The following is a 46,236-nucleotide window of genomic DNA, read 5'->3' as shown; positions in this document are numbered from 1 at the left end:
GACTGCTGTGGCGGGACATCGTTGACGCCTTCCGGCATGTCGCGGGACATCGTTGACACCTCGCCCATTGGGCTTCTGCCATGTCGAAGAACAAGGTCATCGTCGTCGCAGTCCTTGAGGGTGGGATGTCCAAGGCCGAAGCAGCCCGCCGGTACGGCATCAGCCGCCAATGGGTCCACCAACTCATCGCCCGCCACGCAGCCGAAGGAGAGGCCGGCCTCGAGGCCCGCTCCCGGCGGCCCCGCACCAGCCCGCAGCAGACGCCGGCCAACGTTCAGGAGAGGATCCTGGTCCTACGCGCCGACCTGCAGGCCAAGGGCCTGGACTCCGGGGCCGAGACCATCGCTGCCCATCTCGGACGCGAGGGCCTCCCGGTGCCCGCGAGCACCACCATCCACCGCATCCTCCGGGCCGCCGGCGCGGTCGCCCCCGAACCCCACAAGCGTCCCAAGTCCTCCCTGCGACGCTTCGCCGCGGCCCAGCCCAACGAGACCTGGCAGTCCGACTTCACCCACTGGCACCTGGCCGACGGCACCGACACCGAGATCATCGACTTCCTCGACGACCACTCCCGCTGCCTGCTCCACCTCACCGCCCACCCCAGGACGACCGGCGCCATCGTCGTGGACGCCTTCCTGGACACCGCACAGGAACACGGCCTGCCCGCCAGCACCCTGACCGACAACGGCATGGTCTACACCACCCGCCTGGCCGGCGGGAAAGGAGGCCGCAACGCCTTCGAGAGCCTCATCGCAGGGCTCGGGATCGTCCAGAAGAACGGATCCCCCGGCCACCCCCAGACCCAGGGCAAGATCGAGCGCTTCCACCAGACCCTGAAGAAATGGCTCCACAGCCAGCCTCCGGCCCAGACCATCGAGGACCTGAACGACCAGCTCACCAGATTCCGCCACGTCTACAACCACGAACGCCCCCACCGCGCGCTCGGCAGGCACACACCCGCCGAGGCCTACGCCCAGACCCCCAAGGCCGGCCCCGCGGCCGCCGCCCAGGGGGCACACTTCCGCGTCCGGACCGACCGCGTCGACGCCGACGGCAAGGTCACCCTCCGCCACGCGGGACGCCTCCGTCACCTCGGCATCGGCCGCGCCCACAGGCACAAACGCATCATCCTGCTCGTCCACGACGCCGAGGCCACCGCCATCGAGCACGGCACCGGCGAGATCCTCGCCGAATTCACCATCAATCCCACCCGCGGCTACCAGCCCAAAAAACAGAACACCCCCGGTCCGAAGACCGGGGGTGTCAACGATGTCCCGCCACATCCGTAAAGGATGTCCCGCTACATCACATGGCGCCCCAGGAGGGAATCGAACCCCCGACCAAGAGATTAGAAGGCTCCTGCTCTATCCTCTGAGCTACTGGGGCAGGCCTGTGAAATTCTATCCTGCGGCGCGGCGGGCTGTCGCACCTGACGGGACGCACCGACCGGCACGCCCCCGTTGGGTTGTCCTCCACAAACGCAGCTTCGGCGAGTTGTCCACATGCAGGCAGACGGTGCTTCTTCACGGCTCCAGGGCGGGACACCCTGAATCCAGGTCCCCCCGTCGGGGCGGCCACGGACTGGAGGTCGAGAGATGAACGACATGATCACGCTGCGCGGCTGGGTCGGCACCGAGCCCACCATGGGGCTCACGAAGCACAACACGCCCTATTCGAGGTTCCGCATGTCCGTCAACGAGCGGAGGTTCGACCGCGAGAGGCAGTCGTGGGTGGACGGGCACACGAGCTGGTACAACGTCGCGTGCTACGGCCACATCGCGGACAATGTCGCCGAGAGCGTCCACAAGGGCCAGCGCATCATCGTCCTGGGCCGGCTGCAGATCAGGAGCTTCCAGCGCACGGACGGCACCTTCGGGACGGAGGCAGACCTGGTGGCCACTTCGCTCGGCCACGACCTCGCGCTCGGGATCGCGCGGTGGAACCGGCGCCGGGACGAGGCAGACCGCGGGCCCTCGCTGCGGAGCACAACTCAGGTCGAGGGGATCGGGGCTGTTGATCCGGCCACCGGAGAGATCGCGGGCAACCCGGGGCCCGACGAACTCTTCGGTCCTGAGCCGGAGGACTTCGGCGAGGACCACGAGTTCCTCGGCCCGAACGGGACAGGTGCCGCGTACGAGGGCGCGGAGCCGCCTGCTCAGAGCGACAGGGCTGGGGAGGTGATGGGTCCCGAGGGGCGCCTTCTGTCGGCGTGAGCGGCTGCAGGGACCGGGGAGGCCTCGTGCTCCAACAGCACGGGGGCCTTCCCCGAGTCTGGCACGGATGTGTGATAGTCCGTGGTACCCAGTAGATTGATGGTCATGGCGGAATTCATCTACACCATGACCAAGGCCCGCAAGGCTGTGGGCGACAAGGTCATCCTCGACGACGTGAGCATGTCGTTCTTCCCCGGCGCCAAGATCGGTGTCGTGGGTCCGAACGGTGCCGGCAAGTCGACCATCCTCAAGATCATGGCCGGTCTCGACACGCCTTCCAATGGCGAGGCCCGGCTCTCGGCGGGCTATTCGGTCGGCATCCTCCTCCAGGAGCCCCCGCTGAACGAGGAGAAGACCGTCCTCGGCAACGTCCAGGAGGGCGTTGGCGAGATCTACGGGAAGATCCAGCGGTTCAACGAGATCTCCGAAGAGATGGCGAGCCCGGACGCGGACTACGACGCGCTGCTCGAGGAGATGGGCAAGCTCCAGGAGGCCATCGACGCCGCAGACGCATGGGACCTCGACTCCCAGCTCGAGCAGGCAATGGACGCGCTGCGCTGCCCGCCACCGGACGCCGACGTCAAGGTGCTCTCCGGTGGCGAGCGCCGTCGTGTGGCACTGTGCAAGCTGCTCCTGCAGAAGCCGGATCTGCTCCTGCTCGACGAGCCGACCAACCACCTCGACGCCGAGAGCGTCCTCTGGCTCGAGCAGCACCTCTCCGCGTACCCCGGGGCAGTGCTGGCCGTGACCCACGATCGCTACTTCCTCGACCACGTTGCCGAGTGGATCTGTGAGGTGGACCGTGGGCGTCTCTACCCGTACGAGGGCAACTACTCGACCTATCTCGAGAAGAAGCGTGCGCGCCTCGAAGTCCAGGGCAAGAAGGACGCCAAGATGGCCAAGCGTCTCTCCGAGGAGCTCGACTGGGTCCGCTCGAACGCCAAGGGCCGCCAGACCAAGTCCAAGGCCCGCCTCGCCCGGTACGAGGAGATGGCCGCGGAGGCCGAGCGCACGCGCAAGCTCGACTTCGAGGAGATCCAGATCCCGCCGGGCCCTCGCCTCGGCCAGCTTGTCATCGAGGCCAAGGGTCTCAAGAAGGGCTTCGGCGACCGCGTCCTGATCGACGGGCTCTCCTTCTCGCTCCCGCGCAACGGCATTGTCGGAGTGATCGGCCCGAACGGCGTCGGCAAGACGACTCTGTTCAAGACCCTCGTGGGCCTCGAGCCACTCGACGGCGGCGACCTCAGGATCGGTGACTCGGTCAAGATCTCCTATGTGGACCAGTCCCGCGGCGGCATCGACCCCAACAAGACGCTCTGGGAGGTCGTCTCGGACGGGCTCGACCACATCCAGGTCGGCCAGGTCGAGATGCCCTCGCGCGCCTATGTCTCAGCGTTCGGCTTCAAGGGCCCGGACCAGCAGAAGAAGGCCGGTGTCCTCTCGGGCGGCGAGCGCAACCGCCTCAACCTGGCTCTGACGCTCAAGCAGGGCGGCAACCTCCTGCTCCTTGACGAGCCCACCAACGACCTCGATGTCGAGACGCTCTCAAGCCTCGAGAACGCGCTGCTCGAATTCCCGGGCTGTGCTGTCGTCGTCTCGCACGACCGCTGGTTCCTGGACCGGGTCGCGACCCACATCCTCGCCTACGAGGGCACCGATGAGGACGAGGCCAACTGGTACTGGTTCGAAGGCAACTTCGAATCCTACGAGGAGAACAAGGTCGAGCGTCTCGGGGCCGACGCGGCGAAGCCGCACCGCGTGACGCACCGCAAGCTCAGGCGCGACTGACTGCCCAGAGTGGCGGACGCTCCTGCGCAGGAGACGCAAGGCCGGTCCCGTGTCGGGACCGGCCTTGCGTCTCAGTCGGGCCTGCTCAGGCCGGGCCTTCCATGTACGGAAGCCGGATCATGCCCTCCTGCGCCACGCTCGCGACGTGCACGCCGCTGCGGTTGAAGATCTTCCCCGTGCCGAGTGCGCGGGCACCCTGCGCGCTCGGCGACTCCTGGACATAGAGGAGCCACTCGTCCACCCGTACAGGCCGGTGCCACCACATCGCGTGATCCAGGCTCGCAACGCTCATGCCGGGTGTGATCCAGGACAGCCCGTGGCGGCGAAGGACGGGTTCGAGCACGGTGTAGTCACTCGCGAAGGCGAGCGCCGCCCGGTGCAGGGTATCGTCGTCGGGCATCGGTTCGATGGTCTTCATCCAGACCGCGTTCCGTGCCACCTGAGGGCTGGCGGCGGAGACGTAGATCGCGGGATCAACGTGCCGGACGTCGAAGGGGCGGTCGTACGCCCAGTACTGGGCCACGGGATGGTCGATGGACCCTAGGAGATCGGCGGTGCTCGGGAGCGATTCCGGGTCCGGGATGCCCTGCGGCATGGTCGACTGGTGCTCGATTCCCTCCGACTCGACCTGGAAGGACGCGATCATCGACAGGATCGGGTTGCCGTCCTGATACGCGTGCACCTGGCGCGCGGAGAACGAGCGTCCGTCGCGGAGTCTCTCGACGCCGAACGTGATGGACTTGTCGGCATCGCCGGGCCGGAGGAAGTATGCGTGGATCGAATGCACCGGCCGATCCTCCGTGACCGTCCGCGACGCGGCGATGAGGCTCTGGGCGAGCACTTGGCCACCGAAGACCCGATGGCGTGGCTGGCGTTCGCTCGGGCCCACGAAGACGTCCTTGTCGGTTCGCGCTCCGCCCAGATTGTCGAGATCGAGGAGGGTCAGCAGCGTTCCGGTGGGCCCCGCGGGCCGGACGGGTGATGTCATGGGACCGAGACTAGACGCCCGGTGCCCGTGCGGCCAACGTGACCCGCACGGGGCCGGGACGCCGTGGTGGCAAGATGGATCTATGCCCTCCGCGTACCGGTTTCCCCTTCAGCTGCGCTTCGGCGACGTCGACTCCTACGGCCATGTGAACAATGTGCGCTTCCTGCAGTTTCTCGAGGATGCCCGCGTCCACTGGATTCACGCGCCCCTCAGGACCGCACCGCCAGCGCCGGAGGCCGGGAGCGAGAACGCGGCGACCCTTGCTGATCTCGTGACCGCGGCGAACTTCACCCTGGTGGGGCGGCACGAGATCGAGTACCTCGCGCCCCTCATGTATCGGCGTGAGCCTGTGTTCGTTGACCTCTGGGTGACCCGCGTGGGCGGTTCCAGTTTCGACCTCGGCTACACCGTCGTCGATCCGCAGGACGGGAGCACGTGTGCCAACTGCTCGACCTCTATGGTGCTCGTGAGCCGCGAGACCGGCCGCCCAGTTCGGCTTCCGGACGCCATGCGCGCCGAATTCGCCGAGTTTGCCGGTCCGGACGTGCCGTTCCGCCGCAGACCCCCGCTCCCGATCGAGAGTGTGCGCCCATGAGCACCCCAGTCCTGGACGGTTCGCTCGATCTCGGGGATCCGCAAGCCGTCGCTGATCTGCGGATCTTCCTTTTGCGGGCACGTGCGGTCGAGGACGGTGCCGTGCGCCTGCAGGCGGTGGGGGGCGTCCTCGCCGCCTACGTGTGCGTCCTCGGCCCGCGCATCCTTGGCGAGGCCACGCCGACGGTCCTCGGCCTCAGAACCATGGCGCTGGCCCAGCCGGTGCACGCGGATGCGATTGTGTCCATGGCCTCGGTCTTCGACCGTCTCGCGCGGCTCGGCGAGACGGGGACCGTGCTCGAGCTGCCGCCGACGCACGTGCGGGCGTCCTGGGCCGCGGTGAGCCCGCCGCGGGGGCCGTGGGAGCCTCAGGGTGCGATCAGCGGCGACGACATTCTCACGGAGGCCACCGCCGGGATCGGCGAGGTGGCCGGGACCGTCCCCGACCGGCCGGGCGCCTCGATGGTCCACGGAGTGCGCTCCGCCGTCTGGGGCCGCGACCTCGGATCGAGCCCGGGGGTGCCCTTGGGCGCAGCGTTCGCGGCGCACGTCCTCGGGTTCGCGGCGGCGGGGGAGGACCTTCTCCGCTTCACGTGCGGTCCGTGGGTCAGGCTCTCGTCGGGACGCGGACACATCCTGTGCAGGAGGCCCTCAGTTCTCGCCCGCCTCTAGCTTTGACTGCTCGGTCGTCGAATGTTCAGTCGTCGAACGAGTTGACGAGGGAGTGGGCGGCCCGGTCGAGGTAGTCCCACAGCGTGGCCTCATACACGGGCGGCAGTCCGAGCGCGTCGACGCCGCTGCGCATGTGGTGCAGCCAGCGGTCGCGCGCCGCGGGATTCACCGTGAACGGCACATGGCGCATGCGCAGCCGCGGATGCCCACGCTCGGCGCTGTACGTCCCGGGGCCGCCCCAGTACTGCTCGAGGAACATGGTGAGCCGGCGGCGGGCCGGGCCAAGGTCTGCCTCGGGGTACATCGGGCGCAGGAGAGGGTCGTCCGCGACGCCGTCGTAGAAGACGTCGACGAGCTTGACGAAGGTCTCGTGGCCTCCCACGAGCTCGTAGAAGCTCTTCTGCGCCGAGCTGGTCGGTTCACTCACTGGACCGCTGACCTCCGTTGCTGGTTTCTTCGACGACTGGCTCGCCGGAATCCTCGGGAGCAGGCGCTTCCTGCACCGGCGGCACATAGGACCCCTGCGAACGGTTGCCCAGGCGCAGGATCTCGCCATTGCGCAGGTACCAGATGACCCCGTCGTCAGCACGCACACGCGTGATCCGAAGGCCCACGGATTCCACGGTGCCGGTGACCTCGCCCATTCCGGTCTCGATGATGTCACCGATGCCGTATTGGTCTTCGAGCGTGATGAAGATGCCGGCGAGGAAGTCGCGGATGAGCTGCTGCGCGCCGAAGCCGATCGCGACGCCGAGGATCCCGACGCTCGTGAGGAGCGGGGCGATGTCGACGCCCAGGGCCTTGAGCACGTAGATCACCACGATGGTAGTGATCACCACGGCGACCACGGAATTGAGCAGGGACCCGATTGTCCGGGCGCGCTGTGCCCTGCGCTCGGAATCGAGAGCCCGAAGCGCCGGCGCCGCCCACTTGAAGATGCGCCGCTCCGAGAGCACGGGGCCGGCCAAGACGCTCTTGACGATCTGCCTGATGACAAAGGTCGCCGTAAGCCAGACAACGAGGCCCACGCCGATCACGATGGCGACCTGGAGGAGCGTCTGGTTGAGGGTCGACACTGCGGTGTTCAGCTCTGTTGACGTGAGCGGTACCGGTCCCGAGGCGCCGCTTGTCGGCGCCGGGTCGGGGGGCGCCGTCGTGCTCGACGGGATCACTGAAAGGAACATGGACAGGGCAGAGGGCACTGTCTTGGGCCTCCTTGTCTGGGGACGGATGGCCCTCCCACCCTATCGAGCTGCCGGGGGCTCAGGGCACGCGCGGCTCGTGCCGCACGGGGAAGTTCACCGAGCGCGCAATGAAGCATGTCGCGTGGGCGTCGTCGTGGAGCCTGTCCGCGAGGTCCCGCTGGGACTCGTCGGCGAGCTCGACGCGGGGCCGCAGCGTGACCTCGGAGAACTCCCCGGCGTGACCGTGGACGTGCAGCGTTCCGCTGGCCTCGTCCGCGTATCCGGTCACGACGACGCCTGCCCGGGCCGCCTCGAACAGATAGCTGAGCATGTGGCACTGGGCCAGGGCGGTCAGCAGCAGCTGCTCGGGGTTGTACCGGTCACGTGTGCCGCGGAACGCCGGGTCGGCGGTTCCGGGCAAGACTGGAAGGTACGGGAGTGCGACGTCGTGGTCACGGCTGAAATCACGGACGCCCGACGTCCCGGTGCCCCGATTGCCCGTCCACGTCACGTTCACGCTGTAGTGGTGCTCGCCGATCGCCATGATCACACAGGCTAGCGGTCCGCGGCCTGAGCGCGAAGGGCCCGGGCCACCCCGTCACGGTTCTCGAGCATCATGCGGCGTAAGGCCGCCTGGTCATCGCCGAGCGCCGCGAGAAACGCGTCGGTGGCCTCGAGCGTCGCGGGTGTCGTCTGCTGGGCTGGGTAGAGCCCGACGACGATCTGCTGGGCGAGGGCGTGGGTCCGCTCGGCGACGATCCCCGGCACGGCCGCGAAGTACTTCTCGGCATAGGGGGCGAGCAGAGCGGCGTCGTGTGTGCGAACGAACCCGTTGACGGCAGCCTGCTGGATCGCGTTGGACAGGGTGCCCCGCACCACGATCGACTCCCACGCCTCCGCCTTGGCCTCCGCGGTGGGCAGAGCGGCAGTTGCGAGGGCCGCGGCGCATTGGCCGGTCGCTGTGTTGTCCCGGGCGAGCTCGTCGTCGATCCGGGCCCTGTCGACGCGGCCCCCTGCCGCAAGGGACGCGACGAGCTCCCACCGGAGGTCCTGATCCACTTCGAGGCCGGGCACGGTCAGTGAGCCCTCGAGCAGCCCCGCGACGGCGTCGAGATGGTCCCCCGTCGCCGCGAGGGCCGAGAAGGCCTTCACGAACTGCAGCTGGGAATCGGAGCCTGGATGGGCCTCGCGTGCAAGGGCCCAGAGCCGCTCGGCCGCACGGCGCTTGGCCTCGGACTGGGCGCCGGCGGCTACATAGTAGTCAAGCGTTGTCGCGAGCTGGCGCAGGAGCGTCTGGACCACCGAGGCATCGGATTCTGCGCCGATGTTGGAGAGCACGAGCTCCACGTAGGCGCGCGCTGGAGTCTCGGCGTCTCGCGCGCCGTCCCAGGCTGAACCCCAGACGAGCGCCCGGGGGAGGCTGTCGGCGATGTCCTTGAGGCTGGCCGTTGCCGTCGCGAGGGAAGCCGGATCGAGGCGCACCTTGGCGTAGGCGAGGTCGTCGTCGTTCAGGAGGATGAGCGCCGGCCGGGCGAGGCCGGCCAGCTCGGGCACCTCGGTCACCTCGCCGTGAACGTCGAGCTCGGTGCGGTGCGTGCGTGCCAGGGCACCCGTGGCGTCGCGGTCGTAGAAGCCGACCCCCAGCCGGTGCGGTCGGATCGTCGGAAAGGCGGGGACGGCACTCTGGCGCACGGCGAAGCGGACGATCCGCCCGGCGTCGTCCGTCTCGATCTCAGGGGAGAGCGTGTTGACCCCCGCCGTCTCGAGCCATGCCGTTCCCCACGCGGTCAGGTCGCGCCCGCTCGCGGCCTCGAGCTCGGCCATGAGGTCGCCGAGCTCGGTGTTGCCCCAGGCGTGCTTGGCGAAGTACCGGCGGACGCCCTCCATGAAGTGCTCCTGGCCCACCCACGCGACTAGCTGCTTGAGCACGGAGGCGCCCTTGGCGTAGGTAATGCCGTCGAAGTTGACCTCGACGTCCGCAAGGTCCCTGATGTCGGCGAAGATCGGGTGCGTGGTCGGAAGCTGGTCCTGGCGGTAGGCCCAGGACTTCTCGACGGAGGCGAATGTCGTCCACGCGTGGCGGAAGTCGGTGCCCTCGGCGGCGGCGAGGTGGGACATGAACTCCGCGAAGGATTCGTTGAGCCACAGGTCATTCCACCAGCGCATCGTCACGAGGTCCCCGAACCACATATGGGCGAGCTCGTGCAGGACCGTGATGGCCCGGCGCTCCACGGTGGCCTGGGTCGGCTTGGACCGGAACACGTAGCTCTCGAGGATTGTCACGGCGCCAGCATTCTCCATGGCGCCAGCGTTGAACTCCGGGACGAACAGCTGGTCGTACTTCTCGAACGGGTACTCGCACCCGAACTCGCGCTCGTAGAACGCGAACCCGGCCTTCGTGATCCCGAAGATGTTCTGCGCGTCGAGGTACTGGATGAGGGACTTCCGCGCGAAGATCCCGAGAGGAACGGTCCTGCCGGCCGAGTTCACGAGCGAGTCGGTGACGCTCTCGTAGGGCCCGGCGATGAGCGCCGTGATGTAGCTCGAGAGCCGCGGCGTCGGTGCGAACTCCCATCTGGACGCCGCGTCCTCGCCGGCCACGCGGACGGGCACCGGCGTGGGGGAGTTGGAGACGACCTCCCAGTGCGACGGCGCCGTCACGGTGAACTGGAACTGGGCCTTGAGGTCGGGCTGCTCGAAGACGGCGAACATGCGGCGGGAGTCGGGCACCTCGAACTGCGAGTAGAGGTACACCTCGCCGTCCACGGGGTCGACGAACCGGTGCAGGCCCTCGCCCGTGTTCATGTAGAGCGCGTCAGCATCGACCACGAGCTCATTCTCGGCCTGGAGGGAGGGGAGCTGGATGCGGACACCGTCGCTGACCCGCGCTGTGTCGAGCGAGGTCCCGTTGAGCGTCACCGAGCGCACCTCGGCGGTGATGGCATCGATGAAGGACGCCGCGCCCTCCGCCGCTGAGAAGCGCACCGTGGTGCGCGATCCGAAGACGCGGTCGCCGCGCGTGAGGTCGAGCTCGACATGGTAGCTCTCGACGTGCCGAATGGCCTCAGCCCTCTCGATGGCTTCCGAGCGGGTGAGATTCGTCCCTGGCATGTGCCCTCCAAGCGTGTACTGCGTGCAGTGATCCGCGTGGCGGGAATCACTTTTGAAGTTATTGTTTCATGTCGGTGCCGCTGCAAGCCAGCGTCTCTGTGTGCGAACTGTGACTATCACGTGAAGTAGCGTTGTGGCTATGTCCGACGTTTCTGAGAAGAGATGGGATCGGAAGGCGCTCCGCTTCGCCGTCGGATACCCCGTCCTCCTCGCGATCGGGTTCGGCCTCGCGTCGCTGACCTTCCGCGGACGCGTCCCCGAGCCCGTCGCATGGCTCTGGGATGCCGACGGCGGCCGGGCGTTTGTGCCGTTCATCGGGTACCTGGTCGGGGGCGCCGTTCTTGTCGCGGTCGTAGGGGCTGCGCTGTGCCTACAGGCAGCGCTCCTCTCACGGCCGCCGATCTCCCGGCGGATCTTCATGGCAGGCGGAGTGGGGATGTCGATGTTCCTCACGACGGTGCTCGCCTCGGGTCTCATCGGCCAGGACGGGATCCGGGACGCGCGCGATTCCCATCCCGACCCGATCGTCCTGGCGATGGGTTCCGGTGCGACGGTCGCGTTCGCCGTCGTGATGCTCTTCGCCTTCAAGCCGGACGAGCAGTGGAGCCCGCGCGATCAGGAAGCACTCCTGGAGGTCCTCGAGCCCGACCGTGCGGCCTCGACGTTCTCCTACTGGGCCCATGCGCGCTCCTCCGTGTTCGTGATGCTGGGCATCATCGGGATCTCGGTCTCGCTGCTCCTGCTCGTCGTCTCCCCGTGGATCTCGCTGGCCCTGACGCTTGCCGCGCTTCTCGCAGCAGGGTCCCTCGTGGTGCGGGTCGCGGTGAGTCCCGAGACCGTGTCAGTGTTCCTGGCCGGCGTCGTGCCCGTCCTGAGGTTCAGCCCGGGCCGTGTGCTCCGCGCGGGCGCGGAGACAGTCGCTGCACGCCGGTTCGGGGGCTGGGGCTATCGGCGGAAGGGACCGGTCGTCTCGATTCTGGCCGCGAGTGGGGAGGCGGTGGAAGTGGTCCTCGACGACGGCCGCCGACTGACCTTCTCGGGCCGTGACGGGGACACCGCACGTCGCGTCGTCGACGTGCTCCGTGCGGCCGCCGGCGCGTAGGCTGGAGCCCAGTGCCTACCGCGAGAGAGAGGAACGCCGTGCCCAAGCCGCGCGTCCACATTGCCACCGACCATGCAGGGATGGAGCTGTCCGCGCACCTCGTGGCACACCTCCGTGGCCAGGGGTTCGACGTCGTGGACCACGGACCCATGGACTATGACCCGCTCGACGACTACCCGTCGTTCTGCATCAAGGCCGCCCTCGCCGTCGTCACCGACCAGGAAGCTGGCACCCACGCCCTCGGGATCGTGCTGGGCGGCTCGGGCAACGGCGAGCAGATCGCTGCGAACAAGGTACGCGGCGTGCGCGCGGCGCTCGCCTGGAACCTCGAGACGGCCCGGCTCGCGCGCGAGCACAACGACGCCAACGTCGTGGCGGTCGGCGGCCGCCAGCACACCGTTGACGAGGCGACGCTGCTCATCGAGGCGTTCCTGGCCGAGCCCTTCAGCGAGGACGAGCGTCATGTGCGCCGTATCGGCAAGATTGCGGCGTACGAGATGACTGGCGAGATCGTCTAGCAGAATCGGCCCAGCGGTGCCCGAAGGCCACTCCATCCACCGGCTCGCCCGCCAGTTCTCCGACGTGTTCGTGGGGCAACGGCTTGCAGTTTCGAGCCCGCAAGGGCGGTTCGGCGACGGTGCCGCGCTCTTGGACGGGCGCGTCCTCGAATTGGCGTCCGCCCACGGCAAGCAGCTCTTCCTCGACTTCGAGGGCGGGCTCGTCCTCAGGGTTCATCTCGGCCTCTACGGTGCGTGGGACTTCGGCGGAGACGAGACGTTCGCGGGTGCCTCGAGCATCGGGGCCCCACGCCGTGTAGGGGAGCGGGAGATCGCGGACGACGGCGGCACCCGGCTCAGCGCCGCACCGCCCCCTCCGCGCGGGGCGGTCCGCGCACGGCTCGTGTCCGACCACGGGTGGGCCGACCTGCGCGGCGCGAGCACGTGCACCGTCGAGACCGTGGCCGAGGCGCTGGCCGTGAGGGACCGGCTCGGGCCCGATCCCTTGGCGGGGCGGGTTCCGGGACAGGGCAGGAGGAGGGGGCCAGGGGAGGAGAAGCCCGGCGACGACGGCGAGGAGTTCGCCCGCCGGCTCACCCGCCGTCGGACGCCTGTGGCGCGCCTCCTCATGGAGCAGGACATCGTTGCCGGGATCGGCAACGTCTACCGTGCGGAGCTCCTATACCGCGCAAGGATCGACCCCGCCACACCGGGTACAGACCTTGGCGCCGACCGGGCCGCCGCGCTGTGGCGGGACGCAGTCGCGACGATGTCCCAGGGCGTCCGCGACGGCCGCATCGTCACGACAGACCCGGCGCTGTGGACGGATGGTCCGGACACTCTGCCGGCGCCCGTGGAGGCGCATTATGTCTACAGGCGCCATGGGCTCGCATGCCGAACCTGCGGTACCGCTGTGATGCTGGCCGAGGAAGCGGGCCGGAAGCTCTACTGGTGCCCCCGCTGCCAGAGTTGACGGAAAGGCTCGCGGATCAGCGCTGATTTGACGCCGCCGATTTGACACGCGCGTCCGGGTTCGCTTTAGTGAGAGGGCCCTCGCGGCCGTAGCTCAATGGTAGAGCCTCAGTCTTCCAAACTGATTACGCGGGTTCGATTCCCGTCGGCCGCTCCGCGACACGGGCCTCTCCGACAGGAGAGGCCCGTTGCCGTTCCCGGGGGCGGATGTGCATCGGCCGATCCCGTCACGGTATCGTGGTCTGTGCACTAGACCGGGGTGTAGCTCAGCTTGGCTAGAGCGCCTGCTTTGGGAGCAGGAAGTCGCAGGTTCAAATCCTGTCACCCCGACAGTCGCGTCCTGAGTCACGTGACCAGGGCAGTACCCCCTATCCGACCATCCAGGAGAGCCACGCTGTGAAGAGCGCTGCCGAGAACCTCAGCCCCACCCGGGTCAAGCTCAACGTCGAGGTGACCCTCGACGAGCTGAAGCCGAACATCGATGCCGCCTACAAGGCCGTGGCCGAGCAGATCCAGGTCCCGGGCTTCCGCAAGGGCAAGGTCCCGGCCCGCATCGTCGACCAGCGCGTTGGCCGGGGCTACGTCCTCGAGACCGCGATCAACGAGGGCCTCAACGACTGGTACCAGCAGGCCGTCGCCGAGACCGGCATCCGCCCGCTGTCGCGCCCCGATGTCGAGATCTCCGAGGTTCCCGACCCGGCGGCCACCGAGGGGGAGCTCAAGTTCACGGTCGAGGTGGACGTGCGTCCCGAGATCGAGCTCCCCGACTACGAGAACCTCAAGGTCGAGGTCGCTGCCGCCGAAGCAGGCGACGACGACGTCCAGACTGCCCTTGACGAGCTCCGCGGCCGGTTCGGCACGCTCAAGCCCGTCGAGCGCCCCGCGGCGGCAGAGGACTTCCTGACCATCGACATCAGCGCGAACGTCGGTGACGAGGAGGTCGACTCGGCCTCGGGTCTCTCCTACCAGGTCGGCTCCGGCACGATGCTCGAAGGCATGGACGAGGCCGTGACCGGCCTTTCCGCAGGCGAGGAGTCCGTTTTCGAGACCAAGCTGGCCGGCGGCGAGCACGCAGGCGAAACCGCCTCCGTGACCGTCAAGGTGACGGCCGTGAAGGAGCGCGAGCTCCCCGAGGCCGACGACGACTTCGCGCAGCTCGCGTCCGAGTTCGACACGATCGACGAACTCCGCGGGGACCTGGCCAAGCAGGCCTCCCAGTCCAAGGTCGTCTCGCAGGGCGTCGAGGCCCGTGACAAGGTGCTCGACAAGCTCGTTGAGCTGGTCGAGGTCCCGGTCCCGGACAGCGTCGTCACCGAGCAGGTTGACGCGCACTTCAACCCGGCCAACAGCGAGCACGCGGCCGACGAGGACCACGACACCGAGGAGCACCGCGCCGAGGTCAAGGCCAACACGGAGCGAGCCTTCAAGAACGAGGTCATCCTCGACGCGATTGCCGACAAGGAGGAGATCGGTGTCTCCCAGTCGGAGCTCATCGAGTACCTCGTGACCACCGCTGGCCAGTACGGCATGGACCCGAACCAGTTCGCCCAGATCATGGACCAGTCCGGCCAGGTGCCGATGATGGTCGGCGAGGTCCGCCGCCGCAAGGCGCTCGCCGCCGTCCTGGGCAAGGCCGAGGTCACTGATTCGGAGGGCAATGCCGTCGATCTGAGCGAGTTCGTGCGCCCGCTCGACGAAGAGCCCGCTGAGGCGTCCGAGGTCCTCGAGGCCGCTGACAGCGATGCCTCCGACGTCGTTCCGAGCGACGACCCGGCGTCCGTGAAGTTCTGATCTGAGCCGATTCCGACTGCGGCACGAGGCCGCCGTTCGATGCCCTCTGGGGCATGGACGGCGGCCTCTGTGTATCCCCGATCCGCACCGCCATGCGCTTGAAGCGAACAGTGAGCTGGCACGGAACAAAGCGCTGCGGAAAACGGCTAGTGTCCCTGTAGAAGCAACTAGCCCAGTGCATCTGATGGAGAGGTATCGCACAATGCAGCAGGAGAACTCGCCGAGCATGGCCGGGCCGGCCGAGGGGAACGGTCAGGACTACATCTACCAGCGCCTCCTCAAGGAGCGCATCATCTGGCTCGGCTCCGAGGTCCGCGACGACAACGCGAACGCCATCTGCTCCCAGCTCCTCCTCCTGTCCGCGGAGGACCCGGAGAAGGACATCTACCTCTACATCAACTCCCCTGGAGGGTCGGTCACCGCCGGTATGGCGATCTACGACACGATGCAGTTCATCCCGAACGACGTCGTGACCGTTGCCACCGGCCTCGCGGCCTCGATGGGGCAGTTCCTGCTCTCATCGGGTACCAAGGGCAAGCGCTACGCCACCCCGCACGCCCGTATCCTCATGCACCAGCCGTCCGGCGGGATCGGGGGCACTGCCTCGGACATCAAGATCCAGGCGGAGCTCATCCTGCACATGAAGCGGGTCATGGCTGAGCTCACGGCGGAGCAGACCGGCAGGTCGGTCGAGCAGATCCTCAAGGACAACGACCGCGACAAGTGGTTCACGGCGACCGAGGCGCTCGAGTACGGATTCTTCGACAAGATCGCCGAGCGTGCCGGGCACGTGTCCGGCGGCGGCGGGACCACCAAGTAAGAGACGCCTGGACTACAAGGAGCATCAGATGAACTACAGCATGGGCGTCAACCCAGCCAGCCTTCCCTCGAGCCGCTACGTCCTCCCGCAGTTCGAGGAGCGCACCCCGTATGGGTTCAAGCGCCAGGATCCGTACACGAAGCTCTTCGAGGACCGGATCATCTTCATGGGCGTTCAGGTCGATGACGCCTCCGCGGATGACATCATGGCCCAGCTCCTCGTCCTCGAGGCGAACGACCCCGACCGTGACATCACGATGTACATCAACTCCCCGGGCGGCTCGTTCACGGCCATGACAGCCATCTACGACACGATGCAGTTCATCCGCCCGGAGATCCAGACGGTGTGCCTCGGCATGGCGGCCTCCGCAGCGGCGGTCCTGCTCGCGGCCGGCACGCCGGGCAAGCGGCTGGCCCTGCCGAACTCGACGGTCATGATCCACCAGCCGTCCCTGTCCGGGGGGTCAGGCGGCCAGGCGACTGACCTCGAGATCCAGGCACGCGAGGTTCTTCGGATGCGCGAGTGGCTCGAGAACACGTGGGCGAAGCACACGAACAAGACCCCGGAGGAGATCAGCGCGGACATCGAGCGCGACAAGTTCCTCACGGCTGCTGAGGCCAAGGACTACGGACTCGTTGACGAGGTGCTCGAGTCGCGCAAGATCCGTCAGAGCGCGATCACCCGCTGACGGGGCACTTCCGCAGAGGCATCTCGGCGGCCAGAGCCGTCACCGCAGCGCCGGTGTCCGGGAATCCCGGGCGCCGGCGCCGTGTCGCTGTGGTGCATCTGCGACGACTGTCGGCGTCGTGGCCTACAGTGGGATGGTCAAAGGCTTCTTCAGGAAGGGAACCTACGAATGGCGCGCATTGGCGAGAGCGCAGACCTGCTGAAGTGCTCCTTCTGCGGTAAGAGCCAGAAGCAGGTCCGTAAACTCATTGCAGGTCCGGGTGTGTACATCTGCGATGAATGCATCGAGCTGTGCAACGAGATCATCGAAGAGGAACTCGCCGAGGTCTCGGATCTCGGATCGTTCGAGCTGCCCAAGCCGCGTGAGATCTTCGACTTCCTGCAGGAGTACGTCATCGGGCAGGAACCGGCCAAGCGGTCGCTCGCCGTCGCCGTGTACAACCACTACAAGCGCATCCAGTCGGGGCACGCGACCAAGGGCAGCTCCCTCGCGGAGGCCCACGACGACGTCGAGATCGCAAAGTCGAACATCCTCCTCATCGGCCCAACCGGCTGCGGCAAGACCTATCTGGCCCAGACGCTGGCCCGTCGGCTCAATGTGCCTTTCGCCGTCGCCGACGCGACCGCGCTGACCGAGGCGGGCTACGTCGGCGAGGACGTCGAGAACATCCTCCTCAAGCTCATCCAGGCCGCGGACTACGACGTCAAGAAGGCCGAGCAGGGGATCATCTACATCGACGAGATCGACAAGATCTCGCGCAAGAGCGAGAACCCGTCAATCACCCGCGATGTCTCGGGAGAGGGCGTCCAGCAGGCGCTCCTGAAGATCCTCGAGGGCACTGTGGCCTCGGTTCCGCCGCAGGGCGGCAGGAAGCATCCGCATCAGGAATTCATCCAGATCGACACGACCAACGTGCTCTTCATCGTGGCAGGGGCCTTCGCGGGGCTCGAGGACATCATCGGGCAGCGCGCAGGCAAAAAGGGCATCGGCTTCGGCGCACCCCTCAGCTCGCTCACGGCCAAGGAGAGCTCCTACGCCGACGTCATGCCCGAGGATCTCCTCAAGTTCGGCCTCATCCCGGAGTTCATCGGCCGCCTCCCAGTCATCACCACTGTGGAGAATCTCGACCGCGCCGCTCTCATGCAGATCCTCACGGTGCCCAAGAACGCTCTGGTCAAGCAGTACGAGAAGATGTTCCAGCTCGACGGCGTCGAGCTTCATTTCGACGCCGGCGCCCTCGAGGCGATTGCCGATCTCGCCCTCGACCGGGGTACCGGCGCGCGCGGTCTCAGGGCGATCCTCGAGGAAGTCCTCCTGCCCGTCATGTTCGATCTGCCCAGCCGTGATGACATCGCGAGCGTCGTGATCACGAAGGGTGTGGTGGTGGGGGGCGAGGAGCCGACACTCATCCCCCACAGCGTCGTCGCCAAGCGTCGCAACAAGTCCGCCTAAGCCCGGCACGTGCCCGCACCTGAGCGGGGGCGCGCCTCTTCATGCCTTTTCGAGGAGCCGTCATGTCCACAGATTCCGTGCAGATTCCAGCCGAGGCCGAGGCCGGGACCACGCAGAAGCAGAAGGCCGACTTCTGGTTCGACCCCGCGTGTCCCTTCGCCTGGGCGACCTCGCGGTGGATCGGCGAGGTAGAGAAGGTCCGGGACATCGAGACGGAGTGGCATGTCATGAGCCTCTCGGTCCTGAACGAGGGCCGCGAACTCGATCATGACTACATGCGGGCGATGGACGAGAACTGGGGGCCGGTGCGCGTGATCATCGCGGCGGCTGAGCTCCACGGATCAGAGAACATCAAGCCCCTCTATGACGCCATGGGCACGCTCATCCACCAGGAGAAGGTCAACGACCGGCCGGAGGTGATCCGTCGGGCCCTCGAGCAGGTGGGCCTCCCGGCGGAGTTGGCCGGATACGCAGACTCGGACGAATACGATCCCCAGCTTCGGGCGAGCCACAAGTCCGGTATCGAGCGGGTGGGACAAGACGTCGGTACCCCGATCGTTGCCTTCAACGGCACCGCGTTCTTCGGCCCGGTCATTACCCGGATACCGCGGGGCGAGGAGGCGGGGAAACTGTGGGACGCCGCCGTCGGACTCGCTTCGTTCCCGCACTTCTTCGAGCTCAAGCGGACCCGCACCGAGCGCCCGTCGGCCCTCTGACGCCGCGTCAAGGGGTACTCCGCTGAACTACCGGTCTGTAGTTCACGCAACCCCCTTGCCTCCGGCTTTGGCCGATATCACAATGGGAGGTACCTCATCCGCAAGGATGAGGACGTGGAAACCGAAGACCCAGTGACAGTCGATCGGCGCAGCCTCAGGCAAAGCCGGCGACTGGCCGCCAGTGACGAGACGGCAAGACCTGGATGCCGAGGAGTCCACCAGACTGCGAGAACGTCACCGAGCAGCCGAAAAGTCGAAGCCCCACCAACGCGACATACGCTGATGGGGCTTCCCCTTTGCCCAGATCCGGTGTGCCCAGATCCGGCCGAGCCTTCTCCAGCTAGCCCTCCGCAGGCGCGAGCTCGACCTCGCTCACGGTGAGCTCCCCGGCGCCGTCGCGCAATTCGATCGTGCGGGCGTTAGCGGCGGCGCGCAAATCTCCGAGGCCCGCCTCGAGCTTCGAAAGCAGCTCTGCCGGCGCCGCGACGACGGCGGTGAGCACCTCGGTGCGCTGCTTCACCTTGGCCTCGGACTTGGCCTTGCGGATGCCAGAGAGCGCTTGGCCGACGATCGGGAGCATGCCGCGGTCACCGTCGGCGACCCGCACGGGCGCAGGCCACGCCGCACGGTGCACTGAACCGGCACGCCACCAGCTCCACACCTCGTCGGTGGCAAACGGGAGCACCGGTGCGAAGAGCCGCAGGATCGCATCCAGAGTCGTTGCGAGGGCCGCGAGCACCGAAGCCTTCTGTTCCTCGCCCTGCGCGCCGTAGGCGCGGTCCTTGATGAGCTCGACGTAGTCGTCCGTGAACTGCCAGAAGAACGCCTCGGTCAGCTGGAGGGCGCGTGCCGGATCGTAGGCGGCGAAGGCCTCGCCAGCCTGCTCGACGACATCTGAGAGCTGCGCAAGGAGAGCACGGTCCAGAGGGTTGACGAGGACGGGATCCGTGCCATCCGTCAGCACGGTCTCCGCCGTCGCTCCGAGACCCAGCACGAACTTGGACGCATTGAGGATCTTGATGGCGAGTCGCCGCCCGATCTTCATCTGAGCGACCTCGAAGGCCGTGTCGGCGCCCAGCTTGGCCGAGGCCGCCCAGTACCGCACCGCGTCCGCGCCGAACTCCTCGAGGATGTCCGTCGGAACCACAACGTTGCCCTTGGACTTCGACATCTTCTTCCGGTCCGGGTCGAGGACCCAGCCCGAGATGGCCGCGTGCTTCCAGGGAACCGTGCCGTGGAGCTCCTCTCCGCGGACCACCGTGGAGAACAGCCAGGTGCGGATGATCTCGTGGGCCTGCGGCCTCAGGTCGAAGGGGAAGACGTTGGCGAAGAACGCGTCGTCACGGCTCCAGCGGCCGACGATCTGCGGGGTGAGGGAGGACGTCGCCCAGGTGTCGAGAACGTCGGGGTCACCTGTGAAGCCGCCCGGGACACCACGCTGCGATTCGTCGAACCCGGGCGCCGTTTCGGCAACAGGGTCGACCGGAAGCGCGGAATCATCCGGGACGATCGGGTTCTCGTAGTCGGGGTTCCCCTCGGTGTCGAGGGCGTACCAGACCGGGATCGGCACACCGAAGAAGCGCTGGCGAGAGACGAGCCAGTCGCCGTTGAGACCGCCCACCCAGTTGTCGTAGCGCGAGTGCATGAAGGCGGGGTGCCACTCGAGCTCGCGGCCGCGGGCCAGGAACGTGGCGCGGCGATGCTCGTCGCGGCCGCCGTTGCGGATGTACCACTGGCGCGACGTGACGACCTCGAGGGGCTTGTCGCCCTTCTCGTAGAAATTCACGGGGTGGAGGATCTTCTTCGGCTCGCCATCGAGGAGCCCACGCTCGGAGAGCATCTCGACGACGGCTTCCTTCGCAGAGAACGCGGTCTTGCCCGCGATCCGGGCGTAGGCGGCCTTGCCGTCCTCGCTCGTGATCCACTCGGGGGCCTCGCCGGCCAGCCTGCCGTCGCGTCCGATGATGGCGCGGGTGGGGAGCTGGAGTTCGCGCCACCACGTGACGTCGGTGAGGTCGCCGAAGGTGCAGACCATGGCGACGCCCGAGCCTTTGTCCGGCTTCGCGAGCGGGTGCGCCCGCACCTCTACCTCGACGCCGAACAGCGGGGAGGTCACCTTCGTGCCGAAGAGGTGCTGGTAGCGCTCGTCGTCAGGGTGCGCCACGAGGGCGGCGCAGGCGGCCAGGAGTTCGGGGCGGGTGGTCTCGATGTGCACGGGGTCGCCGTCGTGCGTCGTGAAGGCGTAGCGGTAATACGCGCCGGGAACCTCGCGGTCCTCGAGCTCCGCCTGGGCCACTGCCGTGCGGAAGGTCACGTCCCACAAGGTGGGCGCCTCGGCCAGGTATGCGTCGCCGGCGGCGAAGTTCTTCAGGAAGGCCCGCTGGGCGACGCCGCGGGAGGCATCGTCGATCGTGCGGTACGTCATGTCCCAGTCGACCGAGAGGCCGAGCGTCTTGAACAGGTTCTCGAAGACCTTCTCGTCCTCGACCGCGAGTTCCTCGCACAGCTCGATGAAGTTCCGACGCGAGACGACGTCGAAGTCGCGCTGGTTCTTGGCCGGCTGCGCGGGCGGGCGGTATGCGTCGTTGTACGGAATGGCCGGATCGCAGCGGACGCCGTAGTAGTTCTGCACGCGGCGCTCGGTGGGCAGGCCGTTGTCGTCCCACCCCATGGGGTAGAAGACGTTCTTGCCCGTCATGCGCTGGTAGCGCGCAAGGAGGTCCGCCTGCGTGTAGGAGAACATGTGCCCGACGTGGAGCGAACCGGACGCCGTGGGCGGGGGAGTGTCGATCGAGTAGACCTCGCCGCGGGTGGTCTCGGGGTTGAACCGGTAGGTTCCCTCGGAGTCCCAGCGCTGCGTGAGCCTGGTCTCGAGGCCCTCGAGGGCGGGCTTGTCGGGGACGTTGGTCGGGGTGCTGCCGGGCGTGTCTGTACCCGTGATGGCTGCTTCAGGCATGCCACTGATTGTTCCATGCTTTTCCGTGCCGGTTCCGGTACCGGTACCGGTCCATGGCCCGTGCGGGCGGAGCGGCCTAGCATGGCAGCATGGCCAGGATCACGATCCGCCGGGTGTACGAGCCTTCCCCGGAGGGCGTCTTCAGGATTCTCGTGGATAGGCTGTGGCCCCGCGGCCTGAGCAAGGAGGCCGCCGCCGTCGACCTCTGGCTCAAGGAGGTGGGCCCCTCGACCGGGTTGCGCAAATGGTTCGGCCACACTCCGGAGCGCTTCGAGGAGTTCGCCGCGAAGTACCGCGCTGAGCTGGAGGGCTCCGAGGCCTACGCAGAACTCGAGCGGGCAGTAGCAGACCACAGCACGGCGGAACTCGTCTACTCGGCGCACGACACCGAACACAACCAGGCGGTGGTCCTCGCCGGGCTGCTCGGCGATCTCTGATCTGCTGGCCGCACGTTCTCTGCCGCGGGTAGGTTGGGCCTATGACGACTGCGCACCACAGCACTGAAGACGAGAAGCGTTCCGCCGTTGTGACGGGCGCGAGCACCGGGATCGGCGAGGCGACCGTGCGGGCTCTCGCCGCGGGGGGCTGGCAGGTCTACGCGGTTGCGCGCCGCGCGGAGCGGCTCGAAGCGCTCGCGGCGCAGACCGGAGCGATCCCGGTTGCAGCGGATATCGCCGAGGACGACGACGTGGCGCGCCTGCTCGAGGCGGTCACGGCGGGCGGCGGCGCGGACACCCTCATCAACATCGCTGGTGGTGCCCGCGGCACGGACTGGATCGCGGAGGCCAAGACCGAGGACTGGGAGTGGATGCTCCGGGCCAACGTGATCGGCACGATGAAGATCACGCGCGCCTTCCTGCCGATGCTCCGGGCGACCGGCAGGGGAACGGTCCTGAACCTCACCTCGGTCGCTGGGCTCGTCTCCTACGAGGGCGGCGGCGGCTACAACGCCGCCAAGTTCGCCGAGCGCGGCATGACACGCGCCCTGCGCCTCGAGGAGGCCGAGCACAACGTCCGCGTCATCGAGGTTCTCCCCGGGCTCGTCAAGACGGAGGAGTTCACGCTCAGGCGGCTCGGCGGCGATGCCGACGCTGCCGAGAAGGTGTACGCGGGTGTCGAGGAGCCCCTGACCGCCGAGGACGTGGCCGACGTCGTGCGCTATGCAGTCACGGTCCCGCACCACATCAATCTCGATGAGATTGTGATCCGCCCCGTGGCCCAGGCCGCGGCCCATAAGCTCATCCGTCGGGGCGCGTAACTCGGCGAGGAGTTGAGGCGCTCAGGGCTCATGCCCCGAGGGCCGATCGGGCCAGCGCCGCATGCGGGGGCGGCCGACGACCGGGCGCGGGGTGGGTCGCGGGCAGGAGGAGGGCTGTGAGCCTCGACGGCATTCGCGGGAGGAAGGCCTCGACCTCGAAGCCATCGGCGCACAGTCCTGCCCGGAGCCAGCCGCCCGCGCGGTGCGCGAGGGACATCATCGTGGCGATTCCGCGACCGGGACGGACAATCTGGCCCATGGCCGTTTCGCCGGGCACGTTGACCATCCGGACGGTGAGCCCGTCAGGCTGCCACATGATCTCGAGCGCGACGGCATCGGACGTGTCGGCGTGCTGCGCGGCGTTGTCGATGGCGGTGGCAAGGATCGCTCGGGCGGCCACCCGGGATGACCGCGGGAGCCGGATGGGGCGGCCCGTGTGGGCCATCTCGAGGCGGAGCCCGGCGAGGACGGCCGCTTCTACCCAATCGGCCGCCGATGCCAGGGTCGGCAGCGGAGGGGTTGGAATGGTTCGCATCATGGACTCCTTTCGGGACGAGCTGATTCCATTGTGGTCGGCTTCGCCGAATTATTCCAGCGATTGGAAATATTTTCTTTCGACACACCCGAAAGGGAGTGCGTAGACTTGACACCAAAGCTTCGACCCGGCAATCACCGGTGAGCTTCCGGAAGAACAGCTCCTTCCCCGGATGGCGGGGAGCCCCGGCACGGGGAGAGCCCAGTAGAACCGGACGGTCAGGCCCGTCACCGCCGTCAACGAGAGGTCTGGCCTTGGTGCGCCCAGGGCCGGCAAGTGAGGTGGTACCGCGGTGCCGCCCGGCAGATCCGGGTGAACGCCGTCCTCGCATCCAGCAGCATGAAGCGAGCCAGGATCCGAGTGAGCGTGTACCCCAAGGCCACTGCAGAACCCGCACGAGACGCGACGGCCCCCGACCAGCCGGGCACCGCGGCGTCGACCGCCGTGCGCTTTCCCGAGCTCGAGGAGCGCATCCTCAAGTACTGGGACGAGGACGGGACCTTCCAGGCGTCGATCGACAACCGCGACGCAGGGCGCGACGGCGCCAATGAGTTCGTCTTCTACGACGGCCCCCCTTTCGCCAACGGGCTCCCGCACTACGGACACCTCCTCACGGGCTACGCGAAGGACCTCGTGGCGCGCTACCAGACGCAGCGCGGCAGGCGCGTCGAGAGGCGCTTCGGCTGGGACACGCACGGCCTGCCCGCCGAGCTCGAGGCGATGAAGCAGCTGGGGATGACCCAGAAGTCCGACATCGGCGCGATGGGCATCGACAAGTTCAACGAAGCCTGCCGGGCTTCGGTTCTGAAGTACACCCATGAGTGGGAGGCGTACGTCAAGCGCCAGGCCCGTTGGGTCGACTTCGAGAACGACTACAAGACGCTCAATGTCGAGTACATGGAGTCCGTCATGTGGGCGTTCAAGACCCTCCACGAGAAGGGCCTCACGTACAGCGGCTACCGCGTGCTGCCGTACTGCTGGAACGACGAGACGCCGCTGTCCAACCACGAGCTGCGCATGGATGACGACGTCTACAAGGACCGCCAGGACCAGACGGTGACCGTGACGTTCCCGTTGGTCGCCGGGGAGTCCGAGGTGTCCCGGGAGCTCGCGGGCGTCCTCGCGCTCGCGTGGACCACCACGCCGTGGACGCTGCCCACGAACTTGGCGCTCGCCGTCGGGCCAGAGGTGCGCTACGCCGTCGTGCCCCTGGGACCCGCGCAGGGGAAGGCGCAGGGCGTGTCTGCCTTTGCGCCGGGGACGCGCTTCCTCCTGGCGGAGGATCTCCTCGGCTCCTACGCGAGGGATCTCGGGTACGACGACGCGGCCGCCGCATCCGAAGCTGTCGAGCGCACCTACCTCGGCACAGAACTCGACGGGGTCCGGTACGAGCCGCTCTGGGACTACTTCGCGAACGCCGAGGTGCACGGCACCCAGAACGCGTGGCAGATCCTCGTCGCCGACTACGTCACGACGACCGACGGCACCGGAATCGTGCACCAGGCGCCCGCCTACGGCGAGGACGACCAGAAGGTCTGTGAGGCCGCGGGCATCCCCGTGGTCCTGTCCGTGGACGACGGCGCGCGCTTCCTGCCGCTCTTTGCCTCCGACGCGACGTCTCCGCTCGCGGAGATCGTGGGCCAGCAGGTCTTCGACGCCAACAAGCCCATCACCAGGGTGCTGCGCGAGCAGGGCCGCCTGCTGAAGCAGGCCAGCTATGTGCACAGCTACCCGCATTGCTGGCGCTGCCGGAAGCCGCTCATCTATCGGGCGGTGGCCTCCTGGTACGTGCAGGTCACCCAGTTCAAGGACCGCATGGTCGAGCTGAACGAGCAGATCAACTGGATCCCCGGCAACGTCAAGCATGGCCAGTTCGGCAAATGGCTCGAGAACGCGCGCGACTGGTCGATCTCCCGCAACCGCTATTGGGGCTCGCCGATCCCCGTCTGGGTCTCGGACAACCCCGAATACCCGCGCACCGATGTCTACGGCTCCCTCGCCGAGCTGGAGGCCGACTTCGGCAGGCTCCCGCTCAACCACGAGGGCCAGCCGGACCTGCACCGCCCGTTCATCGACGAGCTCACGCGCTCCAACCCGGACGACCCCACGGGCCAGTCCACGATGCGGCGCGTCGCGGACGTCCTGGACGTGTGGTTCGACTCCGGCTCGATGCCCTACGCGCAGGTCCACTACCCGATGGAGAACCAGCACTGGTTCGAGACCCACAACCCGGCGGACTTCATCGTCGAGTACATCGGCCAGACTCGCGGCTGGTTCTACCTTCTGCACGTCCTCGCGACCGCGCTCTTCGACCGCCCGGCGTTCCGCAACGTCATCAGCCACGGGATCGTCCTCGGTTCGGACGGACAGAAGATGTCCAAGAGCCTGCGCAACTACCCGGACGTCTCCGAGGTCCTTGACCGCGACGGTTCCGACGCGATGCGCTGGTTCCTCATGGCCAGCCCCATCCTGCGCGGCGGCAACCTCATCGTCACCGAGCAGGGAATCCGGGACGGCGTCCGCCAGGTCATCCTGCCGTTGTGGAACGTGTACAGCTTCTTCACGATGTACGCGAACGCCGCGCACAGCACAGCGCACAGCACAGCGCTCGACGGCGGTGCTGCTCCGGGGGGCTACGATGCGGCGCTGCGCCATGACGGCTACACCGACCCGCTCGACCGTTACCTCATGGCCGAGACCGGGCGGCTCGTGGGAGCCATGCAGGAGCACCTCGACGGCTACGACATCTCGACGGCGTGCGACGCGCTGCGCGAGTACCTCGACATGCTCACCAACTGGTACGTCCGCCGCTCCCGTCAGCGGTTCTTCGACGAGGACCGTGACGCGTTCGATGCCCTCTACACGACGCTCGAGGCCGTCTGCCGCCTGGCGGCGCCGCTCCTGCCGCTCGTGGCCGAGGAGATCTGGCGCGGGCTCACGGGCGGGCGTTCGGTCCACCTGACCGATTGGCCGGTTGCGTCGGTCTTCGCCGACGATCCGGCGCTCGTGGCCCAGATGGACCGCACGCAGGCCGTGTGCTCGGCGGGTTCGTCCCTGCGCAAGGCCGCGAAGCTCCGGGTGCGGCTCCCGCTCCGGACGCTCACCGTCGTCGTGCCGAGCGCAGACGCGCTCAAGGGCTCGGAGACGGTGATCGCCGATGAACTCAACCTCAAGTCCGTCCGGCTGCTCGACGCCGCCGAGGCAAGCGAGGAGGAGTTCGGGATCGAGCGCAGGCTCGTGGTCAACGCCCGCGCGGCCGGCCCGCGGCTGGGCAAGGGCGTGCAGCAGGCGATCAAGGGATCCAAGTCGGGGGACTGGTCCGTGGCCGACGACGGCACGGTCACCTCCGGCGGCCTCGCCCTCGAGCCGAACGAGTACACGCTCGAGACGGTGGTGGATCCGGAGAAGGCCGGCGAGCACGCGGCTGTCGCGATGCTGCCGGGCGGCGGGTTCGTGGTCCTCGACACCGAGGTGACCCCCGAGCTCGAGGCCGAGGGTCTGGCCCGCGACCTCGTCCGCACGGTGCAGCAGGCCCGCAAGGACGCCGACCTTGACGTGAGCGACCGAATCCGGGCGAGCATCACGGCCAGGAGGCACGTCATCGCCGCGGCCGAGGCCCACATTGACCTCGTGAAGGGGGAGACCCTGGCGCTCGAACTGGAGCTGCTCGTGGCGGACGTCGACGCCACGGCGCTTGTCGAGCGTGTGCAGGCCGCGAATCTCGCGGTCGGAAGGGAGGCCAAGTGACCGAGAACACTGCCAGTACCCCCTCGGAGCCGACCACGGTCGAGGAGGTCTACGGGATCCTCCTGGGCCGCGCGCCGGAGAACAGGATGGAGCCCAGGCTCGCGCCGCTGTTCCGCGCGATGGACGTGCTCGGCGAGCCGAACAAGGCGTTCCCGATCATCCACATCACCGGCACGAACGGCAAGACGTCCACAGCCCGCATGATCGAGGCCGGGCTGCGCGCCCACGGCCTCCGCACCGGCAGGTACACGAGCCCGCATCTGTCCCGCGTGACGGAGCGGATCAGCATCGATGGTGCACCGGTGTCCGATGAGGCGTTCGTGCGGATCTGGAACGAGATCACGCCGTATCTGGACATCGTCGACGCCGAACTCGTCGCCGCCGGCGAGCCGCGCCTGACGTATTTCGAGTGCGTCACGATCCTCGGTTTCGCGGTCTTCGCCGACCAACCCGTCGACGTCGCTGTGATCGAGGTGGGCCTCGGCGGCATCACCGACGCCACCAACGTGGGCGACGGCGCGGTCTCCGTGGTCACGCCGATCTCGCTCGACCACACGGACCTGCTCGGCGACACGGTCGAGGACATCGCGCGGGAGAAGGCCGGCATCATCAAGCCCGGGGGTTTCCTCGTGAGCGCGGCCCAGCCGGCCGGCGCGGCCCAGATCCTTTTGGACAAGGCCCGCGAGGTCGGCGTTCCGTACCGGTTCGAGGGCGTCGAGTTCGGCGTCGAATCGCGGGCGCTCGCCGTCGGCGGCCAGATCGTGACCGTGCGCGGGCTCGCCGGCCGCTACGAGGACCTCGCGGTGCCGCTCCATGGGGCGCATCAGGCCGAGAACGCCGCGGTCGCCGTCGCTGCGCTCGAGGCCTTCTTCGGTGGGGGAGAGAAGGAGCTCAGCATCGATCTGCTCCGCGAGGGATTCGAGCAGGTGTCCTCGCCCGGCCGCCTGGAGGTGATCCGGACGTCCCCGACGATCATCGTCGACGCCGCCCACAACCCGGACGGCATCCGCGTGAGCGCCCGTGCGCTGACGGAGGCCTTCGACTTCTCGGGCCTCGTCGTCGTCCTGGGTGTGCTGCGCGAGAAGGACGCCGAGGAGATCCTGCGGACGCTCCAGGAGGAGTTCTCCGACCTCCCGGTCGAGTACTGCTTCACCCAGTCGGCATCGCCTCGCGCGATCCCGGCGGACGAGCTGGCCGAGCTCGCGCTCGACCTCGGCTACGACGAGGAGAGCATCCGCGTCGCCGAGAAGCTCGACGACGCGATCGAGTACGCCGTCGAGCGCGCAGACGCGACGGGCGACTTCGGCGGGGGCGTCCTCATCACCGGGTCGATCACGGTGGTCGGCGAGGCCCGGACGCTGCTTGGGAAGGATGCTGCGTGATGGCCGGTCTCACGAGGGCCCAGCGCGAATGGCGGCCGGGGATGCCCAGGAAGCGCCGGTCAGTCCGGGTGATGTTCGCCTCGGTGCTGCTCCTGATGGAAGCGTTCGTGGTGTTCTTCGCGACCCTCGTCCTGTTCGGGCTGCGGGGGAGGGAGCTGGGCGCCGGGGCGATCCTCGGCGGCGGGCTCGGGCTCATGGTCGTGTTCATCCTCGCGTGCGCCGTGGTCTCACGGCCGTGGGGCCTCTGGGTGGGATGGGTCCTCCAGCTGGCCCTCCTCGCGCTTGGGTTCTTTGAGCCGATGATGTTCCTCGTCGGGGCGGTGCTGCTCGTCACCTGGTTCTTCACGATCCGCACGGGCGCTCGGCTCGACCGTGAGAACGCCCAGCGCGACCTAGAGCAGGCCGAGTGGGAGCGGGAGCACCCCGGGGGGCGTGATCAGTAGACTGGGCAGGAAACCAGCCGACTTCACCCAGGAGTACCTGTGACTACCGAACGCACCCTTGTTCTCGTCAAGCCGGACGGCGTCTCGCGCGGCCTGACCGGAGCCATCCTCGCCCGCGTCGAGGCGAAGGGGTACCGGCTCGCCGCCCTCGAGCAGCTCACCCCGGGCCGCGAGCTCCTCGCCGAGCACTACGCCGAGCACGAGGGCAAGCCCTTCTACGAGCCCCTCCTCGAGTTCATGGCGAGCGGTCCGGTGGTCGCGGCGATCTTCGAGGGGGAGCGCGTCATCGAAGCTTTCCGCTCGCTCGCCGGCGCCACGGATCCGACCGTCGCGGCTCCCGGGACCATCCGCGGGGACTTCGGCCGTGACTGGGGGCTCAAGGTCCAGCAGAATCTCGTCCACGGCTCGGACTCGCCGGAGTCGGCCGAGCGCGAGATCGCCATCTGGTTCTCCGCCTGACCCCTGCCTCCCCGCCAGCCGCCCTGGTGTTCCGGGTACGGCTCTCGCGCCGGTTCGGCATTGCGAGTACGACGACGGCCGGTGCCTTCCGCGTGGAAGGCGCCGGCCGTCGTCGTCCGCGTACCTGAAAGGGTTCAAGGCGCGCAGGACGTGTATCCGAGATGGATACCGGCGAAGTGCTACATGGTGGAGGGGATGAACATGTGGAGGAAGCGGAAGAAGATCGTGGCGATGACGGCCACGTAGCCGACGGCCACGATCACCCAGCCCCAGTCGGCGATGCCACGGGCCACACCGGCCGGCGCGGGGATGATGCCGTGGACGATGTTGCGGATTGTGGTCCAGACGAACATCGGGATCATCATCGACCACACGACCATGCACAGCGGGCACAGGATCCCGATTGAGTAGAGGGCCTGGCTCCACAGCCACACGACGAATACGAAGCCGAGCGTGACGCCGATCTGCAGGCCGATCCAGAACCACCGTGCGAACGCCGCCCCCGAGAGGATGGCCATGGCCACCGTGGTCGTGACCGCGAAGGCCACGATGCCGATGAACATGTTCGGGAATCCGAAGAGGGAACTCTGCCACGTGCTCATGACCTCGCCGCACGAGACCCACGGATTCACGTCGCAGATCGTCGTGTGAGCCGGATTGATGAGCTTCTCGAGCTTCTCGAGGACCAGATCGCCCGAGGCGAGCCAGCCGACCACGCTCGTGATCAGGAGGAGCCAGGCGAACGGCTTGGCACGCGTCATGACGTGGACGGCGGAATCCTGCGGGTCAGCGCCACTGCGGTCTGCTGTAGACGGAACGCTGCTGCGTTCGGTGGCCGGGTTGGCCCGGCTGGCGCTGGTCTGGGGGGTCATGGAGGTCCTTCCTGGCCGGATGACTTCGATTCTAGGCGGGCCGTCTGGGCGGCGGCTGGGTCGTGGGACCCGAACCCCGCTCGTGCCGTCCGCGCCGAGACATCCCGCGCCCTGTGAAGTCTCGTGTCCTTGGGGTGGGCCGCGGCATGATGTGAGAGGCCGTGTGAGACAATGCCATTGGCCGGACACTGTCCCACATGCAGTGCCCGGTCAGGTGCACAGCGAGAAGACCGCCGGCCCAGACCCCGTCCGGATCCACCGATCCTGACCGGGTGACTCGGGCCAGAGCGGCACCTGCCCGGCCTTGACCGGTGGCGGGTTGAACGCGGCACCGGCCTGCACGGCGTGGCCGTGCTGGCACAGAACCGACTTTCGTCGGCGCCCGCGGGTGCCGACTCGTGGCGTCGCCGCGGCCGCCGTATGTGGGGGCGGACGGGGCGGCTTTGGAGTACTCACAGATGGATATCGAACAGCAGCCCGGCGGCTCGACCCCGGATGCAGCACCGGCGGACCAGCAGGACAAGCCCCGCCGTACTTCCCGCCGCCGGAGCGCCTCGGCGCCTACCGGCGCCCCCGCCGCGACGGCGGACGCCACTGCGGCACCCGTTGACGCGGCACCGGTCGACGTGGCCCCCGCGGCAGGTCCCGGTGAGGACGCGGTCGCTGGCGAGGCCCCGGCCTCTCCGGCCAAGCGGGCCACCCGGAGCCGCCGCAAGGCCGCTGCCCCGACCGAGGAGGCCGAAGACACCACGCCGGAGACGGACACCGCGGACAGTTCAATCGCCGCGGCACCCGTTGCGGACGTTCCCGCGGCCGAGGACTCTGCCGAGCCGGAGGCCGCACCCGGGGAGAAGCCGGCGCATGCGCGGTCGCGGCGCCGCACGTCAGCCCGCGCAGCGGCCGTCAAGGCGGAGACGAGCCTCCCGGAGCGGCAGGAACCAGAGCCTGAAGAAACGAAGCCGGCCGCCGAGCCCGTTCGCGACGAGCCAGCCGCGGCACGGCGTGCGAAAAGTTCGGTCCGCGCCCGCCGGAGGGCATCGACGAGCGCTGCGTCAGCCGCTGCCGAGCCCGCACCCACTGCGCAGGCCGAGCCGCAGCCGCAGACGGGGAAGGCCGTCGCCGAGCAGAAGCCCGCTCGAGCAGGGCGCACGCGCACCGCCCGCGGCGCGGCTTCCGCGGCAGCCGCCACCTTCGATCAGCGGGGCGCAGACCGCGAAACCGCGCCAGTGACCCCGACAGCGGGGACCACCACGGCAGGGGCCACCACAGCAGAGGCCACCACAGCAGAGGCCACGATCGCAGAGGGAACCGCAGTTGCCGCGGCCTCGGCAAGCGGCGCCGAGCCGGCGGACGAGTCCGAGAAGCCCCAGAGCGCACGCGGGGTGCTGTTCAGCGAGCAGCTTTCCCCGACCTCGATGATCTTCCAGGCGCCGGACCTCAGCACCATCGTCCGGCCCACTCCTGCCGTCGAGCCCGTCGACGAGGAAGAGCAGGACGAGAACGACGACGACACCGATGTCGCGAGCCGCCGCCGCCGCCGTAGCCGGGGGCGCCGGAGCCGGACCGCTCGCGGCGCCGAGGGTGCCGAGGGCTCCGAGGAGCAGGGCGAAGAGGACGGCGAGGCGCACGAGGAGGAGTCCGAGGAGGTCACCTCGCGCCGTCGTCGGCGCCGTCGTCGCGGAGACGTGGACCTCGAGCTCGAAGGCGGTCTCGATGACGATCCGCCCGGAACGGTCACACGTGTCCGGGCGCCGCGGACGCCGTCGGAGTCCACGAGCACGCGTGTCCAGAGTGTCAAGGGCTCGACCCGCCTCGAGGCGAAGAAGCAGCGCCGCCGTGAGTCCCGCGAATCCGGCCGCCGTCGTCACGTGATCACCGAGGCCGAGTTCCTGGCCCGGCGCGAGTCCGTGGACCGGCAGATGGTGGTCCGCCAGAACGAGGACCGCATCCAGATCGCGGTCCTCGAGGACGGTCTGCTCGCGGAGCACTTCGTATCCAAGACCCAGCAGGACTCGCTCATCGGCAACGTCTATCTGGGCCGGGTGCAGAACGTGCTCCCATCCATGGAAGCGGCCTTCGTCGACATCGGGCGCGGCCGCAACGCCGTGCTGTACGCGGGAGAGGTCAACTGGGACGCGGCAGGGCTCGACGGCGCCCCGCGCCGTATCGAGAACGCGCTCAAGTCCGGAGACTCCGTCCTCGTGCAGGTCACGAAGGATCCGGTCGGCCACAAGGGTGCACGCCTCACGAGCCAGATCTCCCTGCCGGGGCGCTACCTCGTGTACGTACCCGGCGGCTCCATGACCGGCATCTCGCGCAAGCTGCCCGACGTCGAGCGCACGCGCCTGAAGAAGATCCTCAAGGACCGACTCCCCGAGGATGCCGGCGTCATCGTCCGGACCGCCGCCGAGGGGGCAAGCGAGGAAGAGCTCACGCACGACATCAACCGTCTGCGCTCCCAGTGGGAGTCGATCCAGGGCCAGGCCACCTCAACCAAGGTCCTCGCCCCCGAGCTCCTCTACGGCGAGCCGGACCTGACCATCAAGGTGGTCCGCGACGTCTTCAATGAGGACTTCTCGAAGCTCATCGTGAGCGGCGACGAGGCCTGGGACACGATCGAGGCCTACGTGACCTACGTGGCCCCGGACCTGCTGGGCCGGCTCGAGAAGTACCAGGGTGACGAGGACATCTTCGCCCAGTGGCGCGTCGACGAGCAGATCCACAAGGCGCTCGACCGCAAGGTGTTCCTTCCCTCGGGCGGCTCCCTCGTGATCGACCGGACCGAGGCCATGACCGTGGTCGACGTCAACACGGGAAAGTTCACAGGCTCAGGGGGCAACCTCGAGGAGACGGTGACGAAGAACAACCTCGAGGCCGCTGAGGAGATCGTCCGCCAGCTGCGGCTGCGCGACATCGGCGGCATCATCGTGATCGACTTCATCGACATGGTGCTCGAATCCAACCGCGATCTCGTCCTGCGCCGTCTCGTCGAGTGCCTCGGCCGCGACCGGACCAAGCACCAGGTCGCCGAGGTCACCTCGCTCGGCCTCGTGCAGATGACCCGCAAGCGGATGGGAACAGGGCTCCTCGAGGTCTTCAGCGAGACCTGCGAGGTCTGCGCGGGCCGCGGCGTCATCACCTACGACGAGCCGGTCGAGCGCGGGAATGGCCGTCCCTCGGCCCCGGCCGTGGAGCACCAGGCGCCCCGCGTCACCGAGGTCAACGGTGCCGCTGCTGGCCGCAAGCGCCGCCGTCGGGGGGGCGGCCAGCCGGCCGATGTCCCCGCGACTCCAGCCGCAGCGCCCGAACCCCCTGTGGACGACGCCGAGCGGCAGGCCCGCGCCCAGGCCACCCGGGCTGCCCTTGCGGCGGTTGCGGCCGCGGCGCACGCGGCGCACGCCCACGATGCCGACATGCATGCTGAGGCCCACACCGAGGCGACGGAGCATGCCGGGGCACCTTCAGCACCGGTACAGGCACCGGTGCCGGCTGCTGGGACGGAGGCGCCCCAGAAGTCGCCGACCGCCGCGGTCGCGGCCTCTGCACCGGCGGCGCAGGCCGAGGCCACCCACGCAGCGGACGTTGTCCGCGTGCCGGCGGGAGACGCGGAGCACCTCTCTGTCCTCACCATCGGCGGCGAGCGGATCGAACTCCCGCACGGAGACGTCGTCCACGAGCCGCCAGCGCCGGAGCCGGTCCTGAGCCTCGACGCCCTGAGCCAGGCCTTCGACCAGATCACCGGCGAGCGCCACACGACATCCGAGGGGGAGGCGCGCCCGGGCCGCCGCCGCTCCCGCGGTGCGCGCAGCGGCCAGGGTTCCGCCGAGGTGACCCGCGTGGAAGCGTCCGAGGGCGCCGTCGGCGGCCAGACCCGCTCCGCGTCACCGGCACCGCGCACCGAACCGCAGACGCCGCCGGAGGATGGCGGTCCGCTCATCCTCGGGGTCGGCGTACCGGCGTCGGAGCTGTAGGGAGTGCCTGGTACAGCCCGGGTTCCCCGGGTTCTGAGCATTGCCGGCTCCGATCCTTCGGGCGGAGCCGGCATCCAGGCCGACCTCAAGAGCATCGCCGCGATGGGCGGATACGGGATGTGTGCCATCACGGCACTCACCGCGCAGAACACTCGCGGTGTCACGGCAGTCCACACGCCGCCGCCTGAGTTCCTCGCCGCCCAGCTCGAGGCCGTCGGCAGCGACATCGCGGTGGACGCCGTCAAGATCGGCATGCTCGCCGATGCGGAGGTGATCCGCACCGTGGCGGCATGGCTCGACGCGACACGGCCGGACGTCGTCGTGCTCGATCCCGTGATGGTCGCCACGAGCGGTGACCGGCTGCTCGCCCCCGACGCCGAGGAAGCCCTTCGCGGCCTGCTGACGCGGGCGCACCTCATCACGCCGAACCTGCCCGAGCTGGCCGCGCTCCTCGGGGAGCCGACAGCGTCCACGTGGGCCGTGGCCCTTGACCAGGGCACGCGGCTGTCCGAGCGCACGGGCGCGACGGTGCTCGTGAAGGGCGGCCACCTCGCAGGATCGAGCTGTCCGGATGCGCTCGTCGACGCGAACCATCCCGAGGGTCCTCTGATCGCCGAGCTCGGCGGCGAGCGGATCGATACCCCCAATACGCACGGGACGGGCTGCTCGCTCTCCTCCGCGCTCGCGACAGTACAGGCGCGCACTGGTGACTGGCAGCGTTCGCTGGCCGTGGCCAAGGCCTGGCTGCGCGGCGCCCTCGAGGCTTCGGGTGAGCTCGAGGTCGGGCACGGGCACGGTCCCGTGCACCACTTCCACCATGCTCAGGCCTCCGTGCCCCTCGCCGAGGGGGAGTTCACGGATTCCCTGTGGGAGGACACGGCGAAGGTGCGGGCGGAGATCGATGCCCTGCCTTTCATTGCGGAGCTGGACGGAGGCACGCTGCCCGAGGCCCACTTCGCGTACTACCTAACTCAGGACGCGCTCTACCTCAATGGCTATTCACGGGTCCTGGCCCGTGCGAGCGCCCTCGCGCCGAGCGAGGAGGAGCAGGCCTTCTGGGCCGAGGGTGCCCGGGTATGCCTCGCGGTCGAGGCGGAGCTGCACCGCACCTGGCTGTCCCGTCACCCGGTTCAGGCGCACGACGCCGCCGGGCAGCGGCTTCCGGATGTCTCACCTTCCGGTGCCTCTCGTGGTGGCGCCCCACGATCGGGTGCGGACGGCGCGGGGCGTCCGGGCCCCGTGACGAAGGCCTACGTGGACCATCTTCTGGCCGCCTCCGCCTCGGGGAGCTATGCCGTGCTCGCCGCTGCTGCGCTGCCCTGCTACTGGATCTACGCCGAAGTCGGTTCGGCGCTGCACGCGCGGCATGCCGGCCGCTCGGAGTCGGGGAAGCATCCGTACGCCGAGTGGATTGGCACGTACGCGGACGAGGCGTTCGCCGCGTCGACCCGCCGTGCCATCGCGTATACGGATGCGGCCGGCCGGCGGGCGTCAGCACCCGAGCGCGAGGCGATGCGGGAGGCCTTCATGGCCTCGTCCGTCTATGAGCGGGAGTTCTTCGACGCGCCGCGCCGGTATGCGTGAGCACAGGTGCCCCGCGGGTGGGCTAGACTGTACAGGCGTGCTTGCCGGTCGATGATGGCCGGTGGCCGGCTCATTTGCGGCCGGGCAGAGGACTAGCGTATCCTTGATCCTCGGTGCTTGCGCCGTCACTTGGGGTTCACTCCCAGGGATTCCCCTTGCGGACTCACGGCAGAAAGCACAGTTTGGACGCCTGACGCGCCGTGCAGTGCACGGACGCCGGGCGTCGCGCGCAAAGAGCTTTTAGAAATATCGTCGAGAGAAGTGAGTTCCCCAGTGGTGTACGCGATTGTCCGCGCCGGCGGCCGTCAGGAGAAGGTTTCCGTCGGAGACTACGTCACCCTCAACCGCGTGGCCGGTGAGGCTGGCAGCACTATCGAGCTGCCCGCCCTCCTGCTGGTCGACGGTGAGAAGGTTACCTCTGCCGCTGCTGAGCTGGCTCAGGTGACGGTCACGGCCGAGGTCCTCGAAGACCTCCGTGGCCCGAAGATCGTCATTCAGAAGTACAAGAACAAGACCGGTTACAAGAAGCGCCAGGGCCACCGCCAGGAGCTGACCAAGGTCAAGATCACCGGCATCAACGCCTGAACCTCTCCGGTTCGCCCAGACTCTAGATTTCCTCAGGGAGGCACAGCTCATGGCACATAAGAAGGGCGCAAGCTCCACTCGCAACGGCCGCGACTCGAACGCTCAGTTCCTTGGCGTCAAGCGCTTCGGCGGCCAGACTGTCAACGCTGGCGAGATCATCGTCCGCCAGCGCGGCACGCATTTCCACCCGGGCAACGGCGTCGGCCGCGGCAAGGACGACACTCTGTTCGCCCTGACGCCCGGTGCGGTCCAGTTCGGTACCCGTCGCGGCCGCCGCGTCGTGGACATCGTCGCTGCGCAGGCATAACGCTGCAGTGACCCGCGCCCATCAGGGCGCGCCCAGCATGAGGGTGGAGTGGGCCAGTGGTCCGCTCCACCTTTTGCTGTCCCCACCGGATTCCCGAGGGGCCAGCACTAGAATCGGGTCAGACCCGAAGACCTTAGGAGTTACAAGTGGCCAGCTTCGTCGACCGTGTGGTCCTCCACGTCTCGGGCGGGAACGGTGGCCACGGCTGCGTCTCGGTCAAGCGGGAGAAATTCAAGCCGCTGGGCGGTCCTGACGGCGGGAACGGTGGGAACGGGGGCGACGTCGTCCTGCGTGTCTCCCACCAGACCACCACGCTGCTCGACTACCACCACTCGCCGCACCGCAACGCCGACAACGGCGGTCCCGGGATGGGCGACTGGCGCGCCGGGCACAGCGGCGAGACGCTCGTGCTGCCGGTACCGGACGGCACCGTCGTCAAGTCCCGCGACGGCGAGGTCCTCGCCGATCTCGTCGGCGAAGGCACCGAGTTCATCGCCGCAGCGGGCGGTCAGGGCGGTCTCGGCAACGCTGCGCTCTCGTCCGCCAAGCGGAAGGCGCCGGGCTTCGCACTCCTGGGCATTCCGGGCGAACAGGGCGACATTGTCCTCGAGCTCAAGTCGATCGCGGACATCGCCCTCGTCGGCTTCCCCTCCGCCGGCAAATCGAGCCTCATCGCCGCGATGTCTGCTGCGCGGCCCAAGATCGCCGACTACCCGTTCACGACGCTCGTGCCGAACCTCGGGGTGGTCCAGGCCGGCGACGTGCGCTTCACCATCGCGGACGTGCCCGGCCTCATCGAAGGTGCCAGCGAGGGCCGCGGCCTCGGCCACGACTTCCTGCGGCACGTCGAGCGGTGCGCGGCGATCGTGCACGTTCTCGACTGCGGGACGCTTGAGGCTGACCGGAACCCCCTCGATGACCTCGATGTGATCGAACGCGAGCTCGAGAAGTACGCGGTCGACATGAGCTACGCGGGCGTCGACGGCGAAGCCACGCCGCTCAACGAGCGGCCCAAGCTCGTAGCCCTGAACAAGACCGACCTCCCGGACGGCCAGGAGATGGCCCAGATGGTCCGCCCGGAGCTGGAGCGGCGGGGCTACCGCGTGTTCGAGGTCTCGGCGACCAGCCACGCGGGGCTCAGGGCGCTTGGCTTTGCGATGGCGGAGATCGTCCAGGCGGCGCGGGACTTGCTCGAGACCGCCCCGCCCAAGGTGACGCCGACGATCCTGCGCCCTCGAGCCGTCAACAAGACGGAGTTCACGATCCGTCGCGAGGAACGCAACCTCGAGCCACTGTTCCGCGTGCTCGGCGACAAGCCCGAGAAGTGGGTCATCCAGACTGACTTCACCAATGAGGAGGCCATCGGCTATCTCGCCGACCGGCTCAACCGTCTCGGCGTCGAGAACGAGCTCTTCAAGGTCGGGGCAAAGCCGGGAGACACCGTCGTGATCGGCGAGGAGGACGGCGTGGTGTTCGACTGGGAGCCGACCATGATGACGGGCGCCGAGCTGCTCACGGGCCCCCGCGGAACGGACTTGAGGCTCGCTGACTGGGAGCGTCCGACGCGTGCTGAGAAGCGCGAGGACTATGAGGACCGCAAGGCTGCCAAGGCGGCCGCCCGCGATGAGCTGGAAGCCGAGCGGCGCGCCGGGATCTGGACCGAGTCGTCCCGCCGTCGTGCCGCTGGCGCGGATGCGGCCCACGAGTCGACCCGCGCGGCAGTGGCGAGCGAGGAGGCGGCCGAGGGGGATTGGGCCGATGACGACAACCTCTGAGGTGCAGGTCGCCGGACGTGAGTGGCTGCCTGCTGCGCGTCGCATCGTGGTCAAGGTTGGCTCGTCGTCCCTCACGACTATCCGGGGCGGCATCTCCGAGAAGGCCCTCGCAGCGCTCGTCGACACGCTCGCGGAGCGGGCCAACATGGGCACCGAGATCGTGCTCGTCTCCTCGGGCGCGATCGCTGCGGGGCTGGCGCCGCTGGGCCTCGCCCGCAGGCCCAAAGACCTCGCGACCCAGCAGGCCGCTGCGAGCGTCGGCCAGGGGCTCCTCATGGCCCGGTACACGCAGGCGTTCGGAGCGCACGGCGTCACGGTGAGCCAGGTCCTCCTCACCGCGGATGACCTGGTGCGCCGCACCCAGTACAAGAACGCGCACCGCGCTCTGGAGAAGCTCCTCCACCTCGGGGTGGTCCCCGTGGTCAACGAGAACGACACCGTCGCGACCCACGAGATCCGCTTCGGAGACAACGACCGCCTCGCCGCCCTCGTCGCGCACCTCGTCCACGCGGACGCGCTCGTGCTGCTCTCGGACGTCGACTCCGTGTACACGGGGCCGCCGTCAGAGGGCGGGACCCGGATCGGGCATGTGCGTGGTCCGGGGGACCTCGACGGCGTCCGGATCGGCAGCGCGGGCAAGGCAGGCGTGGGCACGGGCGGCATGGCGACCAAGGTTGAGGCCGCCACGATCGCTGCGAGCTCGGGGATACCTGCCCTCGTGACCTCTACCTCGGCGGCCTCGCGGGCGCTGGCGGGGGAGGATGTCGGGACCTGGTTCAGCGTCAGCGGCCGGCGCAAGCCGGTTCGGCTCCTGTGGCTCGAGCATCTCGCCGCGGTCCGGGGGACGCTGACGCTCGACGACGGCGCGGTGCGGGCCGTCGCGGACCGTCACCGCTCGCTGCTGCCCGCCGGCGTGACGGCCGTGTCCGGGGACTTCGAAGCCGGCGACCCCGTGGAGATCGCGGACCAGTCGGGGCACGTGCTCGCGCGCGGGCTCGTGAACTTTTCCGCGGACGAGCTGCCGGCGATGCTCGGACGCTCCACGAGAGACCTCGGGCGCGAGATGGGGCCGGAGTACGAGCGCGTCGTCGTCCACGTGGACGACCTCGTGCTCCTCTGAGACGTTTTTCACGCTGCAGCACTGCCGCTTTGTGGCCCGGCGCTCGGCGCTGCTCGCCCCTGTGACACGGGCGGGGCCCGGCGCGGGCGCGTCTCGGTAGACTTGATGCATGACTGACACTGCGCGTGAGGCCGCGCCCGATACCCTTCCCGCCGAGCAGACTGCTGCCGCTGCCGCGGCAATGGAGAGCCCGGCATCGGAGAGCCCGGCACTGGGAAGCGCGGCCGCGGACACCGCAGTGGACGTCGAGGCTGCGGTCAACGCGATGGGAGATCGTGCCCGCGCAGCATCCCGAGTCCTCGCCCGTGCGAACCGGGCGTGGAAGGACCGCGCCCTCCGCGCGATCGGTGCCGCCCTCAAGGCGAACGAGGCGCAGGTTCTCGCGGCGAATGCCAAGGATCTGGAAGCCGGTCGTGCCAATGGCACGTCCACGGCCCTCCTCGACAGGCTCGCCCTTACCCCGGCACGCATCGACGGGCTCGTCGATGCCCTCGAGACGCTCGCCGGCCTCCCCGATCCCGTAGGAAATGTGGTGCGCGGCCAGACCCTCCCCAACGGCCTGCGCGTCCGTCAGGTGAACGTTCCGATGGGCGTGGTTGCCGCGATCTACGAGGCCCGGCCCAACGTCACAGTGGACATCGCCGGCCTCGCGCTCAAGAGCGGCAACGCTGTGATCCTGCGCGGCGGCAGCGCCGCCGCCCACACGAACGCCGCACTTCTGGACATCCTGCGGGACACGCTCGATTCCGTCGGGCTGCCCGCGGACGCAGTCCAGAGCGTCGATGCCTATGGCCGCGAGGGCGCCAACGCGTTGATGAAGGCACGCGGGCGAGTCGATGTGCTCATTCCGCGGGGTGGGCGTGAGCTCATCCAGAACGTCGTGATCAACTCGACGGTCCCCGTCATCGAGACCGGCGAGGGCAACGTGCATATCTTCATCGACGCGAGCGCGGACGAGGACATGGCCGTTGAGATCCTCGTCAACGCCAAGACTCAGCGACCGAGCGTATGCAACACGGTCGAGACGGTCCTCGTGCACCGTGATTCGACAGTCCTGCCAGCCGTGGCGCGCGCTCTTGCCGCGCGGGGGGTCCGGCTCCATGTGGACGGCCGCACCATGGCTGCCCTTCCGGACGGTGTCAGCGCCGAGCCGGCCACCGAGTACGACTGGGCCACCGAGTACATGGACCTCGAGATCGCCGTCGCGACGGTTGACAGCCTCGACGACGCACTCGCCCACATCCGCCGTTGGACCACCGGACATACCGAGGCGATCATCACCAATGACCTCGCCAATGCCGAGCGGTTCATTGCGGAGATCGATTCCGCTGCCGTCATGGTGAACGCCTCGACACGATTCACGGACGGGGGGGAGCTGGGACTCGGGGCCGAGGTCGGTATCTCGACCCAGAAGCTGCACGCGCGCGGGCCGATGGGCCTTTCCGAGCTCACGACCACCAAGTGGATCGTGCAGGGCGAGGGACAGGTCCGCGGCTGATCCGCCGGGGTAGGATGAAACCTAGCCCAAGGAGCTGCACCCGCAGCTGAATACCTGAGTTACGACCTGAAGGGGAGACCATGCTGGCATCGCTGATCAGCGCAGCTGTCACTGTGAGCGGCGAAGCCGCAGGCCAGGAGGCGCCCGCGCCGCTTATCGCGCCGCCCTTCGTGATCGGAGGCGCCATGTTTGTCATCTTCGTGATCCTCCTGTTCGTCACGGCCTCCTACACGAACCTCGGCCGCCGCCACGAGGCCGTCGACGAGCATGCTGACCCGCACCGTCAGCACCCGAACAAGCACGACCGCGGTCAGGGCCACTGAGCCCTTTCGCCTTGGCCCCGGGAGAGCAGCCCGAGAGCGGACGGCGCGTCCGCCTCGGCGTCATGGGCGGAACCTTCGATCCGATCCATCACGGGCACCTTGTCGCAGCGAGTGAGGTCGCAGCGAGGTTCGACCTCGATGAGGTCGTCTTTGTGCCGACCGGGGAACCGTGGCAGAAGTCGGGGCGCAGGGTCAGCCCTCCGGAGCACCGCTACCTCATGACGGTGATTGCGACGGCGTCGAACCCGCGCTTCACTGTCAGCCGGGTGGACATCGACCGTCCAGGGCCGACCTATACGATCGACACTCTGCGCGACTTGCGGCGTCTGCGGCCCGAGGCTGATCTCTACTTCATCACGGGTGCGGACGCCATGGAGCAGATCGTCTCGTGGAAGGACGTCGACGAACTCTGGGAGCTGGCCCACTTTGTGGGTGTGACGCGCCCCGGGCATGAGCTCCACGATCTGGGACGCAAGGACGTGAGCCTCCTCGAGGTCCCGGCCATGGCGATTTCCTCGACGGACTGCCGTACCCGCGTGGCGGTGTCCGACCCGGTCTGGTATCTCGTGCCGGATGGAGTGGTGCAGTACATCGCCAAGTACGGCCTCTACCTCACTGAAGAACACGACGGAACTCGCCCGAGCAAGGACGGCAGACGGGGCCAGGACAACCACGGAGAGGCAGGGAGCGCAGCAGCTGCTGCGCGGTGAGCCAAGCATGAGCAACGAGGACAAGCCGATGACGAGCCGGCGCGAGCGTCGCCTCGCACAGGCCTCGCTCGACGCTGCCGAGGGAACGCGGCTGACGCCAGCCCAGGCGGAGGCCGAGGCCCGCGGTCGGGCTGAAGCGGAGGCTGCCGCCGCGCGGGAGCGCGCTGAAGCGGAGGCTGCCGCGGTGCGGGAGCGCGCTGAAGCGGAGGCTGCCGCGGCGCGGGAGCGCGCCGCGGCGCAAGCGCGAGCCGATGCGGAGGCCGCCGCGCGGGAGCGTGCCACGGCCAGGAGAGCCGCCCAGAGCGCGGCTGAGGCTGCAGCACGAGCCGAGGCGTCGCCGTCGTCCGCCGATCGCTCCGGAGGCGAGAGCCTGCGGGCCCGCCGCTCGCACGAGGCCGACCCCGGCCAGCCCCAGGCCGAGCGGAGCTCGCAGGCCAGAGCCCGCGACCGCGCTGCCCAACGGGTGCGGCGTGAACTCGCCGAGAAGGAGCAGGCCGCCCAGCAGTCGTTCCCGACCCGACGGTCCATCCGTGAGCGGGAGACGGGCAAGCTCCCCACGGTCGGCACGCCCTTGCCGGCGACGCAGCCGGAGCCCGAAGGCGGTCAATCGCTGCCCGCTCAGGCTCTGCCGGTGATCCCGGCCCCCCACGGGCACGCCAGCCACAGCGCGGGCAGCGCGGGGCGTGCTCCGGTACCGGGCGTGGACCCGGCGCCTCCCACGGCGATGCAGGGGATCGTGCCGCAGGGGCTCACCGTGACCCCGGCGCTCGGCCCTGAGACCGGTTCGTTCCGCAGACTGAGCCACGACCAGATCACGGCAGCTCGGGAGCTCCTCAAAGAGCAGGCCAAGAACCAGACCGCCATGCTCGAGGCGCAGCGAGGCGGGAGCGGCACGGACGTCGATCCGGCGGTGCTCGCGGAGCAGGTGGCCATGGCAGAGCGTGCCGCGATTCTCAACCGCCGTGCGCAGGCCAAGCAGCGCCTTGCCGAGGAATCACGCAGGGACGCCGTGGCCCCGCCGCGCAAGGCCCCGGCTCCCGCCGCGACGGACAATCTGGCGATGGTGACCCCACTCGAGTTCGTGCGCCTCCCGGGAGTGCCGCACCCGGTGATGAAGCCGCCCTCCACAACTCACGTGCCCGTGATCACGGGCAGGACGGCGCGGCAGCGCCCGCCGCAGCCCGTCTCCGCACCGACGTCGTCCCGGAGGACTGAGCCGCCCGAGGGCGCACCCGTGTCGGCGCGCAGCGCCCACGGGCTCGACCCCCTGAACTCCGCGGAGGCAGGAGCGGGTCGCGCCGAACGCGAGCGGCTGATCCTCCTCGGGGTCGCCGCTGTGGGCCTCCTCGCCCTCATCGTGGCCATCATCATGATCGTGCTCGGCAGCAAATAGCCTCCGCAGCAAAATGTCAGCAACCCCGTAGGAGAAGAGTGAGCGCAACAGAACAGGCCATCGAGCTGGCTCGGACGGCAGCCAAGGCTGCTGCCGACAAGCTGGCGGAGAATATTGTGGCCGTGGACGTGAGCGAGCGTCTGGCCATCACCGATATCTTCGTCATCGCGTCCGCGGAGTCGGAGCGCCAGGTGAACGCCGTCGTCGACAACGTCGAGGACGAGCTCATGGTCCAGCTCGACCGGCGCCCCGTGCGCCGCGAGGGCAGGTCCGAGGGCCGCTGGGTCCTGTTGGACTTCGGTGATGTGGTGGTGCACGTCATGCATGACGAGGACCGTGCCTTCTACGCGCTCGAGCGCCTGTGGAAGGACTGCCCGGTGATCGACCTCGGGCTCGACGGCGCCGGAGCATCCGCCTCCGCCGCGGGCTGAGGCCAGTGACGACTGACTCCGCAGGCGCGGGATACTCGCGGGTAACGGGCAGGCGCATTGTCTTCTGGCGCCACGGACGCACCGACTGGAACGCCGCCGGACGCTTCCAGGGCCAGATCGACGTCCCGCTCAACGAGGAGGGGCGGCAGCAGGCCGCCGAAGCCGCCCTGCGGCTCGCTTCACTCTCGCCGGACGCGATCGTGTGTTCGGATCTCGCCCGTGCACGCACGACGGCGGACGCGCTCGCCTCCGTCACAGGCCTGCCCGCGAAAGTTGATGCTGGCCTCCGCGAGACCAACGCGGGGAACTGGCAGGGCCACACGTTCGACGCGATCCGCACCATGGACCCCGACGCCCTCCACCTCTGGGAGGACGGCGACGTGCACACCGCGGCGGGCGGTGCCGAGACACGGCTCGACGTGGCCTCACGGGTCCACCAAGCCGTGGACCGTGCCCTCGGTGACGTGGCCGCGGACGGCACGCTCGTCGTCGTGAGCCACGGCGGCGCGATTCGCGTGGGGCTTGCGCACCTGCTCGGCCTGCCCCACGACCTCTGGGGTGCGCTCTCCGGGCTGTCCAACTGCTCGTGGTCGATCCTCGAGGAGCGCAGGCCCCACAACGACGGCTCTCTGCGGTGGCGCCTCGGCGAGCACAACGCGGGCACGCTGCCCGTGCCCGTGACCCTCGAGGAGGGGTGACGCACGACGCTGCCCGGTCGCCCGGCGTGCGGCTCGGCGGATTTGTGCGGACGGCGCGCGACGATCTAAGATAGTCGAGTTGCTCCGAACGGGGTGGGCTGGCCGAAAGGCCCTTGTTCACGCTGATGGAGTGGACTTTCGGGGCTGTGGCGCAGCTGGTAGCGCACCTGCATGGCATGCAGGGGGTCAGGGGTTCGAGTCCCCTCAGCTCCACGGGGGTATGGCGCAGTTGGTAGCGCGTCTGCATGGCATGCAGAAGGTCAGGGGTTCGAATCCCCTTACCTCCACCATTGTGATGTAGCGGGACATCCTTTACGGATGTGGCGGGACATCGTTGACACCCCCGGTCTTCAGACCGGGGGTGTTCTGTTTTTTGGGCTGGTAGCCGCGGGTGGGATTGATGGTGAACTCGGCGAGGATCTCGCCGGTGCCGTGCTCGATGGCGGTGGCCTCGGCGTCGTGGACGAGCAGGATGATGCGTTTGTGCCTGTGGGCGCGGCCGATGCCGAGGTGACGGAGGCGTCCCGCGTGGCGGAGGGTGACCTTGCCGTCGGCGTCGACGCGGTCGGTCCGGACGCGGAAGTGTGCCCCCTGGGCGGCGGCCGCGGGGCCGGCCTTGGGGGTCTGGGCGTAGGCCTCGGCGGGTGTGTGCCTGCCGAGCGCGCGGTGGGGGCGTTCGTGGTTGTAGACGTGGCGGAATCTGGTGAGCTGGTCGTTCAGGTCCTCGATGGTCTGGGCCGGAGGCTGGCTGTGGAGCCATTTCTTCAGGGTCTGGTGGAAGCGCTCGATCTTGCCCTGGGTCTGGGGGTGGCCGGGGGATCCGTTCTTCTGGACGATCCCGAGCCCTGCGATGAGGCTCTCGAAGGCGTTGCGGCCTCCTTTCCCGCCGGCCAGGCGGGTGGTGTAGACCATGCCGTTGTCGGTCAGGGTGCTGGCGGGCAGGCCGTGTTCCTGTGCGGTGTCCAGGAAGGCGTCCACGACGATGGCGCCGGTCGTCCTGGGGTGGGCGGTGAGGTGGAGCAGGCAGCGGGAGTGGTCGTCGAGGAAGTCGATGATCTCGGTGTCGGTGCCGTCGGCCAGGTGCCAGTGGGTGAAGTCGGACTGCCAGGTCTCGTTGGGCTGGGCCGCGGCGAAGCGTCGCAGGGAGGACTTGGGACGCTTGTGGGGTTCGGGGGCGACCGCGCCGGCGGCCCGGAGGATGCGGTGGATGGTGGTGCTCGCGGGCACCGGGAGGCCCTCGCGTCCGAGATGGGCAGCGATGGTCTCGGCCCCGGAGTCCAGGCCCTTGGCCTGCAGGTCGGCGCGTAGGACCAGGATCCTCTCCTGAACGTTGGCCGGCGTCTGCTGCGGGCTGGTGCGGGGCCGCCGGGAGCGGGCCTCGAGGCCGGCCTCTCCTTCGGCTGCGTGGCGGGCGATGAGTTGGTGGACCCATTGGCGGCTGATGCCGTACCGGCGGGCTGCTTCGGCCTTGGACATCCCACCCTCAAGGACTGCGACGACGATGACCTTGTTCTTCGACATGGCAGAAGCCCAATGGGCGAGGTGTCAACGATGTCCCGCGACATGCCGGAAGGCGTCAACGATGTCCCGCCACAGCAGTC

The 46,236-nt window shown here is 68.6% G+C and carries 40 protein-coding genes and 5 tRNA genes; 35 read left to right on the top strand and 10 right to left on the bottom strand.

What is annotated here, in order from left to right; genetic code table 11:
• The first annotated feature begins 80 nt into the window (after nucleotides 1-80).
• Complete coding sequence (locus RBS60_RS19415) at nucleotides 81-1,289, top strand: IS481 family transposase (RefSeq protein ID WP_307958229.1); 1,209 nt, start codon at nucleotides 81-83, stop codon at nucleotides 1,287-1,289.
• A gap of 21 nt (nucleotides 1,290-1,310) precedes the next feature.
• Here the strand turns inward: RBS60_RS19415 and RBS60_RS19410 are convergent.
• A tRNA-Arg gene (locus RBS60_RS19410) sits at nucleotides 1,311-1,386 on the bottom strand.
• A 209-nt stretch (nucleotides 1,387-1,595) separates the two neighbouring features.
• On the opposite strand from RBS60_RS19410, the gene RBS60_RS19405 reads away from it, so the two are divergent.
• Both RBS60_RS19405 and ettA read left to right on the top strand, forming a co-directional pair.
• Nucleotides 1,596-2,213, top strand: coding sequence for a single-stranded DNA-binding protein (locus RBS60_RS19405; RefSeq protein WP_307959184.1), 618 nt, complete (start codon nucleotides 1,596-1,598; stop codon nucleotides 2,211-2,213).
• Between the two features lie 105 nt (nucleotides 2,214-2,318).
• The gene (gene ettA / locus RBS60_RS19400) at nucleotides 2,319-4,001 is read left to right on the top strand and encodes an energy-dependent translational throttle protein EttA (RefSeq protein ID WP_307959183.1); all 1,683 of its coding nucleotides are present in this window, start codon (nucleotides 2,319-2,321) and stop codon (nucleotides 3,999-4,001) included.
• An 85-nt stretch (nucleotides 4,002-4,086) separates the two neighbouring features.
• Here ettA and RBS60_RS19395 read toward each other — a convergent pair whose 3' ends face one another.
• Nucleotides 4,087-4,989: an acyl-CoA thioesterase II gene (locus RBS60_RS19395; RefSeq protein ID WP_307959182.1), complete on the bottom strand. Its 903-nt coding sequence runs from the start codon at nucleotides 4,987-4,989 to the stop codon at nucleotides 4,087-4,089.
• An 82-nt stretch (nucleotides 4,990-5,071) separates the two neighbouring features.
• On the opposite strand from RBS60_RS19395, the gene RBS60_RS19390 reads away from it, so the two are divergent.
• Together RBS60_RS19390 and RBS60_RS19385 are read left to right on the top strand one after the other, a co-directional pair.
• Entirely contained in the window at nucleotides 5,072-5,584 is a 513-nt protein-coding gene (locus tag RBS60_RS19390; protein ID WP_307959181.1) for a thioesterase family protein, read from the top strand.
• Nucleotides 5,581-6,255, top strand: a complete 675-nt coding sequence (locus RBS60_RS19385) for a hypothetical protein (RefSeq protein ID WP_307959180.1) — start codon at nucleotides 5,581-5,583, stop codon at nucleotides 6,253-6,255. Before RBS60_RS19390 ends, RBS60_RS19385 begins: the two co-directional genes overlap by 4 nt.
• Before the next feature lie 25 nt (nucleotides 6,256-6,280).
• Here the strand turns inward: RBS60_RS19385 and RBS60_RS19380 are convergent, their stop codons facing one another.
• The 4 genes from RBS60_RS19380 to pepN all read right to left on the bottom strand — a co-directional run bounded on the left by RBS60_RS19380 (nucleotide 6,281) and on the right by pepN (nucleotide 10,550).
• Entirely contained in the window at nucleotides 6,281-6,682 is a 402-nt protein-coding gene (locus tag RBS60_RS19380; RefSeq protein ID WP_307959179.1) for a globin, read from the bottom strand.
• Nucleotides 6,675-7,457, bottom strand: coding sequence for a mechanosensitive ion channel domain-containing protein (locus RBS60_RS19375; protein WP_307959178.1), 783 nt, complete (start codon nucleotides 7,455-7,457; stop codon nucleotides 6,675-6,677). The genes RBS60_RS19380 and RBS60_RS19375 overlap by 8 nt, the downstream gene beginning before the upstream one ends.
• Before the next feature lie 61 nt (nucleotides 7,458-7,518).
• Nucleotides 7,519-7,983 (bottom strand): OsmC family protein, encoded by a 465-nt coding sequence (locus RBS60_RS19370; protein ID WP_307959177.1) that lies wholly within the window; start codon nucleotides 7,981-7,983, stop codon nucleotides 7,519-7,521.
• An 11-nt stretch (nucleotides 7,984-7,994) separates the two neighbouring features.
• Complete coding sequence (gene pepN / locus RBS60_RS19365; RefSeq protein ID WP_307959176.1) at nucleotides 7,995-10,550, bottom strand: aminopeptidase N; 2,556 nt, start codon at nucleotides 10,548-10,550, stop codon at nucleotides 7,995-7,997.
• Between the two features lie 139 nt (nucleotides 10,551-10,689).
• On the opposite strand from pepN, the gene RBS60_RS19360 reads away from it, so the two are divergent.
• The 10 genes from RBS60_RS19360 (at nucleotide 10,690) to RBS60_RS19315 (ending at nucleotide 18,588) form a co-directional block, all read left to right on the top strand.
• Nucleotides 10,690-11,652, top strand: coding sequence for a hypothetical protein (locus tag RBS60_RS19360; RefSeq protein WP_307959175.1), 963 nt, complete (start codon nucleotides 10,690-10,692; stop codon nucleotides 11,650-11,652).
• A gap of 38 nt (nucleotides 11,653-11,690) precedes the next feature.
• Entirely contained in the window at nucleotides 11,691-12,170 is a 480-nt protein-coding gene (locus tag RBS60_RS19355; RefSeq protein WP_307959174.1) for a ribose-5-phosphate isomerase, read from the top strand.
• Nucleotides 12,171-12,186: 16 nt separating this feature from the next.
• Nucleotides 12,187-13,122, top strand: a complete 936-nt coding sequence (locus RBS60_RS19350; protein ID WP_307959173.1) for a DNA-formamidopyrimidine glycosylase family protein — start codon at nucleotides 12,187-12,189, stop codon at nucleotides 13,120-13,122.
• An 82-nt stretch (nucleotides 13,123-13,204) separates the two neighbouring features.
• Nucleotides 13,205-13,275 (top strand) — tRNA-Gly (locus RBS60_RS19345).
• Between the two features lie 101 nt (nucleotides 13,276-13,376).
• Nucleotides 13,377-13,451, top strand: a tRNA-Pro gene (locus tag RBS60_RS19340).
• A 66-nt stretch (nucleotides 13,452-13,517) separates the two neighbouring features.
• On the top strand, nucleotides 13,518-14,912 hold the full coding sequence (tig, locus tag RBS60_RS19335; protein ID WP_307959172.1) for a trigger factor: 1,395 nt from the start codon (nucleotides 13,518-13,520) through the stop codon (nucleotides 14,910-14,912).
• A 202-nt stretch (nucleotides 14,913-15,114) separates the two neighbouring features.
• Nucleotides 15,115-15,732: an ATP-dependent Clp protease proteolytic subunit gene (locus RBS60_RS19330; RefSeq protein ID WP_307959171.1), complete on the top strand. Its 618-nt coding sequence runs from the start codon at nucleotides 15,115-15,117 to the stop codon at nucleotides 15,730-15,732.
• A gap of 28 nt (nucleotides 15,733-15,760) precedes the next feature.
• Entirely contained in the window at nucleotides 15,761-16,420 is a 660-nt protein-coding gene (locus RBS60_RS19325) for an ATP-dependent Clp protease proteolytic subunit (RefSeq protein WP_307959170.1), read from the top strand.
• 168 nt (nucleotides 16,421-16,588) lie between these two features.
• Complete coding sequence (gene clpX, locus RBS60_RS19320) at nucleotides 16,589-17,872, top strand: ATP-dependent Clp protease ATP-binding subunit ClpX (RefSeq protein ID WP_307959169.1); 1,284 nt, start codon at nucleotides 16,589-16,591, stop codon at nucleotides 17,870-17,872.
• 62 nt (nucleotides 17,873-17,934) lie between these two features.
• The gene (locus RBS60_RS19315; protein WP_307959168.1) at nucleotides 17,935-18,588 is read left to right on the top strand and encodes a DsbA family protein; all 654 of its coding nucleotides are present in this window, start codon (nucleotides 17,935-17,937) and stop codon (nucleotides 18,586-18,588) included.
• Nucleotides 18,589-18,928: 340 nt separating this feature from the next.
• Here the strand turns inward: RBS60_RS19315 and valS are convergent, their stop codons facing one another.
• The gene (gene valS, locus RBS60_RS19310) at nucleotides 18,929-21,544 is read right to left on the bottom strand and encodes a valine--tRNA ligase (protein WP_307959167.1); all 2,616 of its coding nucleotides are present in this window, start codon (nucleotides 21,542-21,544) and stop codon (nucleotides 18,929-18,931) included.
• A gap of 89 nt (nucleotides 21,545-21,633) precedes the next feature.
• On the opposite strand from valS, the gene RBS60_RS19305 reads away from it, so the two are divergent.
• A complete protein-coding gene (locus RBS60_RS19305) occupies nucleotides 21,634-21,981 on the top strand; it encodes a DUF488 family protein (RefSeq protein WP_307959166.1) in 348 nt (115 codons plus the stop codon).
• Between the two features lie 41 nt (nucleotides 21,982-22,022).
• Nucleotides 22,023-22,802 carry an SDR family oxidoreductase gene (locus RBS60_RS19300; RefSeq protein WP_307959165.1) on the top strand — a complete coding sequence of 260 codons (780 nt, stop codon included), beginning with the start codon at nucleotides 22,023-22,025 and terminating at the stop codon, nucleotides 22,800-22,802.
• 28 nt (nucleotides 22,803-22,830) lie between these two features.
• Here RBS60_RS19300 and RBS60_RS19295 read toward each other — a convergent pair whose 3' ends face one another.
• The gene (locus RBS60_RS19295) at nucleotides 22,831-23,337 is read right to left on the bottom strand and encodes a hypothetical protein (protein ID WP_307959164.1); all 507 of its coding nucleotides are present in this window, start codon (nucleotides 23,335-23,337) and stop codon (nucleotides 22,831-22,833) included.
• Nucleotides 23,338-23,697: 360 nt separating this feature from the next.
• Here RBS60_RS19295 and ileS point away from each other — a divergent pair, with 360 nt between their 5' ends.
• Genes ileS through ndk form a run of 4 tightly spaced genes read left to right on the top strand, consistent with a single transcriptional unit; the run spans nucleotide 23,698 to nucleotide 29,368 of the window.
• Nucleotides 23,698-27,084 (top strand): isoleucine--tRNA ligase, encoded by a 3,387-nt coding sequence (gene ileS / locus RBS60_RS19290; RefSeq protein ID WP_307959163.1) that lies wholly within the window; start codon nucleotides 23,698-23,700, stop codon nucleotides 27,082-27,084.
• Nucleotides 27,081-28,466 carry a folylpolyglutamate synthase/dihydrofolate synthase family protein gene (locus tag RBS60_RS19285; RefSeq protein ID WP_307959162.1) on the top strand — a complete coding sequence of 462 codons (1,386 nt, stop codon included), beginning with the start codon at nucleotides 27,081-27,083 and terminating at the stop codon, nucleotides 28,464-28,466. The genes ileS and RBS60_RS19285 overlap by 4 nt, the downstream gene beginning before the upstream one ends.
• Nucleotides 28,466-28,909, top strand: a complete 444-nt coding sequence (locus RBS60_RS19280) for a DUF4233 domain-containing protein (RefSeq protein WP_307959161.1) — start codon at nucleotides 28,466-28,468, stop codon at nucleotides 28,907-28,909. Before RBS60_RS19285 ends, RBS60_RS19280 begins: the two co-directional genes overlap by 1 nt.
• A gap of 39 nt (nucleotides 28,910-28,948) precedes the next feature.
• Nucleotides 28,949-29,368, top strand: a complete 420-nt coding sequence (gene ndk, locus RBS60_RS19275; RefSeq protein WP_307959160.1) for a nucleoside-diphosphate kinase — start codon at nucleotides 28,949-28,951, stop codon at nucleotides 29,366-29,368.
• A gap of 179 nt (nucleotides 29,369-29,547) precedes the next feature.
• On the opposite strand, the gene RBS60_RS19270 is transcribed toward ndk, so the two are convergent.
• Nucleotides 29,548-30,240, bottom strand: coding sequence for a vitamin K epoxide reductase family protein (locus tag RBS60_RS19270; protein ID WP_307959159.1), 693 nt, complete (start codon nucleotides 30,238-30,240; stop codon nucleotides 29,548-29,550).
• 458 nt (nucleotides 30,241-30,698) lie between these two features.
• Here RBS60_RS19270 and RBS60_RS19265 point away from each other — a divergent pair, with 458 nt between their 5' ends.
• From RBS60_RS19265 to RBS60_RS19200, 14 genes are all read left to right on the top strand, one after another.
• On the top strand, nucleotides 30,699-34,211 hold the full coding sequence (locus RBS60_RS19265; RefSeq protein WP_307959158.1) for an Rne/Rng family ribonuclease: 3,513 nt from the start codon (nucleotides 30,699-30,701) through the stop codon (nucleotides 34,209-34,211).
• Between the two features lie 3 nt (nucleotides 34,212-34,214).
• Nucleotides 34,215-35,795 (top strand): bifunctional hydroxymethylpyrimidine kinase/phosphomethylpyrimidine kinase, encoded by a 1,581-nt coding sequence (gene thiD, locus RBS60_RS19260; protein WP_307959157.1) that lies wholly within the window; start codon nucleotides 34,215-34,217, stop codon nucleotides 35,793-35,795.
• 273 nt (nucleotides 35,796-36,068) lie between these two features.
• The gene (rplU, locus tag RBS60_RS19255) at nucleotides 36,069-36,380 is read left to right on the top strand and encodes a 50S ribosomal protein L21 (protein ID WP_307959186.1); all 312 of its coding nucleotides are present in this window, start codon (nucleotides 36,069-36,071) and stop codon (nucleotides 36,378-36,380) included.
• Nucleotides 36,381-36,429: 49 nt separating this feature from the next.
• The gene (gene rpmA / locus RBS60_RS19250) at nucleotides 36,430-36,687 is read left to right on the top strand and encodes a 50S ribosomal protein L27 (protein ID WP_307959156.1); all 258 of its coding nucleotides are present in this window, start codon (nucleotides 36,430-36,432) and stop codon (nucleotides 36,685-36,687) included.
• 146 nt (nucleotides 36,688-36,833) lie between these two features.
• Complete coding sequence (gene obgE, locus RBS60_RS19245) at nucleotides 36,834-38,462, top strand: GTPase ObgE (protein WP_307959155.1); 1,629 nt, start codon at nucleotides 36,834-36,836, stop codon at nucleotides 38,460-38,462.
• A complete protein-coding gene (gene proB, locus RBS60_RS19240; protein WP_307959154.1) occupies nucleotides 38,446-39,582 on the top strand; it encodes a glutamate 5-kinase in 1,137 nt (378 codons plus the stop codon). Before obgE ends, proB begins: the two co-directional genes overlap by 17 nt.
• 109 nt (nucleotides 39,583-39,691) lie before the next feature.
• Entirely contained in the window at nucleotides 39,692-41,080 is a 1,389-nt protein-coding gene (locus RBS60_RS19235) for a glutamate-5-semialdehyde dehydrogenase (protein ID WP_374049317.1), read from the top strand.
• A gap of 80 nt (nucleotides 41,081-41,160) precedes the next feature.
• On the top strand, nucleotides 41,161-41,403 hold the full coding sequence (locus tag RBS60_RS19230; protein ID WP_307959153.1) for a hypothetical protein: 243 nt from the start codon (nucleotides 41,161-41,163) through the stop codon (nucleotides 41,401-41,403).
• An 11-nt stretch (nucleotides 41,404-41,414) separates the two neighbouring features.
• Nucleotides 41,415-42,113, top strand: coding sequence for a nicotinate-nucleotide adenylyltransferase (nadD, locus tag RBS60_RS19225; RefSeq protein ID WP_307959152.1), 699 nt, complete (start codon nucleotides 41,415-41,417; stop codon nucleotides 42,111-42,113).
• 7 nt (nucleotides 42,114-42,120) lie between these two features.
• Complete coding sequence (locus RBS60_RS19220; protein WP_307959151.1) at nucleotides 42,121-43,506, top strand: hypothetical protein; 1,386 nt, start codon at nucleotides 42,121-42,123, stop codon at nucleotides 43,504-43,506.
• A 38-nt stretch (nucleotides 43,507-43,544) separates the two neighbouring features.
• Nucleotides 43,545-43,937 (top strand): ribosome silencing factor, encoded by a 393-nt coding sequence (gene rsfS, locus RBS60_RS19215; protein WP_307959150.1) that lies wholly within the window; start codon nucleotides 43,545-43,547, stop codon nucleotides 43,935-43,937.
• A 5-nt stretch (nucleotides 43,938-43,942) separates the two neighbouring features.
• A complete protein-coding gene (locus tag RBS60_RS19210) occupies nucleotides 43,943-44,635 on the top strand; it encodes a histidine phosphatase family protein (RefSeq protein ID WP_307959149.1) in 693 nt (230 codons plus the stop codon).
• Nucleotides 44,636-44,775: 140 nt separating this feature from the next.
• Nucleotides 44,776-44,848, top strand: a tRNA-Ala gene (locus RBS60_RS19205).
• 1 nt (nucleotide 44,849) lies between these two features.
• A tRNA-Ala gene (locus tag RBS60_RS19200) sits at nucleotides 44,850-44,925 on the top strand.
• 22 nt (nucleotides 44,926-44,947) lie between these two features.
• Here the strand turns inward: RBS60_RS19200 and RBS60_RS19195 are convergent.
• Entirely contained in the window at nucleotides 44,948-46,156 is a 1,209-nt protein-coding gene (locus RBS60_RS19195; protein ID WP_307959148.1) for an IS481 family transposase, read from the bottom strand.
• Nucleotides 46,157-46,236 lie beyond the last annotated feature (80 nt).

Source organism: Sinomonas sp. ASV486 (assembly GCF_030908215.1).
GTDB lineage: Bacteria > Actinomycetota > Actinomycetes > Actinomycetales > Micrococcaceae > Sinomonas > Sinomonas puerhi.
The sequence above is the reverse complement of the archived record's forward strand: the minus strand, read 5'-3'. Positions and strand labels throughout refer to the sequence as shown.

Excerpts from the sequence above, each read along its gene's own strand:
- RBS60_RS19370 (WP_307959177.1), bottom strand. The coding sequence starts at position 7,983 with ATGGCGATCGGCGAGCACCACTACAGCGTGAACGTGACGTGGACGGGC.
- clpX (WP_307959169.1), top strand. The coding sequence starts at position 16,589 with ATGGCGCGCATTGGCGAGAGCGCAGACCTGCTGAAGTGCTCCTTCTGC.
- RBS60_RS19235 (WP_374049317.1), top strand. The coding sequence starts at position 39,692 with ATGACTGACACTGCGCGTGAGGCCGCGCCCGATACCCTTCCCGCCGAG.
- RBS60_RS19265 (WP_307959158.1), top strand. The coding sequence starts at position 30,699 with ATGGATATCGAACAGCAGCCCGGCGGCTCGACCCCGGATGCAGCACCG.
- RBS60_RS19395 (WP_307959182.1), bottom strand. The coding sequence starts at position 4,989 with ATGACATCACCCGTCCGGCCCGCGGGGCCCACCGGAACGCTGCTGACC.
- rpmA (WP_307959156.1), top strand. The coding sequence starts at position 36,430 with ATGGCACATAAGAAGGGCGCAAGCTCCACTCGCAACGGCCGCGACTCG.
- RBS60_RS19300 (WP_307959165.1), top strand. The coding sequence starts at position 22,023 with ATGACGACTGCGCACCACAGCACTGAAGACGAGAAGCGTTCCGCCGTT.
- valS (WP_307959167.1), bottom strand. The coding sequence starts at position 21,544 with ATGCCTGAAGCAGCCATCACGGGTACAGACACGCCCGGCAGCACCCCG.
- RBS60_RS19220 (WP_307959151.1), top strand. The coding sequence starts at position 42,121 with ATGAGCAACGAGGACAAGCCGATGACGAGCCGGCGCGAGCGTCGCCTC.
- ettA (WP_307959183.1), top strand. The coding sequence starts at position 2,319 with ATGGCGGAATTCATCTACACCATGACCAAGGCCCGCAAGGCTGTGGGC.
- RBS60_RS19295 (WP_307959164.1), bottom strand. The coding sequence starts at position 23,337 with ATGCGAACCATTCCAACCCCTCCGCTGCCGACCCTGGCATCGGCGGCC.
- RBS60_RS19405 (WP_307959184.1), top strand. The coding sequence starts at position 1,596 with ATGAACGACATGATCACGCTGCGCGGCTGGGTCGGCACCGAGCCCACC.
- pepN (WP_307959176.1), bottom strand. The coding sequence starts at position 10,550 with ATGCCAGGGACGAATCTCACCCGCTCGGAAGCCATCGAGAGGGCTGAG.
- RBS60_RS19270 (WP_307959159.1), bottom strand. The coding sequence starts at position 30,240 with ATGACCCCCCAGACCAGCGCCAGCCGGGCCAACCCGGCCACCGAACGC.
- RBS60_RS19280 (WP_307959161.1), top strand. The coding sequence starts at position 28,466 with ATGGCCGGTCTCACGAGGGCCCAGCGCGAATGGCGGCCGGGGATGCCC.
- RBS60_RS19415 (WP_307958229.1), top strand. The coding sequence starts at position 81 with ATGTCGAAGAACAAGGTCATCGTCGTCGCAGTCCTTGAGGGTGGGATG.
- proB (WP_307959154.1), top strand. The coding sequence starts at position 38,446 with ATGACGACAACCTCTGAGGTGCAGGTCGCCGGACGTGAGTGGCTGCCT.
- RBS60_RS19385 (WP_307959180.1), top strand. The coding sequence starts at position 5,581 with ATGAGCACCCCAGTCCTGGACGGTTCGCTCGATCTCGGGGATCCGCAA.
- RBS60_RS19390 (WP_307959181.1), top strand. The coding sequence starts at position 5,072 with ATGCCCTCCGCGTACCGGTTTCCCCTTCAGCTGCGCTTCGGCGACGTC.
- RBS60_RS19315 (WP_307959168.1), top strand. The coding sequence starts at position 17,935 with ATGTCCACAGATTCCGTGCAGATTCCAGCCGAGGCCGAGGCCGGGACC.
- RBS60_RS19195 (WP_307959148.1), bottom strand. The coding sequence starts at position 46,156 with ATGTCGAAGAACAAGGTCATCGTCGTCGCAGTCCTTGAGGGTGGGATG.
- RBS60_RS19330 (WP_307959171.1), top strand. The coding sequence starts at position 15,115 with ATGCAGCAGGAGAACTCGCCGAGCATGGCCGGGCCGGCCGAGGGGAAC.
- RBS60_RS19360 (WP_307959175.1), top strand. The coding sequence starts at position 10,690 with ATGTCCGACGTTTCTGAGAAGAGATGGGATCGGAAGGCGCTCCGCTTC.
- RBS60_RS19325 (WP_307959170.1), top strand. The coding sequence starts at position 15,761 with ATGAACTACAGCATGGGCGTCAACCCAGCCAGCCTTCCCTCGAGCCGC.
- RBS60_RS19305 (WP_307959166.1), top strand. The coding sequence starts at position 21,634 with ATGGCCAGGATCACGATCCGCCGGGTGTACGAGCCTTCCCCGGAGGGC.
- RBS60_RS19230 (WP_307959153.1), top strand. The coding sequence starts at position 41,161 with ATGCTGGCATCGCTGATCAGCGCAGCTGTCACTGTGAGCGGCGAAGCC.